Consider the following 55787-nt stretch of genomic DNA (forward strand, 5'->3'; position numbering starts at 1 on the left):
AAACGCCGCACGGCATCCTTGGTCTCACCCAAGGTCCGCCGCAGCACAGCTTTGACCCTTGCAACCACCTCCTGCGGGTTGAACGGTTTCACCACATAGTCATCAGCGCCAAGATGCAGGCCGCTCAGCCGATCAACATCATCCGCCAGCGCTGTTACCATGATGACCGGCGTGGAACTGGACTGCCGGATACGGGCCAGCACGCCAAAACCGTCCAGTCTGGGAATGCGCGCGTCCAGCAATACAATGTCAGGCTTCAAAAGCGCATGGTGCTGGAGGGCGGTTTCCCCGTCGGCGGCCTGAACAGTGCGAAAGCCGTCGCGCTGCAGATAGGCGTCAAGGATCCGCGCAATTGCCGGTTCATCCTCGACGATGAGAACAAGGTTGTTATCCATCCTGATGCCCGCCACCACCTGTTGTATATCGCGCCGTCGATACACCCCAGAATAGGGTTTTGCGCCTGTCGGTACAATCCTGTGACACAGGGATAGCCGGTCGTGGACAGGCTCTTGATCCGATCTCCGCCGTTTCTTGACAGTTCCCGTCCAGATGGCCGTCGATCCATCTTTACAAGAGACCGGCATGACTCAGGCACTACCGGGCTATTTGCCCAAAGCTCCCCACATTGCGTTACATCATGGCATCGGCAGGGCGCAGATTCTCATTGCCCGGCTGACAATTCTGATCAGCTTTGTCTTCATGGCCTTTCCGGCCATTGATCTGGCGGTAACGCGACGTGTCGCGGAAGGGGCGGTTTTCGTTCTGGCCGAGCAGCCGTTTCTGAACGGGTTGCGGCAGGTCGGTCTCAAGGGACCGTTCATTGTCATCCTGGCCATGCTGCTGCTGTTGGGGCTGCGCACTGTTCTGCCGGGGCGGCACCGTATCTGTGCGCCCCACAAGCCGATCTTCGTTGTCACAAGCTTTGTTGCCGGTCAGTTGGTTGTCGAGATTTTGAAACCCCTGATTGGCCGTGCCCGCCCGCGCAACCTGCTGGAATTCGGCGGGACTGCCGATTTCACGCCGGTCTGGCAATTCTCGGGCCAATGCGCCGACAACTGCTCCTTTCCATCCGGTGAGGCCGCTGCGGCGGCGGCCGGGCTTTCCCTTCTGGTTCTGTTTCCGGAAAGGCTGCGCCTGACCGCAGCCATCATACTGACGCCGATGCTCATGATGATTGCGGTCAACCGCGTCCTGTTCGGTGCGCATTTCCTGTCAGACGTGGTGATCGCCTGGCTTCTCACCCTGTTGGCCATGACCTCGATCTGGAAATGGACAGGCCAGCACGCGCGGGATACCGGCGCGCCTGCAAATGGCAGCATTGGGGAAACGCGCCCGGCTCGGACAAGACATCTTGTGCCATCAGCCAAACGGGCACCCTCGCGGAGTGCTTTGTTGCAAGGCCGGGGTCGCCCTTTCGTGCCTGCTGCGGGTGCCGCGCTTCCGGCAACAGGGCAGGGGCTGGGAAGCGACAGTCCGGCAGCTGACGTAGAGGAAAATATTTTCTACCAGTAAAAAAATTGTTGCAATGGTGAAGTCTTTCGGATGAACTCTGCCGACAGACAGACTCATGGTTCCGGGAAGTTGATGGCGAAGAAACCTGCAGGCGCGGCTTTTGCTTTGGGGCGACGAATCCGAAGCCGCCGGCAGATGATGTCGATGACTTTGCAGGAACTCAGCAACGCGTGTGGTGTTTCGGTGAGCTACATCAGCCAGGTTGAACGCGACAACGCGGTGCCGACCCTTGGCACGCTGGCCGAGATTGCGGCGGCGCTTGATGTCAGTATCGATTTTTTCATCGCATCCCCCCGGCAGTCTGACAGTGTGACCCGCGCCGGTGCCCGGCACCGCTTTTCGGTCGCGGGCCATTCTGTCTTGTATGAAACCATCGGCGCAGAGTTTCCGGGGCATGAGCTGACATCGTTCGTGCTGAATGTGCCGCCCGGCTATCATTCTGAAACCGTTCAGCACTTTGGCGAAGAGATCATCTTTGTGCTCGAAGGGACGTTCCTGCAGGTCGTGGATGGGCAGGAGGTTTTGCTGCAGGCGGGCGACAGCATGCATTATCTGGGCCAGCATCCGCATTCCTATTCCAATCCGGGCGACCAGATGGCGCGGGTGTTGTGGACCGGCAAGATGCTGCACGGCGCCACCCCGTCTGACTATGCGCCGCGCAAAGGCTCTGCCGGGGCAACCCCGGCCAGCACGCCACATCATGAGCGCGAAAACGCGCCTGAAGATGCAACCGTTTCACCCGCCAAATGACCCGGCGCGTGTAAATCTCTCCAGAACAGGGAAACCAAGAGAATGAAAAAACTCATGCTATTCGCGTCGGTGCTTGCGATGAGCGCCGCAGCTGCACAGGCAAAGACCTTTGTCTATTGCTCGGAAGCCTCGCCCGAGGGCTTTGACCCGGCCCCATTCACCGCAGGCGGCACCTTTGACGCTTCGGCACACCCGATCTTCAACCGTCTGACGGAATTCAAGAAAGGCACGACCGAGGTCGAGCCGGGTCTTGCCGAAAGCTGGGAGGTGTCGGAAGACGGCACCGAATACACCTTCAAGCTGCGTCAGGGCGTGAAGTGGCAGTCGAACGCAGCTTTCACCCCGACGCGTGACTTCAACGCCGATGACGTGATCTTTTCCTATGATCGTCAGGGCAATGCCGAAAACCCGTGGCACCAGTATATCCCCGGCATCACCTACGAATACTACACCTCGATGGACATGCAGAACCTGATCAAATCGGTCGAAAAAATCGACGATTACACGGTCAAGTTCACGCTGAGCCAGCCCGAGGCACCGTTCCTGGCCAACATCGCCATGCCTTTCGCCTCGATCGTGTCGAAAGAATATGCCGATGCGCTGGATGCAGCGGGCACCCGCGAAGAGATGAACAACACGCCGATCGGCACCGGGCCGTTCAAGTTCGTGGCCTATCAGAAAGACGCGGTGATCCGGTACACCAAGAACCCGGATTACTGGGGCACGGCACCGATCATTGACGACCTGATCTTTGCGATCACCCCGGATGCTGCCGTGCGTCTGCAAAAGCTGAAAGCCGGCGAATGCCATCTGATGCCTTATCCGGCACCGGCGGACATCGACACCATCAAGGCCGATCCCAACCTGACGCTGGACGAGCAGGCCGGTCTGAACGTCGGCTATCTGGCCTATAACACCACTCAGGCTCCGTTTGATAACCCCAAGGTCCGCAAGGCCCTGAACATGGCGATCAACAAGGACGCCATCGTCGAGGCGGTGTTCCAGGGCGCGGCCCTGCCAGCCAAGAACCCGATCCCGCCGACCATGTGGTCGTATAACGAGGCGATCGAGGACGACGCCTATGATCCGGAAGCGTCCAAGGCGATGCTGGAAGCCGAAGGCGTCACGGGTCTGTCGATGAAGATCTGGGCGATGCCGGTGCAGCGCCCCTATATGCCGAACGCGCGTCGGACCGCCGAACTGATGCAGGAAGACCTGTCCAAGGTCGGCGTCACGGTCGAGATCGTGTCCTATGAGTGGGGCGAGTATCTGGCCAAGTCGATGGAAGCCGGGCGTGACGGCGCGGTGATGTTGGGCTGGACCGGCGACAACGGCGACCCGGACAACTTCCTGTCGGTTCTGCTGTCCTGCGCTTCGGCAGGTGAGGGCGGGGCAAACCGCGCCTTCTGGTGCAACGACGAGTTCTCGGCGCTGCTGAACGATGCCAAAGTGACTGCCGACCCGGCAGAGCGCACCGCGCTCTACGAGCAGGCTCAGGTGATCTTCAAGGAGCAGGCGCCTTGGTTCACCATCGCACACTCGACGCAGTATGTGCCGATGTCGAACAAGGTGTCGGGTTTCGTGATGAGCCCGTTGGGCGACTTCACCTTTGACACCGTGGATATCGCTGAATAAGCGGGCGACACTTTTCTGAAACCGGGCGCGCGGGGGGCAAGACCTCCCGCGCGTTTTACAAGGACAATGGCGCATGGTCCGGTTCATCCTTTCCAAACTTCTGTATCTGGTCCCGACATTCATCGGGATCACCATCATTGCTTTCAGCTTTGTGCGCATCCTGCCCGGTGATCCGGTGCTGTTGATGGCGGGCGAGCGCGGGGTGTCTCCGGAGCGGCATGCAGAGCTGTCGGCGCTGCTGGGCTATGACAAGCACGTAGTGCTGCAATATTTCGACTTCATGGGTCGGTTGCTGCAAGGCGATCTTGGCAACTCGCTGGTGACAAAACGGCCGGTGCTGGACGAGTTCCTGTCGCTGTTTCCGGCGACGGTTGAACTCGGTCTGTGCGCGATCATCATCGCCACCCTGATCGGTGTGCCGGTGGGTGTGCTGGCCGCGATCAAGCGCGGCAGCTGGTTTGATCAGGTGTCAATGACGGCGGCGCTGGTCGGGTTTTCGATGCCGATTTTCTGGTGGGGGCTTTTGCTGATCATCTTCTTTTCCGGCATCCTTGGCTGGACCCCGGTATCGGGGCGGATCAGCCTGATGTATTATTTCCCCGATGTGACCGGGTTCATGCTGATTGACAGTGTGATTTCGGGGCAGAAGGGCGCGTTCGTCTCTGCCCTGCGGCACCTGATCCTGCCGTCGGTGGTGCTGGCGACGATCCCGCTGGCGGTGATCGCGCGGCAGACCCGCTCGGCCATGCTGGAGGTGCTGGGCGAAGATTACGTGCGCACCGCGCGGGCCAAGGGGATGCCGCAGTACCGGGTGATCGGCATTCATGCGTTGCGCAATGCGATGATCCCGGTGGTGACCACGATCGGTTTGCAGATCGGCGTGCTGATGGCCGGGGCGATCCTGACGGAGACCATTTTTTCGTGGCCGGGGATCGGCAAGTGGATGATCGATTCCATCTCGCGCCGGGATTATCCGGTGGTGCAATCGGGGCTTTTGCTGATTGCGGCGCTGGTGATGGTGGTGAACCTGCTGGTTGACCTGACTTACGGCCTTATCAATCCGAGGATCCGCATCAAATGAATGACCAACTGAATGCAACGGCCCCGGTGCGGTTGACGGATGCGCAGATCCGCCGCCAGATGATCGGCGAGTTCTGGTTCTATTTCCGGCAGAACCGCGGCGCGGTGGTCGGGCTGGTGGTGTTCGCGCTGCTGGTGCTGGTGGCGTTTCTGGCACCGGTTCTGGCGCCGCACAGCCCGACAGATCAGTACCGCGACGCCCTGCTGGTGCCGCCGATCTGGCAAGAGGGCGGGCGCAGCGGGTTTCTGCTGGGCACCGATGCGGTGGGGCGCGATATGCTGTCGCGGCTGATTTACGGCTCGCAGTATTCGCTGTTCATCGGTGTGGTCGTGGTGTCGATCGCGCTGGTGGGCGGCATCATCATCGGGCTGTTGGCCGGGTTCTTTGGCGGCTGGGTTGATAATGTGATCATGCGGGTGATGGATGTGATCCTGGCGTTTCCGTCGCTGCTGCTGGCCTTGGTGCTGGTGGCGGTCTTGGGGCCGGGGCTGACCAATGCGATGATTGCGATTGCCATCGTGTATCAGCCGCACTTTGCCCGGCTGACCCGCGCTGCCGTGATGTCGGAAATGAAGCGCGACTATGTCACCGCCGCGCGGGTGGCGGGGGCAGGGCGGCTGCGGCTGATGTTCCGCACCATTCTGCCGAACTGTCTGGCCCCGCTGATCGTGCAGGCCACGCTTTCGTTCTCCTCCGCGGTGCTCGACTCGGCGGCCCTTGGCTTTCTGGGCATGGGCGCGCAGCCGCCGTCGCCGGAATGGGGCACCATGCTCGCCGAAGCGCGCGAATTCATTCTGCGCGCCTGGTGGGTGGTGACCTTCCCGGGTCTGGCGATCCTGATTTCGGTGCTGGCGATCAACCTGACCGGTGACGGTCTGCGCGATGCGCTTGACCCCAAGCTGAAGCGGAGCTGAGCGTATGGCCCTTTTGAACATCAGAAACCTGAGCGTCAAATTCGCCACCGCCACCGGCAGCTTTACCGCCGTGGATGGCATCGACGTGCATGTTGACAAAGGTGAAGTGCTGGCCATCGTGGGCGAGTCCGGGTCGGGCAAATCGGTGTCGATGCTGGCGGTGATGGGTCTGTTGCCCGACACCGCCACCATCACCGCCGACGAGATGACCTATGACGGGCAGGATATTTCCAACCTGTCCGCAGCCGAACGGCGGCGGCTGATCGGGCGCGAGATCACGATGATCTTTCAGGAGCCTGTTGCCTCGCTCAACCCGTCGTTCACGGTGGGGTTCCAGATCGAGGAAGTGCTGCGGCTGAACCTTGGCCTGTCAAACCGTGAGGCCCGCGCCAAGGCGCTGGACCTGTTCCGCGCTGTCGGCATCCCCGAGCCCGAGGACAAGATCAACGCCTATCCGCATCAGATGTCGGGCGGGCAGTGCCAGCGGGTGATGATCGCTATCGCCATCGCGTCGAACCCCCGTCTGCTGATCGCGGACGAGCCGACAACGGCGCTGGATGTGACGATTCAAAAGCAGATCCTGGATCTGCTGATGCAGCTGCAGGAAGATTACGGCATGGCGCTGATCCTGATCACCCATGACATGGGGGTGGTGGCCGAAACCGCCGACCGCGTCGTGGTGCAGTACAAGGGCCGCAAGATGGAAGAGGCAGACGTTCTGTCGCTGTTTGAAAATCCGCAGCACGCCTATACCCGCGCGCTGCTGTCGGCGCTGCCGGAACATGCAACCGGCGACCGGCTGCCCACCGTGTCAGACTTTTTCGCGCAAGAGGTGACGCCATGACCGGCACCAAAACCGCTGCGGTCGTAGAGGGCCGCGCCATCGTGCAGGACTATTACGTGCCGGGCAGCATGTTTGCCGCCGGGCGCGAGGTGCGTGCGCTGCGGGGCATTGATTTCAGCGTGGAAAAGGGCAAGACCCTTGCCATCGTCGGCGAAAGCGGATCGGGCAAATCGACACTGGCCCGGATCATCGCGCTGATTGATGCGCCCACCAGCGGTACGCTGCTGATCGACGGCGAGCCTGTCGACATCAGCAGCAAGCGGCCCTCACCGGTACTGCGCTCCAAGGTGCAGATGGTGTTCCAGAACCCCTATGGCAGTCTGAACCCGCGCCAGAAGGTCGGCAATGTGCTGATGGAGCCTTTGGTGATCAATACCGACTTTCCGGCGACGGAACGGCGCGACCGGGCCGAGGCGATGCTGAAAAAGGTCGGGTTGCAGCCTGAACATTTCAACCGCTATCCGCATATGTTTTCGGGCGGCCAGCGCCAACGCATTGCCATCGCGCGGGCGCTGATGCTGAACCCGCAGCTTCTGGTGCTGGACGAGCCGGTGTCGGCGCTGGATCTGTCGGTGCAGGCGCAGGTGCTGAACCTGCTTTCCGATCTGCAGGATGAGTTCGGGCTGACGTATGTGTTCGTCAGCCACGATCTGTCGGTGGTGCGCTATATCGCTGATGATGTGATGGTGATCTCCAAGGGCGTCGCGGTGGAACAGGGCACGCGCGAGGCGCTGTTTGCCGATCCGCAGCACGCCTATACGCAATCGCTGTTCGCGGCGACGCCCGTGACCGATGTCGAGGCGATCCGCACGCGGGTGGCCCGGCGCAAGGCGGCGCGTCTGGCCACGCCAGTCTGACAACAGGGGAGCGGCGCGGATGACCGATTACGAGACGGCCTTGGCAGGGTTCACCCCGGTTCAGGTGCCTGCGATTGCACAGGCTGAGTTTGCGGCCCGGATCGCCGGGCTGGCCGCTGCGATGCAGGCGCAGGGCATCGGCGCGGTGTGGCTGGATGCCACGGCGTCGCTGACCTATTACACCGGGCTGGCGCTGCACGCCTCAGAGCGGTTGCATGGGGCGTTGGTGCGGGCGGATGGGTCGCTGACCTATGTGACGCCGCAGTTCGAGCGGCCAAAGCTGGAAACGCTGCTGCGCCTGCCCGGCGAGATTGCGGTCTGGGAAGAGGATGAAGATCCGTTTGCCCTGATCGCGTCGCGCGCGACGGGGCGTATCGCGCTGGACCCCGGCATGAGCTTTGGCTTTGCCAATCGGGTGATGGCGCTGCCCGATCTGGCGGTGTGTTCGGCGCAGGATCTGATCGCAGCGCAGCGCTGCCGGAAATCGGCGGCGGAGCTGGCGATTTTGCAGGCGGCGATGGATGCCAGCTACCGCGTGCACAAGGCGGTGCATGCCGGGTTGCGGCCCGGCATCAGCACGCGTGAGGTGGCGGATTTTGTCAATGCCGCGCACCGGGCGATGGGGATGACGCCGGTGTTTGTGGCGGTGCAGTTCGGCGAGGCGACGGCCTATCCGCATGGCGTGCCCTATGCGCAGGTGCTGACCCCCGGCGATATGGTGCTGGTCGATCTGGGCGGCTCTCTGCATGGCTATCAGTCCGATATCACCCGGACCTATGTGTTCGGCACCCCCACCGCGCGGCAAAGCCAGCTCTGGGCCTGTGAGCACCGGGCGCAGATGGCAGGGTTCGCGGCGGCGGGTCTGCCTGAGGCGACCTGTGCCTCGGTCGATGCGGCGGCGCGCGGGTCGCTGACCGCCGATGGTTTTGGCCCCGGCTACAGCGTGCCGGGCCTGCCGCACCGCACCGGGCACGGCCTTGGGCTGGAGTTGCACGAAGAGCCGTGGATTGTGGCGGGCAACCAGACCGTGCTGGAGCCGGGGATGTGTTTTTCCATCGAGCCGATGCTGTGTGTTTACGGCGAATGCGGCGTGCGGCTGGAAGACATTGTCTACATGACGGAAAGCGGCCCGGTCTGGTTCTGCCCGCCGTCACCCTCGGCGCTGATCCCCTTCGGTTGACCCGTGCGGAACTGCCACCGGGGGACAACGGTGTTGCCCGGCAAGAGTGCCGGCCAGGTTCGCACCCTAGGCCGGAACCAGGCGGACATCTTCCAGCCCAAAGCCCAGGTGCACCGTGTCGCCCTGCCGGAAGGGCAGCGGTTGCGGTGCGCCGATGGCAAAGATCGACCCGACCGGAGTGGTAAGCGTGTACTGCACCGAATTTCCAAGCCATGCAGCATAGGTGATTTCGGCGGGCAGGCGGTCTGCTGCGGCGTCGCGGTCAAGCCGTATGTGATGCGGCCGCACCACCAGTTTGGCCAGACCCGTCGCTTTGCTCGACAGGGGTAGCGTCAACCTGCGATTCAGCAGTGCAATTTCGGTCGGTTCGCCAGATTGCGTGATCTCGACGTCGATCAGGTTTGCATCCCCGATGAAATCGGCGATGAAGGCCGAAGCCGGGCGGTCATACAGATCAAACGGCGTGCCCTCCTGCGCGATCTCGGCGTTTTTCATCACGATGATTCGGTCTGACACCGCCATTGCCTCTTCCTGATCATGGGTCACATACACCGCCGTCAGGCCAAGCCGTTGCTGGATCTGGCGGATTTCCTCGCGCACATGGCGGCGCAGCTTGGCGTCAAGGTTCGACAATGGCTCGTCCAGCAACAGAACCTCTGGCTCCAGCACGATGGCGCGGGCCACCGCCACGCGCTGTTGCTGGCCACCGGACAGTTCTGACGGCAAGCGCGCGCCAAAGCCTTTCAGCCCCACGGTTTCCAGCCCCGCCTCGGCACGGTCACGCACCTCGGCCTTGGACATGCCCTTGACCGACAGGCCATAGCCCACATTCTCCATCACTGTCATATGCGGAAAAAGGGCGTAAGACTGGAACACCATCGACACCTTGCGATAGGTGGCCGACAGATGTGTGACATCCTCGCCCCCGATCAGGATGCGCCCGTCGCTGGCACTTTCCAGCCCTGCGATCAGCCGCAAGGTTGTGGTCTTGCCGCAGCCCGAAGGGCCAAGCAGCGTGACCAGCGTGCCGGGGGTGATGTCCAGCGACAGGGGCTTCAGGGCCACCACGTCGCCGAATTTCTTGGTGACATTCTCGAACCGGACAGAGCCTTTCATGGCATCCTCCTTCAATGGGCTTCGATACGATCGGCCCGGCGCAGTTTGCGCCGTCCGATGATCAGTTGCAGGGCAAGGATGGCGGCCAGCATGGTCACGATGAGCACGGTGGCATAGGCGATGGCGATGCCGAACTCGCCGTTTTCGACCCGGCCGACAATAAAGCTGGTGGCCATGTTGTAGCGCGCCGATACAAGGAAGATGACGGCAGAGACCGATGTGATGGCCCGCACAAAACTATAGGTCAGTGCGGCAAGGATCGCCGGACCCATCAGCGGCAGGATCACCCGGCGCAGGGTGGTGGCCGAATTGGCCCCCAGCGTGATCGACGCCTCGTCCAGTGATTTGTCGAGCTGGCTCATCGCCGCGATGCCGCCGCGCACACCGACCGGCATGTTGCGGAACACAAAGACGATGATCAGGATCAGGCCGGTCGCCGTCAGTTCAATCGGCGGAAAGTTGAACGCCATGACATAGGCCACCCCGATCACCGTGCCGGGAATGGCAAAGGACAGCATGGTGGAAAACTCGAACGCGTCCTTGCCGGTGAACTTTTGCCGCACCAGCAGATAGGCGGTGGCAAGGCCGACGGCGGCGGTCAGCGGCGCCGCGATGGCGGCAATGGTCAGCGTGGTGAAATAACTGTTCCATGCCGCTCCGGTGAAGTGGATGCCGTTGCGATAGACGATGCCAAAGGCGCGGGTGTAATGCTCGAACGTCAGCGTGTGGTCATAGCCCCACAGCTTGACGAAGCTGCCAAAGAAGATCAGCCCGTACAGCACCAGCGTAAACGCTGCCCAAGGCAGGGCCACGGCATAACAGGTCCAGCGCAACCCGTCGTTCAGCGCGGCATTGCGCCCCGAGTCGCCCTTGCCGGTTACAGTGGCATAGTTCTTGCGGCCCAGCCATTTACGCTGCGCCAGAAACGCGCCCAGTGTCAGCGACAACAGGATCAACGACAGAATCGCCGCCTTGGCCGGATCGGCCACGGTGCCGACAATGGCAAAGTAGATCTCGGTCGACAGCACATTGAAGTTGCCGCCCAGCACCAGCGGGTTGCCGAAATCGGCCAGACTTTCGATAAATCCCAGCAGAAAGGCGTTGGCCAGACCGGGTCGCATCAATGGCAGACTGATAAAGCGGAAGGTCTGCCAGCGGTCTGCATCCAGTGTCTGCGACGCCTCCTCCATGCTGGGGCTGACGCCTTCGACCACACCGATCAGCACCAGAAAGGCGATGGGGGTGAACGACAGCATCTGCGCCAGCCAGACACCCCAGAAGCTGTAAAGCCAGCGGGTCTTTTCCCAGCCAAAAGCATAGGCGAAGAATTCGGTGATGGTGCCCGCGCGTCCGAACAGCAGGATCAGCACCAGCCCGATCACGAACGGCGGGGTGATGATCGGCAGTATCGTCAGCACGCGGAGCAATCGTTTCGCACGAAAGTTGGTGCGGGTGAAGATCAGCGCAAAGGCCAACCCCATCAGGGTGGTGCCGGTCGCCGTGGCCAGCGCAAGCATCAGCGAGTTCAGCGCGGCCCCGCAATAGCCAAGCCCGGTCAGACAGGCGGGTGACCAGATCTCGCCAGCGAAAAACCGTGGCAGAAATTCGGTAACGCCCAGCCCTGCTCCGCCCTTCAACTCAAAGGCGCGCAGCAGGATAAAGCTCATGGGATAGAACACAAAAATGCCGACCAGCGCCACGATGGCCCCGATCATGCCGGTGATGAACGCATCGCCCCGGCCACGCCCGAGGCCCGAGATGCCGGTGGTCAGAACAAACAGCAGCGCCGCCGCAACGACCAGCGCTCCGGCGCCCATGCCGGGCTGCGTGGCGCCTTCGAGCAGCCCCAGCCGGGTGCTGTTGCCCAGGATCACCAGACCCTGCGCCGCCATCAGCGCCAGCCCCAGCGCACCGGCACTCACCAGCCCGCGCGCCATGGCCAGTTGATCGCGTGCCAGCATCAGACTGGCCCCTGCCACCGCGAAACCCGTCAGCGGCAGCCAAAGCCACCCCCGCCCGCCCGCAGACCACAACAGCGCAGGCCGCGCGTCGCCCCCCATCGCTGAAAGCCAGCCAAAGGACCAGAAGCCCCCCGCTACCATATACCAGGGCAACAGGGCATAGCCTGCCAGCCCGATCAGAAGCCAAAGCCCCGCCGTGCGCTGCATATATCAATCTCCCGGAACTCTGCCGTGAAAAGCATGGCCCGCCCCTGTGTAAGGGGCGGGCCGGTCAGGCCTTATTCCTCGAAATTGCCGCCTTTGGATTTCACTTCGGCTTCCCACCGCGCCAGCAGCCGCTCACGCGTTTCCGACGAGCCATAGGTGGCGAAATCATAGTCGATCAGCTTGACGGCAGCCATATCGGGCGCTTCAGGATCGGTCGATGCGGCCGGGTTGGACGGGATGTTGAACACGCCGACTTCCAGCCCTGCCGATTGTGCTTCGGCCGAAATCACATATTCCACCCACTTCGTTGCCGCCTCAAGGTTTGGCGTGCCGTTGATCACCGAAACCGCACCCACCTCGTATCCGGTGCCTTCGCAGGGTGAGACAATCTCGACCGGGAAACCCTGCTTTTTCAGGTTTACCATGTCATGCATGAAGCCGACCGCAATTGTGGTTTCACCGCGCGCGGCCATCTTGCCGGGGGCAGAGCCGGATTTGGTGTTCTGGTTCACATTGGCCCCGATTTCGGCCAGCATCTTGAACGCCTCGTCTTCGCCAAAAAGCTGCACCAGCGTGGCAAGCTGCGTATAGGCGGTGCCCGAGGATTGCGGGTTCGATACGGTCACTTCGCCCTTGTACTCGGGCTTGGCCAGGTCTTTCCAGCACGCCGGGGCGGTCAGCCCTTTTTCGGCGAGAACCTCGGTGTTGTAGAGCATGCCCAAAAGGCCCACATGCACGCCGACGGCCTTGCCGCCCGACATCTCGGTCATGTTCTGCGACCAGCCCAGCTGCCCGGTCACATCCACGCCGCTGGCCACCGTCAGATCTTCATTCGCCGCAATCAGATGCGGGTCGCCGGTTCCGCCCCACCAGACGTCGATCTTGGGGTTGCCCGCCTCGGCGCGGATCTGCGCCAGCACTTCACCCGTCGATTTGCGGACCATCGCGACATCTACGCCGGTGTCGATCTTGAAGTTCTGCGCCATCAGATCACACCACGCCTGCTCGTTCGAGCAGACCACATTCAGGCTTTGCGCCGAAGCCGCGCCGGCGGCCATAGCCGCACCCAGTGCCAGCGCACTGATCATGGAAACTTTCATCTTTATCCTCCCAGATAACCCGCCTCTCCCCAGCGGTATGACGCAAGACTGGCATGACATCCGGCGTCGGGGGCAGGGGGTGCAGCGTTAACAGCCTGACTGCAAGCCGGTGATTTGATGAACAGTGTTACAAAACCGTGCCAAACGCTGACCTTTGCTGCCCTCAAGAGGATTGCGCCGCCCCACGCTTTGACCAACATGGCCACAGGGAGGACAAGGCAATGGAACAGGCTTCCATGCCGCACGGGGATATGCCGGATGGCAAACACCCGGTCGTGGCCATCATTGATGATGACGCCGATTTGCGCCGCACGGTCGCTGACCTGCTGGCCAACAACGGCTTCAGCCCGCTTCCCTTGCCGGATGGCGCGTCTTTTCTTGCCCTTGGCCCGCGTCCTGCCGTGGACCTTGCGCTGATTGATCTGCGCCTGCGCGGCGAGAACGGCCTGACCCTTGCCATCCGTATCCGCGAGACGATGGGCATTCCCATCGTCATGCTGACCGGGCGGGGCGACGAGATGGACAAGATCATCGGGTTGGAAACCGGGGCGGATGATTACATGATGAAACCCTTCAACCCGCGTGAGCTGATCGCGCGGCTGCGGGCGGTGCTGCGCCGGGTCGGTCATCCGGGTGTGTTGCCCCCCGACCGCAGCGCCAGTTCCATTCACGCCTTTGGCCGCTTGCGACTGGATCAGACCCGCCGCGAATTGCTGGATCAGAACGGTACAGAGATTTCGCTGACCAATGCCGAATACCGGCTGCTGGAGTATTTCCTGCGCCACCCTGGCCGGATCGTTCCGCGCACCGAACTGCTGACCGAACTTGGCAATGACCTGTCGCAATACATGGACCGCACCATCGACGTGCTGATCCTGCGCCTGCGCCGCAAGATCGAGGCGGTGCCGTCAAAGCCCCAGCATCTGCAGACCCGGCGCGGGCAGGGCTATATCTTTGTTACCGGTCCCGCGACATGAAACGGTTCTCTGTGCGCAGTCGGCTGCTGGCAGCACTGGCGCTGTTGGCTGTGGCTGTTCTGACCGTCGGACTCATTGCCTGGGGCGCACTGTCGCGCGGCAATGACCGGATGGACCGGCTGCTGGCCGAAACCCTGACCGGGGTCGATCAGGCGCTGACCCTGTCGCGGCAGGCCGCTGATCTGGCGACACTTGCCCCGTATCTGCTGACCTTGGACAGCCCGTTCCGCATCGCCCAAGAGGGGCAGGCGGCCACCGCGCTGGCAGACGGCCTGCTCGCCGGTCTGCCGCCCGGTGATCCCTTGCGCGTGTCGCTGGGGGTGACGCGCAAAGCGATCGCCGAGCTGGTCCGCGACACATCCCTGCGCGCCGGCCTGCGGGACCGTACCTTGCGCTTCAACGCCGAACTTGCCGCGGCAGAACGCCGCTATGCTGCGCAGTCGGCCCGCGCCACTGCACCTTTGCAGGAACGTCAGGACTGGCTGGTGCTGCAACGGACCGCCGCCGCTCTGCTGGGGGCGGGGCGTGCCGAAAATCTGGTCGGCGTGGGGGAGTTTCAACGTGAGTACACCCGTCTGATCCAGCGGTTTGCAGGTCAGCGCCCCGCAGCGGAAGCCGCCGAGCTTGCCCGGCTGAAAGACATTGCCGAAGGGGCGGAGGGGTTGTTCGAGTTGCGTCGGCTTGAACTGGCACGCCAGATCGGGGCCGAGGCGGCGCTGGTCCGTATCCGGCGGGGTGCCGCCACCGTCACGGCCCATGCGGCCGCGGCGACGACACTGGCGCAGATGGCCATTGCGGCCGAACGGACCAGCACCGCCACCGCGATTGCGCTGGCCAAATCCACGCTTTTGCTGGTGGTTCTTGCGAGTGCGGCGTTGGCTTTGGCGGCGGCTCTGTATGTCTCGGGCTATGTCACCGCCAATTTGCGGGCCATTTCGGACGCCATGATCCGTCTTGCATCGGGGGATCGGCAGACCCGGCTTCCGCGTGGCGAAGGGCAGGGGGATGAGATCGGAAAACTGTTCCATGCCTTCCGCACCTTTCGCGCCAATGCCCTGCGGCTGGACCGCTCGCATCGCCAGATGGTGCAGCGCACTGCGCTTTATGAGAACATGATGGCCGGTATCAGCGACGGGGTCGCCATCCTGTCGGATCAGGGTCAGATCGTTGCGCAAAATGCACGGCTTGCACGGGTGCTGCGCGTTGATCCGGCGCATATGACCGGCCGGCGCCGGCTGACCGATGTGATTGCCGCTGCGGGCTGGCAGGCCGGTGACAGCCACGCAGGTCTGGGGCTTTTGTCGCTTGGCGGTGGTCACCATGCCGAGCTTCGCGAAAGTGCGCTGCCGGGTGGCGGGTCGGTGGTGCTGATTTCCGATGCGACCGAGCGGCGACAGCTGGAAGAGCGCCTGAGCCAGATCCAGCGCATCGAGGCGCTTGGCAAAGTCTCGGGTGAGGTGGCGCATGATTTCGGCAACATCCTGTCGACCATATCGGGCAGTCTGCACCTGATGGATACTGCCCCGCCGGAACGGCAGGGGATGCTGCGCCAGACCATCGCTTCGGCTGTCGATCTTGGCGCCACGCTGACCGGGCGACTTCTTGCCTTTGCCCGCCGTCAGCATCTGGAACCGGAGCTGCTGGATCTGTCGGTGCTGGTCGACGGCGTGGTTGATCTGGTCAGTCTTGCCTTGCCGGACCGGGTGGAGCTGGTGGTCAGGACCACCCCGGCCCCCTTGCTGGTGCGGGTCGATCCGGGGCAGCTGGAAAGCGCCATCCTGAACCTGTGCCTGAACGCGGGACAGGCCATTGCAGGGGCGGGCCGGGTGACGCTTGTGGTGTCGCGCGATCACGATCAGGCCGTGATCGAGGTGGCCGATACGGGGGCCGGTATGCCGCCCGACATTCTGGCCCATGCGATGGAGCCGTTCTTTACCGCCAGGGCCGATGGCACCGGCACCGGGCTTGGCCTTGCCATGGTCTACGGCTTTATCCGTCAATCCGGCGGCGACATTGCGATACGCTCTGCTCCGGGTCAGGGAACCACAGTGCGTCTGACCCTGCCGCGCCAACCCTGCGCGCCGGCGGCATTGCCCGCGCTTGGGACCGTGCTGCTGGTCGAGGATGATGCGACGGATCGCAAGGCCGCCCTCAGCCTGTTGACCCCGGTTGCCAACACCCTGCTTCAGGCGACAAATGTGGCCGAGGCGCTGACCCTCATGTCCGACCCCCTGGCGCTTATCGTCACTGATCTGTCGCTTGGGGGGCAGATCGACGGCTGGCGTCTGGCCGAGGCGGCGCTGGCCCGTTGGCCAGAGGCCCGTGCAATCGTTGTCTCCGGTCACCTGCCCGAAGCAGACCCGCTTTCGTCCCGCTTTCCGGGCCGCATCTCAACGCTGGCAAAGCCACTGACGGCGGAGTCGCTGTCGGCAGCGTTTTCAGCCCTTTTCACACAGCCGGATGGCGTCAGAACCACACAACGATAGCCGCCGTGCCCGGATCGCACCTGCGGCTCTGCTGGTTTGACTGCGACGATACGCAGTTGCGGGCGTCCAGGCGGCAATCTGATATCTGCTGCCCCTACGGCTCGCCCTAGTCCGGCTGATACCCGCTGATCAACTGGTGCAGGCCAAACAACCCGCCCGCGATGATCGCGGCCAGCGTCACCGGTCCCGACCAGGCCAATGCGGCGACAGCGGTCACGCCTTGCCCCACCGAACAGCCCATTGCGACCACGCCGCCGACGCCCATCAGCACCGCGCCGCCGACCTGACGGCCCAGTTCGCGCGGGTCTTCACACGCCTCCCAGCGAAACAGACCCCGGATCATTGATCCGATCAGCGCCCCCGCCATGACACCCACCACGGCTCCGACGGAAAAGGTGATCCCCCCGGCGGTCGATGTCATCAGGTAGATCAGCGTGCGCCCCAGCGGCGCGGTAAAGGACGGCCCCTCGACGCTGATCGCGCCAAGGCTGCTGTCGCTGACCCAGGTAGTGCCGACAAAACACCACACCACCGCCAGCCCCGCCGCAATGCCCCAGAACAGCTGTCGCGGTGCCCGGCGCAGGGGCTGATGCGACAGCGCCCAGATCAGACAGCCAAGACCAAGCGTGACGATGATCAGGCTGGCGGGCAGGCCGGTCACTGCGCCCAGATCATGCACGATCCCCTGCGGTCCGGTCGCATCGGGTTGCGGAAACAGCAAGGTGCGCAAGGGGGCAAGCGGGCCCGACAATGCGACAAAGCCGAAAATCCCCATCACCACGACCACGACCAAAGAGCGCAGATCGCCGCCGCCAAAGCGGACCAGCGCCCCGAAACCGCAGTTTCCCGCCATCGCCATGCCATAGCCGAACATCAGCCCGCCAAGGATCGACGCCAGCGGGTTCCAGCTGATGGCATGATACATGCTGCTGCCCAGATCCACCCAACCGGCCAGCGCACCCAACTGCGTGCCCAGAATGGCCACGCCCAGCACAATGCCCCACAGCCGCGCGCGCGTCTGGTCCTTGCCATAAACAGCCGACTCCAGCGCGCCAAGCGTGCAGAAATCCCCCAGTCGCGCCGCCAGACCCAGAACCATGCCGCCAATCAGGCCGATGATCGCGGCCAGCAGGCCATATGGAAGCATGTCCATGGCATTTCCTTCCTGTATCATCGCACGGAACCAGCCCGCGCTCTGTCGACTACCTTGCCCGGTCTTGCGTCGGTTTGCAGAACAGTTTCGCCAGCACTCCGATCACTTCGGACACCCGCTCATCCAGAATGGAATAGAAAATCGCCTGGCCCTCGCGCCGGGCGCTGACCAGCCCCTCCAACCGCAATCGCGCGAGCTGTTGGCTGACAACCGCCTGACGCGTTGACAACAGGTTTTCCAGCTCGGTCACGCTTTTGGGCCCGCTTTGCAGATGACACAGGATCAGCAGCCGTCCGTCATGGCCAAGCGCCTTCAAAAAGGTCGCGGCCTCGGCGGCGCCGGCCACCAGCCCGTCAAGGTCCAGCTGCTCCGCGTCCTGATCCGTATGATCTCTGTCGCCCAGTGGCATTGTCGTGTTGGCCCTCTGTGTGCCTTTTGGTATGCCTTCATGGAGTGTGGCAGAGGCTTGGGCAATCAAAACCCGCATTTCCAGAGGGTTTAAGGCGGAAATACTGCCGGATCGCATCATTGTTCACCAACGTTTCCGGACGCGTCCTGCGCATCTCGGATCAGCCGTGCCAACAGGGGCCAGAAGAAATCTTCCCCCGGATAGCCTTCGATCCGCCCGGTCTCATGGCCATCGGCCAGCAGAACAAAGGTCGGGGTAAAGGCGGCGGACCGCAACAGCGTGATATCCTCGGGCACCTCATCGCGCAATTGCATCCGGGTCAGGGGCGCGGCCTTGCCCTCGTCGGTGACGGGATACTGCGGCGCAATTTCGGCATCCCACCTGATGCAATAGACGCAGCCGGGCTGTTCTATCATCAGCAGCCGTAGCTCTGCCGCGGCTGCAGGCTGCACCGCAAAGGCCCCCAACAGGACCGCAATTCTGCAAAAGAGACGCCCCATGTTGACAGTCCTATATTAACATAGAAATATGCTAATATAATTGGAGCTCCGGGGCAAGCTGCGCGTCCGCACCGTCCGGATGTGTGCGCAAAGGCGCGAAAAGGGGACAGCCATGCTGGATATCAGCTATACCGGCGCGGCGATTGCCGGGCTCTTGTCCTTTCTGTCCCCCTGTATCCTGCCGATGGTGCCGTTCTACTTGTCCTATATGGCCGGGCAATCGGTCAAGGAACTGCGCGACGGTGGTCGCATCGCCCCCGGCGCGCAGCGGCGGCTGGTGGTTCAGGCGCTGGCCTTTGCCTTTGGCGTCACCACGGTTTTCGTGATGCTCGGGCTGGGGGCGACCGCCCTTGGCCGGGTCTTCCTGCAATGGCGCGAAACCCTGTCCTGGATCGCGGGGGGCGTGCTGATCCTGTTCGGCCTCCACTTCCTTGGCATTCTGAAGATCGGCCTGTTCTACCGCGAAGCCCGCGTGCAGACCGACACCAAACCCACCACGATGGCCGGTGCCTATGTCATGGGCCTTGCCTTTGGCTTTGGCTGGACGCCCTGCGTCGGCCCCGCACTGGCCGCCATCCTGATGGTCGCCAGCGGCATGGGCGACCTGTGGCGCGGCGGCATGCTGTTGCTGGTCTACGGTCTTGCCATGACGCTTCCCTTTGTCGTCGCCGCCTTGTTTGCCGGCCCCTTCCTGGGCTTCATCGCCCGTCACCGCGCGATGATGGGGCATGTGGAAAAGGTGATGGGCGTGATGCTGATCGTTTTTGGCATCCTGATCGCCACCAATTCCGTCAACCTGATCGCCGACTGGATGATCCGCAACTTCGACTGGACCGCCACCCTGAGATAAGGACACCCACCATGCACCGTCTTCTCCTTCTCGCCACGCTTGCCCTCTGGCCTGCGCTTGCCACCGCTGCCGAACTGGGGGACGACGGTTTGCACAAGCCTGACTGGATGCGCGATACCTTCAAGGATCTGCGCGACGATCTGGCCGAGGCCAATGCGACCGGCAAGCGCCTGCTGCTGATGGTCGAACAGCGCGGCTGCATCTACTGCACGCAGATGCATGCCGAGGTCTACCCGGACCCCGCCATCGACACCTTGATCCGGGATCATTACTTCGTCGTCCAGATCAACCTGTTCGGTGATGTCGAGGTCACCGACTTCGACGGCACGACCCTGTCCGAAAAGGATATGGCGGTGCGTTGGGGCGTCTTGTTCACCCCCACCATGATCTTTCTGCCCGAAGAGGTGCCGGCGGATGCAACCGCAGCAGAATCGGCGGTTGCGATGATGCCCGGTGCGTTTGGCATCGGCACTACCAAAGCGCTTCTGACCTGGGTGCGCGATCACGGATACGACTCCGGTGAACACTTCCAGAAATACCTCGCCAACCGCGTCAATGCTCAGGATGGTGGCTAAGGCTCTGATTTAAAAGCGCACATATGAATATTCATAGATACATATATTTATATTGCGCACCATGGTATGCCGGGGCTATCATCAGTCCGAGAGAGATCTGGGAGGATCGCAATGACACGCCAATTCTGGATGGCCGCAGTGGCAGCACTGTGCCTGACAACACCCGTTCTCGGTGAAACAACCCCGACAGCCGTTGCCTATACCGATGGTGCAATCGAAACCTCGCTGACTGGTGGCCCCGGTGATGCGGCAGCGGGCAAGACAGTCATGACCACCGCGTCGCTGGGCAACTGCGTCGCCTGCCACCAGATCGGCACCATTCCCGAGGCGGATTTTCAGGGCGATATCGCCCCGCCGCTCGACGGTGTGGCCGGGCGGTACACCGAAGCCGAGCTGCGTGGCCTTGTGGCCAACGCAAAGATGACGTTCGAGGGCAGCTTCATGCCAGCATTCTACAAGACCGAAGGCTTCATCCGTCCGGGTGCCGCCTATAGCGGCAAAGCCCCGACCGAGGCTCTGCCTCCGATCCTGACCGCCCAGCAAGTCGAAGATGTCGTGGCCTATCTGATGACGATGACAGAGTGATCACGCCACGCGACCAGAGGAGATGACAAAATGAACCTTTCCAGAAGAGATGCCCTGTGGGCTGGCCTTGGCGGTATCGCGGCTGCGACGCTTGCGAACCCCGTATTCGCCGCCACGGTTGAAGAACTGACCTCCACCTTCACCGGCGGCGTGGCTGCGGGGACGGGGGGCATCACCATCACCGCCCCGGAAATCGCCGAAAACGGCAACACCGTTCCGGTATCCGTCAGCGCGCCCGGTGCTGTTGCAATCATGCTGCTCGCGGCAGGCAACCCGACCCCGGCTGTGGCCACCTTTACCTTTGGCCCCGCGGCCGGCAGCCAGACCGCCGCCACCCGCATCCGGCTTGCCACCACGCAAGACGTGATCGCGGTCGCCAAGATGGCCGATGGCAGCATCGTCCAGGCGGCCACCACGGTCAAAGTCACCATCGGCGGCTGCGGCGGCTGAGCTCAGGAACAGGAGAAATATCATGGCAACAGACGCAAAACCCCGTGTCAAAGTCCCCAAGTCGGCCAAGGCCGGCGAGGTGGTGAACATCAAGGCCCTGATCAGCCACAAGATGGAATCCGGCCAGCGCAAGGATGCCGAAGGCAAGCTGATCCCACGCTCGATCATCAATCGCTTTACCTGCGATCTGGGCGGCGTCAACGTGATCGACGTGGCGATTGATCCGGCCGTGTCCACCAACCCCTATTTCGAGTTCGACGCCCTGATGGCCGACTCGGGCGAGATCAAGTTCACCTGGTATGACGATGACGGCTCTGTCTACGAAGACGTCAAAACCATCGAACTCGCCTGATCGCCGCAGATGTTCAAGGGAGGAGACATCATGCACCGCGGAACCTGGCGACTGGCCACGACCCTGGCCCTCGGCCTTGCCCTCGCGGGCCCGGCCTTTGCCGATCCGGTCGAGGACAGCCTGAGCATCGACACCGATGACGGCACGCTCGACATCGTGACAACCACCGCTGCGCCGCCACATCTGTCCGACACCATGGACACGATCTATTCCGGCTGGCACTTCCGCGAGACCGAAACCCGCGACCTGCAACGCGATGATTTCGACAATCCGGGCATGGTCTATGTCGACCGCGCGCTTGACAGCTGGAACAAGGCGCAAGGGGCCAAGGGCGAAAGCTGTGCCGGATGCCACGAAGGCCCCGAAAGCATGAAGGGCCTGCGCGCCGTGACCCCGCGTGTCGATCCCGACTCCGGCGCATTGATGACGGTTGAAAACTACGTCAACGAATGCGTCACCGACCGGATGGGGCTGGAACCCTGGGGCATGACCGGCGACAAGATGAAGGACATGCTGGCGCTGATCTCGATGCAGTCGCGCGGAGAGCCGGTGAATGTGGCCATCGACGGTGCTGCCGCGCCGTTCTGGGAGCAGGGCAAGGAAATCTACTACACCCGCTTTGGTCAGCTGGAAATGTCCTGCGCCAACTGCCACGAGGACAATCAGGGCCGTTACATCCGCGCCGACCACCTGAGCCAGGGCCAGGTCAACGGCTTTCCGGTCTACCGGCTCAAGGATGCGGGCATTCTGTCGGCCCAGCAGCGCTTTGTCGGCTGTGTGCGTGACACGCGGGCAGAAACCTTCAAGCCGGACTCGGCAGAGTTCAAGGCGCTGGAGCTTTATGTCGCCTCGCGTGGCAACGGTCTGGCGGTCGAAGGCGTCTCGGTCCGCCACTGAACACTGACCCCCGGCCAGTGGCGGGGGACATCACCCAACCAAAAACGACCGGCAAAGTTGACCGCGCCCGTTCGCGCGCGTTGTTGCCATGCCTCCAGACAAGGACACGCCGATGATCAGCCGCCGCGAATTTTTGCAAGCCAGCCTCGCCGCCACGGCCATCGTCGGTGCCTCGGGCTTTGGCAACTGGTCCCGCCTCGCCGCACAACAGGCGCTGACCGAAGGTCAGTTGTTGCAGTTTGACGATTTCGGCAACGTGACGCTGATCCACATCACCGATATTCACGCCCAGCTCAAGCCGATCTGGTTCCGCGAACCGGAACGGAACATCGGGGTGGGCGAGGCCACGGGCAAACCGCCGCATGTGGTGGGCAGCGCGTTTCTGGACATGTTCAACATCACCCCCGGCACGCCTGAGGCCTATGCGCTGACGCATGAGGATTTCGTGGCACTGGGCAAGACCTATGGCAAGATGGGCGGCATGGACCGCGTGGCCACAGTGGTCAAATCCATCCGCGCCGCCCGCCCGGACGCGCTGTTGCTTGATGGCGGCGACACATGGCACGGCTCGATGACCAGTCTTCTGACCAAGGGGCAGGATATGGTCAACGTGATGAACGCGCTGACCCCCGATGCCATGACCAGCCATTGGGAATGGACCTTTGGCACCCAACGCGTGCAGGAAATCGTCGAAAATCTGCCCTTTGCCTTTCTTGGTGCCAATATCTTTGACGCGGAATGGGATGAACCCGCTTTCGAGCCCTACAAGATCTTTGAGCGTGCAGGCACCCGCATCGCCGTGATCGGTCAGGCCTTCCCCTACATGCCCATCGCCAATCCGCGCTGGATTTTCCCCGAATATTCGTTCGGCATCCGCGAAGAGCGGATGCAAGAGGTGGTGAACGAGGTCCGTGCCGCCGGGGTCGATCTGGTGGTCTGCCTGTCGCACAACGGCTTTGACGTCGATCAGAAAATGGCCTCCCGCGTGCAGGGGATCGACGTGATCCTGACCGGCCACACTCATGACGCCATTCCCGAACCGGTTCTGGTCGGCCAGACCATCCTGATCGCCTCGGGCTCCAACGGCAAATTCGTCTCCCGCGTTGATCTGGATGTGCGTGATGGCAAGATGATGGGCTTCCGCCACAAGCTGATCCCGATCTTCTCGGACGTGATCACCCCCGATCCCGACATGGCCGCGCTGATCGACGCCGAACGCGCACCGTTCAAGGACCAGCTTGAGGAAAAGATCGGCACCACCGAATCCCTGCTCTACCGCCGGGGCAATTTCCAGGGCACCTGGGATGACCTGATCTGCGACGCGGTGCGCTCCGAGCGCGATGCGCAAATCGCCCTGTCCCCCGGCGTGCGCTGGGGGCCGTCGCTGTTGCCCGGCGATGACATCACCCGCGAAGACATCCACAATGTCACCTCGATGACCTATGGCCAGGTCTACCGCACCGAAATGACCGGCGAGACGTTGCACACTGTGCTGGAAGACGTCGCCGACAACCTGTTCAACACCGACCCATACTATCAGCAGGGCGGCGACATGGTCCGCATCGGCGGCATGGGCTTTACCATTGATGTCTCCAAACCGATCGGCAGCCGCATCTCCAACCTTGCCCTGACCGATACGGGCGAGGCGATTGATGCCGCAAAATCCTACACCGTTGCCGGCTGGGCATCGGTGAACGAAGGCACGACCGGCCCGCAAATCTGGGATGTGGTCGAAGCCCATATCCGCAAGCTCGGCAGCGTCAGGCTGGACCCCAACACCTCGGTCTCCGTGACCGGCCTTTAGAAACAACAGGAGCGTTCGCCACATGACCGACGAACCCAATATCAACCCCTCTCGCCGCACCTTCCTGCGTGGCAGCGCCGCCGCCGGTGCGGGGCTGATGGCCACCGCCGCCCATGCCCAGACCGCCGATCCGCTGATCACCGAAGTGCAGGATTACGCATCAGGCTTTGGCGATCCGGTCGATGCAGCGCCCTACGGCACCCCGATCAGCCACGAGGCGCATGTCGTGCGCCGCAATGTCGAATGGCTGACCGAAAGCCCGGTCAGTTCCATCAACTTCACCCCGATCCACGCGCTCGAAGGCACGATCACCCCGCAGGGCTGTGCGTTTGAACGCCACCATTCGGGCGCGATCGACATGACCAAACAAGACTACCGCCTGATGATCAACGGGCTGGTCGACCGTCCGCTGGTCTTCACCTTCGAAGACCTGATGCGCTTTCCCCGCCACATCACCACCGCGTTTTGCGAATGCGCGGCCAATGGCGGCATGGAATGGGGCGGCGCTCAGCTCGAAGGCTGCCAGTTCACCCAAGGCATGATCCACAACATGGAATACACCGGCGTCATGCTGCGTGACCTGCTGGCCGAGGCGGGCGTGCAGACGGCAGGAAAATGGGTCTATGTCGAAGGCCACGACGCATCCTCCAACGGCCGCTCGATCCCGCTGGAAAAGGCGCTGGATGATGTGATGGTCGCCTTTTTTGCCAATGGCGAGGCGCTGCGCAAGGAACACGGCTACCCGGTCCGGCTGGTCGTGCCGGGATGGGAAGGCAACATGTGGGTCAAATGGATCCGCCGCATTGCCGTCTATGATCAGGCCGTCGAAGGGCGCGAGGAAACCTCGAAATACACCGACCTGATGCCGGACGGACGCGCGCGCAAATGGACATGGGTGATGGACGCCAAATCCGTCATCACCTCGCCCAGCCCACAGGCTCCGATCCGCCATGGCGCAGGCCCTCTGGTGATCACCGGGCTGGCGTGGAGCGGCAATGGCCGCGTCACCCGCGTTGATGTGTCCACCGATGGTGGCAACACATGGGCCCCCGCCCGCATTTCGGGCGATGCGAAATCAAAGGCGCTGACCCGGTTCCACCATGACATGAACTGGGACGGGTCCGAGATGTTCATCCTGTCGCGTGCGGTCGATGAAACCGGCTATGTCCAGCCCACCAAACAGGCGCTGCGCGACATCCGCGGCACCAACAACGTTTACCACAACAACGCCATCCAGGTCTGGTGGGTGCGCGCTGACGGAGAGGTCGAGAATGTCGAAATCGCCTGAGTTCCCGACGATCCTTGCAGTCACCGGCTGGGCCACCGCCGCTACTGTCGCTGCCTTTGTCATGGCCAACACCGGGCACGCCCCGGGCGAGGCTGTGGGCGTTCCCATGGGGTCCGCCAGTGCCGAAGCATCCCCGGTAACAGACACGGTCGCAGAGGCCGAGGTCGTTCCGGCCCCGGCCGCAACAGCCGAGGCCCCCACGACCGCCCCGGCTGCTGAAATCATCCTTGCACAAGCAGCCCCCGAACCGACAGCGACCGGGTCGATTGCCCCCGCCGCAGCAGAGCATCCGTCCATGCCCGCAAACCCGCTGGGCCTTGGCCGCGCAGCCCTTTCCGAAGAAATCGACGCCTGGGATGTGGCGGTGCTGCCCGATGGCACCGGGCTGCCTGTAGGCTCCGGCGATGTCGAAACCGGCGACGAAGTGTTTGCCGCCAATTGCGCCTCGTGCCACGGCGACTTTGCCGAAGGTCTCGACAGCTGGCCCGTGCTGGCGGGGGGCGACAACTCCCTCACCGACCCGCGTCCGGTCAAGACCGTGGGCAGCTACTGGCCCTATCTCTCCACCGTGTTCGATTACGTCCACCGCTCGATGCCCTTTGGCAGCGCGCAGACCCTGACACCCGACGATACCTACGCGATCACGGCGTTTCTGTTGTATTCGAACGGCATCGTCGAGGATGACTTTGTTCTGACCAACGAAAACTTCACCTCCATCGTGATGCCCAACGCCGACGGTTTCTATCCCGATGACCGGGCGCAGACCGAATACCCGCTCTTCACGGGCGAGCCCTGCATGGAAAACTGCCTGCCCGGCACACCGCAGGTCACCAAACGCGCCATTGACCTCAAGGTGACGCCGACCGATGCAGACGGCAAACCCGCCGGAACCCTGCCGGTCCTGTCGGATGCCCCTGCGATCCCGGCCGTAGTGCAGGTCGCAGCCGACGAAGCGCCCGCCGTGCCAGAGCCGGTCGCCGAAGCTGCGCCAGTGGCTGAAGCCCCGGCAGAATCTGCTCCGGTGGAAACTGCAGCCGCTGACCCGGCCCTGATTGCCGCAGGCGCCACAGTGTTCAAGAAATGCTCTTCCTGCCACAAGGTTGGCGAGGGCGCGAAAAATGCGGTTGGCCCCACCCTGAACGGCATCGTTGGCCACGACGCGGGCACCGTCGAGGGCTTCAAGTACTCCAACCCGCTTTTGGCCATGGCCGAGGCCGGTCTGGTCTGGGACGAAGCAAATCTCAACGCTTTCCTGGAAAACCCGCGCAGCTTCATGAAGGGCACCAGAATGGCCTTTGCCGGCCTGAAATCCGAAGACGAGCGCAGCGCGGTGATCGCCTATCTGGCCAGCCTCGGAGGTTGACCGGGAATGGCGCGGCGACAGCTCCTTGCTTTGGTGTTCTGTGCGGTCCATGCCGCACCGCTCGCCGCAGAGAGTATCGGTGACCCGACGCGCGGTGCCACGCTCTTTGACCGCCAATGCAAGGCGTGCCACCAGATCGGCGCAGGGGCGACCAACCGTGTCGGCCCCGTTCTCAGCAACCTTTTCGGGCGCAAGGCCGGAGCCGTGCCCGACTTCAAATACTCCAAACCCCTGACCCGCATGGGTGCGGACGGCCTGATCTGGACCTTGCAAACGCTTGACGCCTATATCGAAAACCCAAAAGCGCTGGTCTCCGGCACCCGCATGAACTACCGCGGCATGGCCGACGCGACCGCCCGTGCCGATCTGATCGCCTTTCTGCGCGACTATTCCGACCAGCCGCAAAACATCCCCGAATCCGAACCCACTGCGCGCAAGACCGCGCCCGCGCTCGACCCCGCCATTCTGGCGATCGAGGGCGACCCGGAATACGGCGCGTATCTTTCTTCGGAATGCTCCACCTGCCACCGCCGCGACGGCACCGATGACGGCATTCCGTCCATCACCCAATGGCCACCTGAGGATTTCGTGGTCGCCATGCACGCCTACAAAGCCAAGCTGCGCCCGCATCCTGTCATGCAGATGATGGCCAGCCGCCTGTCGAACGATGAAATCGCCGCGCTCGCGGCCTATTTCGCCACGCTTGAATAACCCGAGGAGCGGCCGAACCGCCCCCGTTCATAGTCCTAGGGAGGAACCCACAATGATCCTGAACAGACGTCACGTCATCGGCACCGGCTTTGCCACTGCCGCACTTTTGTCGGCCCCGATGGTCTGGGGACAAGCCAAACCGCGCGTTGTGGTCATCGGCGGCGGCGCAGGCGGGGCCACCGCCGCGCGCTATCTGGCCAAGGACAGCGCGGGCGGGCTTGACGTCACCCTGATCGAGGCCAACCCGATCTACACCACCTGCTTTTTCTCGAACCTCTACCTCGGCGGCTTCCGCGAGTTTGAATCGCTGCAACACAGCTACGACGGCATTGCCGCTGGCGGCGTCACGGTCATCAACGACATGGCCACTGGCGTGGACCGCGCCGCGAAAACCGTCACGCTGGCGGGTGGGCAGACCGTGCCCTACGACCGGCTGATCTTGTCGCCCGGTATCGACTTCCGCGATGGGGCCGTGCCCGGCTGGTCCGCCGATGAACACGCCGACATCATGCCGCACGCCTACAAGGCCGGGCCGCAGACCCAGCTTCTGAAATCCATGGTCGAGTCCATGCCACAGGGCGGCACCTTTGCCATGATCGCCCCGCCCAACCCTTACCGCTGCCCCCCCGGCCCCTATGAGCGGGTCAGCATGGTCGCGCATCTGCTGAAACAGACCAACCCCACCGCCAAGATCCTTGTGCTTGATCCAAAGGACAACTTCTCGAAACGGGCGTTGTTCGAGGAAGGCTGGGGTAGACATTATGACGGGATGATCGACTGGGTCGGCCCCGAGTTTGGCGGCGGCGCGGTCGAGGTTCGCCCCGACACGATGGAAATCCTGGTTGAGGGTGAGGTGCAAAAGGTTGATGTCTGCAATGTCATTCCGGGCCAGATTGCGGGCAAGATCGCTGCCATCGCCGGGGTCACGGACGACTCGGGCTGGGCTCCGGTTCACCCCGACAGCATGAAATCCCGGACCGATGAAAACGTCTATGTGCTGGGCGATTCCAGTGCGCAGGGCGATATGCCGAAATCCGGCTATTCTGCCAATTCGCAGGCCAAAGTGGCCGCCATGTCAATCCGGGGCGAGCTGCTTGGGTCCAAGGTGTTTCCGGCGAAATACTCCAACACCTGCTGGTCCCTGATCGCGCCGGAAGACGGGGTAAAGGTCGGGGCATCCTACGAGCCCACGCCGGAAAAGATCGCTTCGGTCGAAAGCTTCATCAGCGCCACCGGCGAAGATGCCGCCCTGCGCAAGGTGACCTATGAGGAAAGCCTCGGCTGGTACTCCGGCATCACCGCCGACATGTTCGGCTGACATGGCCCTGCGCCTGCTGGCGGGCACCTGTGGTGCCCGCCTGTCATTCTTTGAAAGGTCCGCCATGCTCACCCGTCGCCATATCCTTGCCTCGGCCGCCGCCGCTCTGGGGCTGCCGTTTGCACCCCGTCGGCTCTGGGCGTCGTCCAGCCTCACGCTGGGGTCGATGCAGATCGACACCCTGTCTGACGGCAATCTGGTGCTGCCGGGCGACTTCATTCTGGGCGGCATGCCGCAACAGGAAATGGCGCAGATCGTGGCCGCCTATGGCCTGCCGACCGATCAGCTGACGCCGCCCTGCAATGTCACCCTGATGCGCGACGGCACCAACACCGTGTTGTTCGATGTCGGTGCCGGTCCCGACTTTCAGCCATCGGCGGGCAAACTGGCCGAGGCGCTGGATGCCGCAGGACTGACCGCCGATGACATCACCCATGTCGTCTTTACCCATGCCCACCCCGATCATCTTTGGGGTCTGCTGGATGACTTTGACGAACTGGTATTTGCCAATGCCGAATACCTGATCGGTCAGGCGGAATTCGACTACTGGACCGACCCGAACACCGTCTCTACCATCGGCGAGGCGCGCACCACGTTTGCCATCGGTGCCGCACGCCGCCTGACGGCCATTGCCGACACCTTGCGTTTTGTCGCGGATGGCGAAGAAATCCTGCCCGGCATCGCCGCACGGGCTACCCCCGGCCACACGCCGGGCCACATGTCTTATGAACTGCGCGCCGGGGCAGACTCGGCGATGGTGGTGGGCGATGCGCTTGGGAATCACCACGTCGCCTTTGAACGGCCCGACTGGGCCTCCGGCTCGGATCAGGACAAAGACCTCGCTGCCACAACCCGGCTGGCGCTGCTTGACCAGATCAGCACTGCCCGGATGCGGCTGATCGGCTTTCACCTGCCCGGTGGCGGCATTGGCCACGCCGAAAAATCGGGCGACGGCTACAGGTTCATCGCAGAATGACCCGCGCCGCCATTCTCGCCCTGCTGCTCGCCACCCCGGCCGTTGCGTCAGAGGATATTCCCGACCAGTATCCGCAATCCGTGCTGTATTCCAAACCGGTCGAGGTGATCCCGCATGTGTTTTCGGCCATCGGGGCCACCGCCCCGCCGACCTATGAAAACGCGGGCCACAACAACAACCTATCCTTCATCATCACCGGCGACGGTGTGATCGTGGTCAACGCGGGGGCCAGTTCCAGACTGGCGCAGGCGCTGCATGATGAAATCAAGGCGATCACCGATCAGCCGGTGAAACTGGTGATCAATGAAAACGGTCAGGGTCATGCCATGCTTGGCAACGGCTATTGGGCCGGGCAGGGGGTGCCGATCCTCGCCCATGCCGAAGCGGCGGCGGAGTTTGAGGATGGCAGCGCGCAGGATCTGGCCAGCCTGCACCGTTACGCGCGCGAAAATGCCGAAGGCACGGTGATCGCCCTGCCAACCGAAACCTTCACCGACACAAAGACCATCACCATGGGCGATGTCACGCTTGATGTGCTGCACCTTGGCCCGGCCCATTCCCCCGGCGATACGCAGGTATGGATCGCGCAATGGGGTATCATGATTGCGGGCGACATCGCGTTCCATGAACGCATGCCCCCGATTTTTGAGGGCACTTGCACCGCCTGCTGGATTGAAACATGGGATACAGCGCTGATGCCGCTGAACCCGACCTATGTGATCCCCGGCCATGGCCATCCGACCAACCTTGCACAAGTCACCCGCTATACCCGCGACTACCTGCTGGACCTGCGCAGCAAGATCGCGACCCATCTGGAAAACGGCGGAGATCTGGCCGAGGCCTATTATGTCGATCAGTCGCAATGGCGGCATCTCGACACGTTCGAAGAACTGGCCACCAAAAATGCGGGCGTCGTCTATGCCGAGATGGAATTCGAATAGGGCCTGCGGGGGCAAACGTTAAAAATCAGTTAAAATGCCAAGGTCAAGTCATTGATAGAAAAGGGAATGTCCTCTTGTAACACAGGGGGCAATCCTATTGCCGCACCTTTGCCCCGACCTGATCCACCAGAAAATCCGTCAGCACCGCGCCCACCCACATCGACAGCAGCGCCGCCCAGGCCGTCGCCACAAAGATCGACCCGCCCGTGACCCCGGCCCCGATGGCGCAGCCCCCGGCCAGCATCGCCCCGAACCCCATCAGTGCCGCCCCCGCCATCGACCGCCGCATCTGGCCCTCTCCCTCGAAGCCTTGCAGCTTCAGCTCGCCCGCCCAGGCCGCCGCGAGAAAGGCCCCCAGAAACACCCCCGGCACCAGCCCGATATCAAAGCTCAGCTCCGGGTTGGGGGTCAGGAAAAACATCAGCGTCGCCGCCGACGGCCCCGAGAAGGTGGCCGAGGTGACCGCCACCGGCTCGAACGCCACCTGCGACAGCGAAAAGGTCAGCACCCAGCCCAACGCCACCGCAAACCCCACGCCCGAGGCAAAGACCAGCACCCGCGCGTCGATCCGGTTGCGCCAGGCAATCCCCAGCGCCACACCCGTCGCCGCAATCCCGATCCCCAGACCCGCCCATGGCGGCAGCGACAGCGTGGCCAGCAGATCGACATTGCGGCCCCCCGGTGTCACCCACAGCGCCGCCAGCGCCTGCCGCAGCGGGGCCAGCCAGCCATGCAGCGCCATCTGCGCCACCACGGCAAAAATCAGCCCCGATATGACCGACCTCAGATTGCCCGTTGCTGCCAGCACCAGAAGACGCCCGGAACAGCCGCGCGCCAGAACCATGCCCGCGCCGAACATCAGACCGCCGATTGCCGCGCCAGACCACGACCCCGCCACCGCCATCATCCGCGCATCACTCGCCCGGAACAGCCCAAGCGCCTGCGCCGTCTGTACCCAGATCAGCGCAGTCGAAAACGCCAGCAGCCAGACCGCCACTTTCGGTCCCACCTGCCCACGGGCAAATTCGACCGTCGCAGCCCGCAGACAGAACGAGGACCGCTGCGCCGCGACGCCGAAAATTGTCCCGACCGCCAGCCCCAGCAACACCGCCAGTGTTGGCTCATCCATGCGGTCAAGAAGAATGCTGATGTCCACGGTGACCCCCCTGTTTTCAGCATTCTGAAGCAGACCCCGGCTGGCACCATGATCCAGATCATGAACCGCGACGCCGCCTGTGCTCAGGAGCAGGGTCAGATATCGCCAAGCAGGTCTTTCAGGCTGCGCGACGACTCCCGCTCGCCATTCAGGCGCAGCTCCTTTCACCCTGACTGCGATGAACATCGGGAGCCGGATCCAGCCGGATTGCTCTGCCGCGAGAATAACGACGACGCAGACGTCATCGAGGCGAGGCAGCAGCTCCGGCTCGACTGGACTCTCATGCATGACGAGACCCCAGTCTGTCTCATCGGCATAGCCCAGGGCGTCGAGCGCCTCGGCTGCCATTTGTCAGGCGCTCGTGTGGGAATGAAAACGCTGAGGGCCCGATCCCGGAAACACCGCGAGGAGGTATTCTGCGACCTGGCGCGCTGTGCTTTTGCTCAGAACTCTCATTTCGGAAGTTGTATCGGCGGCCCCACGAAAAGCAACATGCGTTCAAATGAACGCACGACCTACTCCCTAAACGGATGGTTGGTTTTGTGCGTTTCGCCGCAAGGTCTTGATTTTGCTGGGGTTTTGATGGTGCTGTGAGAGAGGATTGAACTCTCGACCTCTCCCTTACCAAGGGAGTGCTCTACCACTGAGCTACCACAGCCTATGTCCTTCCAGATAGCTACCCCGGGCGTTACCCCGGGTCAAGCGGGCTCTGGAAAAGCCCTTTAGTTTCAGCGCCGTCGCCCGGTAGAGCCGCCCCTTACCAAGGGAGTGCTCTACCACTGAGCTACCACAGCATCTGCGCGTTCCGACCGGTTCGGTCAGTGCGTGGCGGGTGATTAGACGCAAACGTCACGGGGTGCAAGCCCCTTTTCTGGCCGTCTCTGGACCAATTCTGCGGGCTGCGCTATAGCGGCTGCGATGACGGACAAAATCGCGAAATCCCAAGGTAACAAGGCGCCCTCGCGTGCTGCAGAGCTGCGCGAGGCGCGGCTCAAGGCGGCGTTAAAGGCCAATATGGCCCGGCGCAAGGCACAGGCAAAGCAGCGTGGCGCTGAAAAAAATGTTGCGGATCTGCAATCCTGTACCCTGCCGGATGTGAACTCCGGCACCGAACCACAGCCGGATGTGAAGTCCGGCACCGATATACAGCCGGACGCAAGCTCCGGCGCACAAGAACAGCCGGGCGCAAGCCCTGGCACAGAGAGAGAGTAGGGCAGGGCATGGATTCGATTCTGGTCAAGGGCAATGGCGCGCTGAACGGGGTGATCCCGATTGCGGGGGCCAAGAACGCGTGCCTCACGCTGATGCCGGCCACGCTGCTGTCCGAAGAGCCGCTGACGCTGACCAATGCGCCGCGTCTGTCTGACATCCGCACCATGACCCAGCTGCTGGAATCGCTGGGGGCCGAGGTGGCCAGCCTGCAGGATGGCCTCGTGCTGGCGATGTCGAGCCACCGGATCGACAACCACACCGCCGATTATGACATCGTGCGCAAGATGCGCGCCTCGATTCTGGTGCTGGGCCCGATGCTGGCGCGCGATGGTCATGCCATCGTCTCGTTGCCCGGCGGCTGTGCCATCGGCGCGCGTCCCGTAGACCTTCACCTCAAGGCGCTGGAGGCGATGGGCGCGGAGCTGGACCTGCGCGACGGCTATGTGCACGCCAAGGCCACCGGCGGGCGGCTGCGGGGTGCGGTGTTCGAATTCCCCTTTGTCTCGGTCGGGGCCACCGAAAACGCGCTGCTGGCGGCCACGCTGGCCAAGGGCACCACGGTTCTGAAAAACGCCGCGCGCGAGCCGGAGATTGTCGATCTGGCCCGCTGCCTGCGCAAGATGGGCGCGCAGATTGACGGCGAGGGCACCAGCACGCTCACCATTCAGGGCGTTGACCGCCTGCATGGCGCGACGCATCCGGTTGTGACCGACCGGATCGAGCTGGGCACCTATATGCTGGCCCCCGCGATCTGCGGCGGCGAGGTGGAATGTCTGGGTGGCAAGCTGGAACTTGTCGGCGCTTTTGCCGAAAAGCTGGATCAGGCCGGGGTTTCGGTGACGGAGACAGAACGCGGGCTGAAGGTAAGCCGCAAGAATGGTCGGGTGTCGGCGGTGAATGTCACCACCGAACCTTTCCCCGGCTTCCCCACCGATCTGCAGGCGCAGATGATGGCGCTCTTGTGCACCGCTGATGGCACCAGCGTTCTGGAAGAAAAGATCTTTGAGAATCGCTTCATGCACGCGCCGGAACTGATCCGGATGGGCGCAAAGATCGACGTTCATGGCGGCACGGCCACCGTCACCGGGGTCGACAAACTGAAGGGTGCGCCGGTGATGGCCACCGATCTGCGCGCCTCGGTCAGCCTGATTCTGGCCGGTCTGGCCGCTGAAGGTGAAACCGTGGTCAGCCGGGTCTATCATCTGGACCGCGGCTATGAGAGGGTCGAGGAAAAGCTCTCGGCTTGCGGTGCAAAAATTGAACGGATCAGTGACCGGCCATGACAGACGCCCGGTTTGAAGACGGCGACGAAGCCCCCCTGCGCCTGATTGCGCAGGAGGCGGGTGATCTGCCGGTCATCGCGGCCCTGCTGCAGGATGCGGTGTTCCCGATCACCGAAATGCGCTTTGATCCAAAGGCCCGGCGCTTTGCGCTTTTGGTCAACCGCTTCCGCTGGGAAGACCGCGTCGCCGCAGAAGCGGCAAAGCGCCCGTATGAGCGGGTGCGCAGCCTGTTGGTGGTTGACGATGTGCTGCGCCTGCGCAGCTCTGGCATCGACCGGACGGATCGTGACACCGTGCTGTCGATCCTGACGCTGGACTTCACGCCCGGAGCAGATGGCATGGGCACGCTGACGCTAACCCTGGCCGGTGACGGCGCCATTGCGATCGAGGTGGAGGCGGTGAACCTGCGGCTGGACGATGTGACCCGCCCTTATCTCGCCCCCTCGGGCAAGGTGCCCGATCACGGCTGACGCCTGCGGGGCACGTCCGGCCTTTGCCTGACCTTTCAGGAACCCTATGTCCTGAGTGCCAGTCTCACGCCTGATCCGTCACGCCCGGCCTGCACAGGCGGGCGGGCGGGTTGGCAATGCGGTGAAAAGCCGCTAAGGCCAACGCAGCGAACATGGAGCCGGGTGCGACCCCCGGCTGGCTCTTCCGGCCGCCGATCCGCCGGACAACGTCTCACAGACCCTGAATGAACATCGGTGCGACGCGATTGGTCGCATCGGTCTGGAACGGAACAAAACACCTATGATTTCTCTCGATGCATACCGCGACCAGTGGTTCGGCAACGTCAGGGCCGACCTTTTGTCGGGCCTTGTTGTGGCCCTTGCCCTGATCCCCGAGGCGATTGCCTTTTCCATCATCGCCGGCGTTGACCCCAAGGTGGGGCTTTACGCCAGCTTTTCCATCGCTGTCCTGATCGCCTTTGTCGGCGGACGGCCCGGCATGATCTCTGCCGCCACCGCTGCGACGGCGGTGCTGATGGTCACATTGGTCAAGGATCACGGGCTGCAATACCTGCTGGCCGCCACCGTGCTGGCCGGGCTGTTGCAGATCGGCATGGGCCTGCTGCGGCTGGGCTTTGTCATGCGCTACGTGTCAAAATCGGTGATGACCGGCTTTGTCAACGCGCTGGCGATCCTGATTTTCATGGCGCAACTGCCCGAACTTGATCCCTCCCGCGTGACATGGCTGACCTATGCGCTGGTCGCCGCCGGTCTGGCGATCATCTACCTGTTTCCCTATATCACCAAGGCGGTTCCGTCGCCCTTGGTCACCATTATTGTGCTGACCGCGCTGACCCTGTTCTTTGGCTGGGATGTGCGCACCGTGGGCGATATGGGGGCGCTGCCCGATACGCTGCCGGTGTTCCTGATCCCCGACATTCCGCTTAATCTTGAAACACTGCAGATCATCTTTCCCTACGCTCTCGCTGTTGCGGTCGTGGGCCTGCTGGAAAGCCTGATGACGCAAAGTCTGGTCGATGATCTGACCGACACCAGATCCAGCCGCAATCAGGAGTGCGTGGGGCAAGGCATCGCCAACACCGCCACCGGCTTTATCGGCGGCATGGCGGGCTGTGCGATGATCGGGCAAAGCATGATCAACGTGAAATCCGGCGGGCGCGGGCGGTTGTCCTGCTTTGCCGCCGGGGTGCTGTTGCTGATCTTCTGCGTTGGCCTGGGCGATTGGGTCAGCCAGATCCCGATGCCCGCGCTGGTCGCCATCATGATCATGGTCAGCATCGGCACCTTTTCATGGTCGTCGGTCAAGGCGCTGAAAACGCATCCGAAATCGTCGTCCATCGTGATGCTCGCCACGGTCATCGCCGTGGTCTACACCCACAACCTCGCGATTGGTGTGCTCTTGGGTGTGCTGCTGTCGGGCATCTTCTTTGCCGGCAAGATCTCGCAGCTGTTCCGCATCACCACCAGCATCACGCCGGATGGCCGCGTGCGCACCTACAAGGTCGAGGGTCAGATGTTCTATGCCTCGGTCGAGGATTTCATGAACGCCTTTGACTTCAAGGAAGCGCTGGAGCGGGTGATCATCGACGTGTCGGGCGCCCATATCTGGGACATCTCATCGGTGCAGGCGCTGGACATGGCGGTGCTGAAATTCCGCCGTGACGGGGCCGAGGTCGAGATTGTCGGCATGAATCAGGCATCCGAAACCATCGTTGACAAGCTTGCCATCCATGACAAGCCGGGCGCGATGGACAAGCTGATGGCACATTAAGGGGGGCGGATATGACACAGAAAATCATCGCACTGGTTGACGGCTCGACCTATTCGGCATCGGTCTGCGACCACGCCGCATGGATCGCCGGGCGCACCGGGTCCGCTGTCGAACTGCTGCACGTTCTGGGCCGCCGCGAAGGAGCCGAGAAACACGACCTGTCCGGCGCGCTCGCCCTTGGCGCGCGCACCGCGCTGATGGAGGAACTGGCCGAACTCGACGCGCAACGGTCCAAATTGGTGGCGCACCGGGGCAGGGCGATTCTGGAGGATGCCCACGCCATTCTGACCCGTGCCGGGGTCACAGAGATCACCACCCGCCTGCGCCATGGTGATATTGTGGAAACTGTGGGTGAAGTCGAAAAGGATGCCAGCCTGATCCTGATCGGCAAACGCGGCGAGGCGGCGGATTTCGCCAAGGGCCACCTTGGCTCCAACCTAGAACGCATCGTGCGCGCCAGCCACAAGCCGGTGTTCGTCGCCTCCCGCGCGTTCAGGCCGGTTCAAAAGGTGCTGGTGGCCTATGACGGCGGCACCTCAGCGGTGAGAGCGGTCGATCACATCGCGCGTTCACCGCTGTTTGCGGGGCTGCAGGTGACTGTGGCAACGGTTGGCACCCCTTCGGCAGAGCTGAAAAAGGGGCTGGAAAACGCCAGCGCCATGCTGCGCGCCGCCGGAATCGCGTCCCAGACGGCAATCGTCGAAGGCCAGCCCGAAACCGCGCTTGGCAAGCTGGTCGAGGCTGAAGGCTACGACATGCTGGTGATGGGCGCGTATGGCCATTCGCGCATCCGCTCGCTGGTTATCGGCTCGACCACCACCGAAATGCTGCGCACCTGCAAGGTCCCGGTGGTGCTGGTCCGCTGAATATTTTCCGGGCCTGCTGACACTTAGCAGGCCCGGATCACCACAGGCAGTTGCAATGCCGCCCGCTTAGCGTGCCAGTACAGCACGCAGCGCCCGGCCAAGGTCGGCCATCGGGTTGGCACTCAGCTCGGTTGCCCGCCAGCAGATATGATGGTCAGGCCGCACCAGCAGACAGCCACTGTCCTGAATTTCCGAAAGTCGTGCCCATTCGCCGCTGTGATCGACATGGGCCTGACGCGGGCCGATGACCTGAATGGCAAGCTCGATTCCCAGCTCCGCCGCGACCTGTGCCGCCGCCTTGGTCCAAGGCTCGCCGCCCAGCCCGGTCAGCAGGGTGAACCGGCCATGCCCGCAGAGATCAAGTGTCGAGACTTCGGCCCCGGTGGCATGATTATAGACCCAGGCATGTGGCACACGCGCGCCGGGCCATGTTGTCGGCTGGTAATGCAGATCGGCATCCAGCTGAAACGCCGGTTCGATCTGACCATCCGTCACCACCGCACCCGAGCGGTAGCGCTGGTTCATCTCGATCCCGTGGGCGTCAAATTCGTATTTCTTGAACGCAATCGCCTTGCGGATCGCCTCGCGCTGCGCCTCGGCCTCGGGCGTGCCTTCGGTCCGGGCTTGCAGGTTTTTCTGCATCTGCGCCGGGTCCACGCCTTCGGCCATCCCCAATGCCTTGAAAATCGGGCCGGTTTCGCCAATCGACTGGTTGGCGCGGGTCACGATCTGTTTGGCAATCGGCGCGCGCTCGGCATCATAGCTGTCCAGCAGCTGCGCGCCCGCCTGACCCTTCAGCACCATCGCCAGCTTCCACGCCAGATTGAACGCATCCTGAATCGAGGTGTTGGAGCCAAGCCCGTTGGACGGCGGATGCCGGTGAATCGCATCGCCCATGCAGAACACCCGGCCGTTCGAGGTCTTGGTGGCGTAATAGTTGTTCACCGTCCAGATATTGGCCGACAACAGCTCGATCTCCAGCTCCGGGTCGCCGATCAGCTGGCGGGCAACACCGGTGGCAAATTCGGGGGTCACCTCAGGCTCCGGCCCGTTGATGTCATAGCCCCAGACGATCAGCCATTCGTTCCACGGCCGCACCATCCGCACCAGCCCCATGCCGATGCCGCCAACATCCGCACCCGGCTGCATCACCCAATACAGCACGCTGGGCCGGTGGGCGACGTATTTGGACAGGTCGGCACGGAACAGGATGTTCATCGACCCGCCGACCGCCATCTTGCCCTCAAACGGCAGCCCGGCATGTTCGGCCACCAGCGATTTGCCGCCATCCGCCCCGATCAGATATTTCGAGCGGATCGTCAGTTCCTTGCCGGTCAGCCGGTCAAGACAGGTGGTGGTGACGCCGTCGCCATCCTGCGCGTGGCGCAGATATTCAGTCGACATCCGCGCCTGTGTGCCGCGCTGACAGGCGGTCTTGAACAGCAGCGGCTCCATAAAGGTCTGCGGCAGATCGTTCATCTTGGTCGGCGATGACATCAGATGTTCGGCGCGGCTCAGCGGGTGGTTGCCCCAGGCCTTCATCCGGCCAATTTCCTCGCCCGCAAGGCTTTCGCAAAAGATGTTCTCGCCCATCAGATCCTGATGGGTGGCGAACATATAGGCCTCGTCCTCGACATCGCGGCCCAGATCGCGCAACACCTCCATCGCGCGCTGGTTGGTGATATGCGCGCGCGGGGTATTGGCCAGCCAGCGATAGCGGTTGATCGCCATGTTCGCGATGCCATAGCTCGACAGCAGCGCGGCTGTGGCCGAACCGGCGGGGCCGGTGCCGATGATCAGAACGTCGGTGGTAATGTCAGGCATGAAGGTCCTCCCAGAAATTCGGCCAAGGCGCGGCGGTGATCCGCGTGGCAAGTCAGGCGTCGGGGCAATCCCCCGCCCAGGCCGCCTGCAACAGCTGGCGGACACCGTCACGGGTGACGGGGCGGGGGTTCCAATAGGGATTGGCGGTCGCAAGATCTGCGGCGCGGTCCAGGTCCGCCTCGGCCAGCCCCAGATCACGCAGCGCCATCGGCGCGCCGGCGGCTTTGGCAAAGTGCCACAGGCCGGGGCCGGGGGCCATCCCGAACAACTCACCCAGCGGGGCCAGAAGATCGGGCACGGCATGATCGTTAAAGGCGATGGCATGCGGCAGGATGATGGCATGGGTCTCGGCATGGGGCAGATCAAAGCTGCCGCCAAGGGTGTGGCACAGCTTGTGATGCAGCGCCATGCCCACCTGACCCAGCACCGTGCCGCACAGCCAGGCCCCGTACAGCGTCTCGCCCCGTGCGCCCACATTGCCGGGCGCGGCAATCACCTTTGGCAAGGCGTCGCGGAACGCCCGCAGCCCCTCGACCGCCATCAGCGAGGAAATTGGCGAGCGGTCGCGGGCATAAAGCCCCTCAGCGGCATGGGCCATGGCATTCAGTGCCGAGGCGACCGTCATCGCCACCGGCAGGCTGGTCACCAGTTCGGCATCGTAAAGAATGACCTCGGGCTGCACTTTCGCGCTGGTCAGCGTGGTTTTCACGCCATTCTCGGTCTGGCCCAGAATTCCCGTCGCCTCGGACCCGGCATAGGTCGTGGGCACCACGATCTGGGGCAGGTCGGTGCGCAGCGCAATCGCCTTGCCCAACCCCGTGGTCGACCCGCCGCCGACCGAGATCACCACATCCGCACCCAGTTTGCGCGCCAGCTCCGTCGCCTGTTCCGATACGTCCACCGGCGTGTGCATCGTGGCCCCGGTAAAGCGGCCCACCGCCCGGCTGCCGCAATATCCGGCAAATTCATCCGCCATATCGGCTTGCTGCGGCGTGGTGAGGATCAGGGCACGGCTGACGCCAAGCGCCTCCATCTCTTCGGCAACAGCCGACCGGATGCCCGCGCCAAAGCGCACACGCACCGCCGCACTTCGCGCGGTAAAGTCTTCGCGGAAAAAGGACATCGGATTCCTCCCCTTCGTCAGTCTGGCAGAACCCTAGCCCGGCCCCAGAGAAATATTGATCGGATGATGTCGATGTAATATCGCCTATTGCTATGAAGATAGACAGCGAACATCTGGAGATTCTGGCGGCCATCGTCGAAAAGGGCGGATTGACCGAGGGTGCAGAGGTGCTCGGCAAATCACAGCCCTCGGTGTCGCGCAGCATGGCGCTGCTCGAAGACCGGATCGGCATGCCGCTGTTCGAGCCGGGTCGCCGCCCGCTGCGCCCGACCGAGCTGGGGGCCAGTCTTGCCCGGCTGGGTGCGCGCATCCGTGCCGCCAATCAAGAGGCCAGCCTGCTGGTGCGCCGCTTCCGGCAGGGGCTGGCGGGGCGGCTGCGGGTGGGGGCCTCGCCGATCTTCATGGATGGGGTGGTGGCCAGCATGGTGGCCGAATTTCAGTCGCGCCATGCAGATGTGCAGATCGACCAAAGCTATGGCTATCTGGACACGCTGGAAACCGGGTTGCGCAATGGCGGGCTGGATCTGGCGATCCTGCCGCTGCACCCCAGTCAGGTGCCGCAGGATATGGAGTTTACGCCGCTTTTGTCGGGCAATAACGTGATTGCCTGCCGCGCCGGGCATCCGCTGACCCGGGCGCGGGCGATCACGCTGGCCGATATCGCGCCCTATGCCTGGATTGCGCCGCCGCAGAACAGCCCGCTCTACCGCGACCTCTTGCGCGCGCTGAAATCCATCGGGCAGGAAGATTTCCGGGTGAATTTCTCGGGCGGCATGCTGGCGTCGATCCAGTCGGTTCTGGCCGGGTCGGATGCGCTGACCGTGCTGCCGTATTCCGTCGTCTTCATGTCGCGCCGCACCATCCCGCTGGAGGCATTGCCGCTGAAAATCGACCACCCCGACCGCCAGCTTGGCCTGCTGACCGTGACCGACCGGCAGGGCCCACCGGCAGTCACGCAGTTCATCACCTTTCTGCAGGCCGAATGTCAGCGGCTGCAAGCCCGGATGGACCATGACCAGCAGGTCACCCGGCGGCGTGGCTGACCCTTACTTCAGCGTGATATAGGTCTCTGGGTCCAGTGACGCGATCCGCACCGCAACTGTCAGCCCCGTCGCGCCGTGCAGATGGGCGCGCAAGTCATACGCCATCTGCCGCAGCAGCGCAGGTGTCCGCTCCCGATGCGGCAGCACATGCAATTCGGCATTGATCTGCGGCTGGTCGGGCAGGCCCAGCACCGGGATCACCGCGATCTGACAGGCGGCATGCCCGACCGACAGCGCCTCGCACAGCATGTCGCGCAGGCCCGGCAGCAGGGCGGCAATGCCGGGTCCGGCGGTCCGATACTGCGTTTCATCCACAAAAAGCTTTACATTGGGCATGGCGGGGTCAGTTCGGGACCAGAATGAAATCAAACGGTGACCGCCAGAGCGTGTCACCGCCCTCAACCCGCTCATAGGGGGCGATCAGCGTATCCTTGACCCCGAACACCGCATCCGAAGTCAGATAGTCATCGCCGCCGACAAAGGTGTGGGTCACCAGCTTCTGATAACCGGGGGCGGTGATCAGGTAATGCATATGCGCGGGCCGGTACGGGTGGCGGCCCAGTTGGCCCAGCATCTGCCCCACCGGGCCATCATCGGGTATCGGATAGCTGACCGGCTTGATGCCGCGAAACGCATAGACCCCGTCGGCCCCGGTGATGAACCGGCCCCGGTTGTTCCACTTCGGCTGAATGCCCGGCTGCTGCACATCATAGAACCCGTCGGCATTGTCGGACCAGACATCCACCGTCGCGCCCTCGATCGGTTTGCCATCCAGATCCAGCACCCGCCCCTCGAACAGGCAGGGCTCGCCCTTGCCATCAAGGCTGATGTTCTCCCCCATCGCCCGGATCGGCGCATCCGCCACGTGGAACGGGCCAAAGACGGTGTTTTCCGTTGCAGGTTCCGGGCGGCGGTTGTTGATCGCATCGACCAGCATCGACACCCCCAGCGTGTCCGACAGCAGAATGAATTCCTGCCGCTCGCCGGAACAGATCTGGCCGGTGCGGGTCAGAAAGCCGATGCCATACTCCCACTCCTCCTGCGTCAGGCCGACATCCTTTATGAAATCATGCAGATGCCGCACCAGACTGGTCATCACGGTCGCCAACCGCGGATCAGTCTGATCGCCCATGCGGCCGTTGACCGTTTCGGCAGAATTGGCTTCGGAAAAATAGCTCATGGTCGTTCCTCCTGGGTAGGGTGGGGGGGCCTTGGCGCGGCATGGCCCAAGGGCAGGGGGTCGTAGCCGATCCGGTGGATCAGCCCGCCCCACAGCCCGCGCCGCGCAAACAGCATGATCGCGATACCGATCAGCCCCAGTGCAATCAGATAAACCGTGCCGTAATCGGCCAGCAGTTGTTGCAGCGCGTAAAACACCAGCACGCCGACAATCGGGCCGGGCAGGGTGCCGATGCCGCCGATCACGACGATAAAGATGACAAAGGCCGTCCAGTCGATGACCGAAAACGCCGCATCCGGGGTGATGCGCCCGGTCTGGATGAACAACAGCGCGCCGCACAATCCGGTGGCAAAGGCCGTCAGCAGAAACACCAGCGCCTTGAGCCGGGTCGGGTCTACGCCCACCGATTGCGCGGCCACCGGGTTGTCGCGCACCGCCTGCAAGCCCAGCCCCATGCGCGAGCGCAGGAACAGCCAGCACGCCAGCAGCATCACCGCCGCCAATGCCAGCGCCAGCCAATAGGTCACCGCATCAATCGCCGCCGCAGGCGACACGCCCAGCAGATCGCGCACGGCGCCCACGCCCAGCATCTCGCGCGTGGCATCGCGCGGCAACGCGGTGCCGGTGCCGCCGCCAAGCGCGCGCCACTGGCCAAACGACAGCCGCGCAATATCGGCCACCGCCCAGGTGCCGATGGCAAAATACGCGCCGTTCAGGCGAAAGGCGAAAAACGCGACCGGAACCGACAGCGCCATCGCCACCACGCCACCGATCAGCACCCCCGCCAGCGGGTCCATGCCCCACAGGATGGTGGTGGCAAACATCACATAGGCCCCGACCCCGACAAAGGCCTGCTGCCCGACCGACACCAGCCCGGCAAACCCCGCCAGCAGGTTCCAGTTCAGCGCCAGCACCAGCAGGCACAGCACCTTGAACAGATCCTGCACCAGAATGCGCGGGCCAAGCACCGGAACCAGCGCCATCGCCGTCAACAGCACCAGACCGATCGCGAGTGTCACAAGCGTTCTCATCGCTGCCCCTCAGTCATTCGCGCGCGGAAACAACCCGCGCGGCCGTACCAGCAGCACCGCCACAAAGGCGATATGTCCGGCCAGTATCTGCCATTCCGGGTTCAGCGCCGCGCCAAAGGCCTGTGCCACGCCAATCACCATGCCGCCTGCCAGCGTGCCCCACAGGCTGCCCAAGCCGCCGATGATCACGGCCTCAAAAGCGTAGAGCAGCCGCGCCGGGCCAATCGACGGGTCAAAATTCGCCCGCGCGCCCAGATACAGGGCGGCAATCGTGGCCACCACCAGCGCAATGCCGGTGGCGATGGCGAAAATCCGGCGCGGGCGGATGCCCATCAGCTGCGCCGTGACCGGATCATCCGACGTGGCGCGAAACGCCCGGCCCAATGCGGTGTGATAAAACAGCCAGTTCAGCGCCAGAATGACCACAATGGCCGAGCCAAAGGTCAGCAGCGGCATCACCCCCACCGTCACCGGCCCCAGCGGCAGCGAGGCGCTCTCGACCGGCCCCACAGGCAGCTTGCGGCTGTCGGCGGTCATGCTTTGCAACAGCACGTTCTGGATCACCACCGACAGGCCAAAGGTCACCAGTAGCGGCGGCAGTATGTCATCGCCCAGCACCCGGTTCAGCAGCGCGGTCTGCAACAGCCAGCCAAACGCGAACATCACCGGCAGAGCGAGCGCCGCCGCCAGAAACGGGTTCAGCCCCGTTGCGGTGCCGATCCCCAGGATCAGATAGGCCCCCAGCACGATCAGATCGCCATGCGCCAGATTGACCAGCCGCATGATCCCGAACACCAGACTCAGCCCCGCCGCAAACAGCGCGTAAAGCCCGCCCAGCATCACCCCTTGTACCAGCGTATCCAGCCAGATCATGCGTGGTTCACTCCGAAATATGCGTCATGAATCGCCGCGCGGCTCAGATCCTGCGGGCGGCCCGACAGGGTGATCCGCCCCTCCATCATGCAATGCACATGATCGGCCACCTTCAGCGCCTGCCCGATATCCTGCTCCACCACCACAATCGCGGTGCCGCTTTGCCGGATGGTGGGAAAGGCGGCGTAGATTTCGCGGATCACCACCGGGGCCAGCCCAAGGCTCAGCTCGTCACAGAGCAGCACCGTCGGGTTTGACATCAGCGCCCGCCCGATGGCCACCATCTGCTGCTGCCCGCCCGACAGCGCGGTGCCGGGCTGCGTGCGACGCTCGCGCAATATGGGAAACAGCGTGTAAATCCGCTCCAGCGTCCAGAACCCGCTGCCTTTGCGGGCATGGGCCCCGATCTGCAGGTTTTCTTCGACCGTCAGGCTGGGAAACAGGCGGCGGCCCTCGGGCACCATGGCGATGCCAGCGGTCAGAATATCCGGCGCGGGCAGGCGGGCAATATCGCGCCCCGCCAGCCGGATACTGCCGCCGGTCACGCGCGCAATGCCGGTGATCGCGCGCATCAACGTGGTCTTGCCTGCGCCATTCGCTCCGATGATGGCAAGGGTCTGGCCCTGATCCAGTGTCAGATCGACCCCGAACAGCGCCTTGAAATCCCCATAATGCGCGGTCAGGCCCTCAATCTCCAGAAACGCGCTCATGCTTCGATCCCCAGATAGATCTCCTGCACCTGAGGCGAGGCCATCACCTCCTCCGGCGTGCCCGACATCAGCACCCGGCCAAAGTTCAGCGCGATCAGCCGGGTCACCACCGATGTCAGCGCATGCAGCACATGTTCAATCCAGATGATCGCGGTGCCCTCGGCATGGATAGCGCGGATGGTGGCGACCAGATCGACACATTCGGCATCTGTCAGCCCGCCCGCAATCTCATCGAGCAGGATCACCCGGGGCCGGGTCGCCAGCGCCCGCGCCAGCTCCAGCCGTTTGCGGTTCAGCAGCGGCAATCCCCCCGCCTTGCGGTCGGCCAGCGCCGACAGGCCAGTGCGCTGCAGAATGTCCATGCACACCGCAGGCGCCGCCGCACCGCTCAGGCCACCGCCAAATCGCGCTGCAACCAGCAGGTTTTCATAGACCGTCAGATGATCAAACGGCTGCGGAATCTGAAACGAGCGCCCGATGCCACTGGCACAGCGCTGCATCGGAGTCTCGGCGGTGATGTCACGCTCATCCAGCATCACCCGCCCCGCGTCGGGGCGCAGATTGCCGGTGATCAGGTTGAACAGCGTCGATTTTCCGGCCCCGTTCGGCCCGATGATCCCCAGCGCCTCGCCGGGGGCAAGGTCGAAACTGACATCGTCAGTCACCTTCAGCGCGCCAAAGCTCTTGGACGCGCCCTGCAAGGACAAGATCGCCATACTGCCTCACTCCCCCCGCTGTCCGGCGGGGTTTCCCTCGGGACAGGTTAGCCGCACTGCCAGACGAAGATGATCGGATGGCTGCGTCTCAATATCACGTTTCGGTATGAACATGCGGCCTAACCCGCAATAATTAGCTCTGCCGCCTTTTCCCCGATCATCACCGCAGGCGCATGGGTGTTGCCGCTGACGATGCGCGGCATGACCGAGCAATCGGCGATCCGCAGCCCGGCCAGCCCCCGCACCTGCAAGCGCGCATCGGTGACGGCCAGCGGATCATCCCCCATCCGTGCCGTGCCGACCGGGTGAAAGATCGTGGTCCCGATCTCCGCCGCCAGCCGCGCCAGATTGGCATCATCCTCCGCCCCCGGACCGGGCTTCAGCTCCACCGGGGCAAAGCGCGCCAGATGCGGCGTGGCCATCAACCGGCGGGCATGGCGGATGCTGTCGGCGGCCACCTTGCGATCCGCCTCGGTGGCCAGATAGTTCGGCTGGATAGCCGGTGGCGCAGCAGGGTCGGCACTGACCGCATGGCTCGACCCGGTCGAGGTCGGGCGCAGGTTGCAGACCGACACCGTCAGCGCGGGCGTCTTGTGCAGCGGCTGGCCAAAGGCATCGAGCGACAGCGGCTGCACATGATACTCGATATTGGCGCGGTCGTGGTCCGGGCCAGAGCGGGTAAAGATCCCCAGCTGGCTCGGCGCCATAGCCATCGGCCCCGATTGCGTCAGCGCATATTGCAGCGCGATCCCCGCCTTGCCCCACAGGCTGCCCGCCCGGTCGTTGAGCGTGCGCGCGCCCGAGATGGCAAACACCGTGCGCAGCTGCAGATGGTCTTGCAGGTTTTCCCCCACGCCGGGCAGGGCATGGCAGACCGGCACGCCAATCGTGCCCAGCACATCCGGGCGGCCGATGCCCGACAGCTCCAGAATCTGCGGCGTGCCGATGGCCCCGGCACAGAGCACCACCTCTTGCCCGGCGCGCACCTGATGCAGGCCCTTGCGGTCGCGGAACACCGCGCCGGTCACCCGCCGCCCGTCCAACACCAGACGCAGCACCTGCGCGCCGGTCACGATGCGCAGGTTGGGCCGCCGCCGGGCCGGGTCCAGAAACGCCTTGCGCGCATTCCACCGCAGGCCGCGCCGCTGGTTGACCGGGAAATACCCCACGCCTTCGTTGTCACCGGCGTTGAAATCGGCACTGGCGGGGATGCCCATGGCTTGCGCCGCCTGTGCCACCTCGTCCAGTATTGGCCAGTGCAACCGCTGCTGTTCCACCCGCAATTCGCCATCGGTGGCGTGATGGTCATCCGCCGCGCCGAAATGCCGTTCCGAGCGGCGGAACAGCGGCAGCACATCGGCCCAGCCCCAGCCCGGATTGCCCAGATCGCGCCACAGGTCATAATCCTGCGCCTGACCGCGCATGTAGATCATGCCGTTGATCGACGAACATCCGCCCAGCACCTTGCCGCGCGGATAGAGCAGGCTGCGCCCGTTCAGCCCCGGTACGGGCTCGGTGCGAAAGCCCCAGTCCAGCCTTGGGTTCCCGATGGCAAACAGATAGCCGACCGGAATATGCACCCAAGGGTGATTGTCGCTGCCCCCGGCCTCGATCAGCAGCACCCGGCGGGTTGGGTCGGCAGACAGCCGGTTGGCCAGCACACAGCCCGACGACCCGGCCCCCACGATCACCACATCATAGCTGCCGAAATCGGCAGGCGGGTCAGCGAAAGACATCGCGGTAATCTTCATCCATCAGCGTCAGGCTGGCCGAGCCGTCTGCGGTTTCGCGCAAGCGGTGCCAGCGCCGGTCCAGATAGATCAGCGATTCCAGCTCCGGTGCGCCGGGCGGTGTGCCGCAATCGCCCTCCAGCAGTTCGGCGGTCACAAGCGTTGCGCCCTCGACCGGCAAGGTGCCGATGATGCGGGCGCGGAACCATGTCGCCACCGCCGTATAGCGCGGCTCGCCACTGGCCAGCCGCGCCCACGGGGCCGCCGCGCCGAACCGGTCCGCGCCGGGCGTCGCCCCCAGCAGCGCCAGCTCCAGATCGGCATAGCGCAGCAGGTGAATCACCACCGTCCCCGCCGTCAGCACTGCCGCCGTAGATCCCGACCGTGACGACAGTGAGAACGCCACAGTGGGCGGCGCGCCACTGACCGAGATCAGCGATGACACGGTCATCGCCACCGGGGTCCCGCCCGGATCAGCGGTGATCACCGCCACCCCGGCAGGGTGGCAACGAAACGCCTCACGAAAGGCATCAGAAAGGGCGGGGGCGGTCATCAGCATCACTCCTGTAATCCCGCTGGCCAGCCGCAACCGGCCAGCGGGCCTTGGCTTACTTTTTCTCGATCAGATCGTAGAACTGCCAGCTGCGGTCAGTCCATTGCCCGCCAAGCTCACGCCCGGCCGAGGTGACAATCGACGGCGCGATGGTGAAGTGGTTCGCCGCCACCATCATGTCGCGGAACGTCCGCTGAATGACGCCAGCCCGCAGCCCAGCCCCGCCAGACGCACGATAGGCAAAGTTGCACACCTCGACTCCGGCCTCGTGAATCTGCGCCTTGGCCAGGTGGACCAGGCTGATCTGGCGTGTGGTCATCTGCTGGCCCGCCTCGGCGGTGGCCTCAATGTCACCCCAGACCTCCATCACAAAGGCGCGGGCGGCGCGATAGCTGGCCTCGGCGCGGCCATAGTCATGCCAGAACTTCTCGCTCTCGCCCAGCAGCCCGGCGCGACCCGATTTCGACCGGGCAAACCCGGCGATCTCGTCCAGCATCCGCCGCCCGGCCCCCATGGCCCAGCCGGTATGGCCGATGGCCGCCAGCCCGACGATGCCCAGACTGAACAGCTCTTTCAACCGCTGCGGCGGCGCGGTCAGGATCGGGAACACCAGATCCTCGGCGATGAACACATCGTCCGCCGCATAGTCGATGGAGCCGGTGCCTTTCAGCCCCAGCACATCCCAGTTGCCCAGCTGTTTGTGTTCCGGGATCGGCGCATGGGCGCACATGATGATGACATTGCCCGCGTCATCCTTGGCCGGTTTGCCGCTGCCGTCATCGACGAAACAGGCCGAATGCGACCAGGTGGCGTGCGAAAAGCCCGAGCCATAAGACCATTTTCCGGTCAGGCTGTAGCCGCCATCGACCTTTTTCAACATCCCCAGCGGCGCACCCTGACCCGAGAACCGGTTCTCCGTGCCCGGTGCAAACAGCCGCTCCACCGCCGAGTCCGGCAAAAACGCCGCCGACATCGCGCCGATGCAGCAATGCACCATCGACACCCAGCCTGCCGAGCCTGACCACCAGGTGACCGCCTCCAGCAGTTGCAGCACCTCGGTCGGGCGCATCTGCGCGCCGCCCAGCTCTTCGGTCGCCATCAGGTGCGACATCCGCAGCGGACGCAACAGCGCGAAGCTTTCCGGCGTCAGCTCGCCCGCAGCCTCATCGGCGGCGGCATTGGCCTCCAGCGTGGGGCCGATTTCGGCGATCCGGGCCATGACATCGGTGTAATCGACGGTAGCGCCCCAATAGCTGTGCTTCATAGGTTTGTTCATGACTGTCTCCTCCTCAGACAATGGGTTAAGACGGCGAGAGCCTCGCCGGTGTGCGGGTCAGGCGGCGAGAAAATCGCCGATTTTGGTCAGGGTTCCGGGGTTTTCCTGCAACACCAGATGGCCCGCGCCGGGCACGCTCAGCAGGGTTGCCGATGGCAACGCCTCCACCCACAGCGGGGCCTGACTGGCGGGCAGCAGGCGGTCTTCGTCGCCCCAGACCACGAGTGTCGGGTTGCTGATCCGCGCCAGCATCCGGCGCAGGTTCGGGTGCCCCATGCCGAATGGCGCGCACAGCCTGCCCACCGCCTCGCCCTCGCGGGCACGGTCGGCGCCAAAGGCTGTGGCAAAGTCCGGGTCCGATCCATCGGGGAAATAGGGCAGGGCGACCGCCGGATCATGCGCCAGATAGCCGGGGAAATCCTGCGGTGCGATCTCGCCCAGTGCTGTCGCCGGATGCGCCGGATCGTTCAGCCCGGCAGGGGCGACCAGCACCACGCGGTCAAACCGCTCGCGCGCGATGGCGGCGAGTTCGGTCGCCATCCAGCCGCCCATCGAAAAGCCCATCAGATGCGGTTTTTCAGGCAAATCCAGCGCGTCGAGCAGGTTCAGGTAATGCACCAGCAGATCGGCCATGCCAGACACATGCGGGGCAGGGCCGGAAAACCCCATGCCCGGATGGCTGGGTAGCAGCACGCGAAAGCGGTCGGCCAGTCCGGCGGCAAAATCAAACCCCTCCAGCGTGGCGGCCCCATGCAGGAACAGCACGGGCTTGCCGCTACCGATGGCCTTCACCACGGTCTTCACGCCGCCGATCTCATACTCCAACGTCTCAAACGTCACGGACATCTTGTCTCCTCCTCAGGACAGCTCTGGCTGGATCAGCACTTTGCATTGCGTGGTGCGGCGGCGCAGGCTTTCAAACACCTGCGGCACCTGGCTCAGACCGATCCGCTCGGTGATCAACAGTTGCGGGATGCCCCCCGCCAGTGCGTCCAGCGCGGCACCAAATTCGCGACCCTGATGGAAAAACACCGCAAAGATCAGGTCAATTTCCTTGGTCAGCGCGACAAAGGGATCCCACTCATCGCCCCCGATGCACAGGCCGACGCCGATCACCTTGCCCTGCAAGCGCACGGTCTCAACAGCCGCCTGCAACAGCCCGCGTTTGCCGACGCATTCAAAGACGATGTCCGGCGGCCCGCCGCTGAGGTCAGCAATATTCTCGGCCAGCCGGTCGCCCGAGAGCGCAAAGTCGGTGGCCCCCAGCGCCAGCGCACGCTCGCGCTGATGGGTGTGAATGTCGGCCATCACCACATGCGACGCCCCCATCCGACGCGCCCAGAACGCCACCAGCAGGCCAATCGGCCCGGCCCCCAGGATCGCCACCCGGTCCCCCGGCTTCACCCCGGCGCGCACGACGCAATGCAAGGCCACCGCCAGCGGTTCGGCCAGCGCCCCATCGGCCAACGCCACCCCCGCAGGCAGCTTGTGGCACTGCCGCGCCGCCACGGTCACGTACTCTGCATAGCCGCCGCCGATCAGCACCATCTCCGGGCAGCGCGCCGGATCACCGGCCAGACAGCGTGCGCAGGTGCCACAGCCGCGCATCGGCACCACCGCCACGCCGTCCCCGGCCTGCAAGCCCTGCACGTCCGCCCCCACGCTCACAACCTCGCCCGCGATTTCATGGCCCAGCACAAACCCCGCGCCGATGCCGAACGGGGCCGGGTCTTCGGTGATGTGCAGGTCACTGCCGCAGATCCCGCAGCCCGCCACCCGCAGCACCACCTCATCCGGGCCGGGCACCGGCTCTGGCTGCTCGCCAATGCGCAGCGGGCTGGATACCGCGTCGAAAAACGCTGCCTTCATGGCCGCTCCTCCGTTTTGTAGATCAGGTGCCGCCGGATCGGGAACCAGTGCACATCCCAACGCTTTGAAACCGCACCCCAGATGCCGCCGCGCGCGTACAGGGCGACAAACACCGTCATCACCCCCAGCACCACAAAGTAGCTCGCGCCATATTGCCCGAACCAGCGGTCGGCGATGAAATAGATCAGCGAGCCGATCAGCACGCCCTCGATCGAGGCAATGCCGCCGACCATCACGATAAAGATCGCCACATTCGCCCACATCGGATCAAAGGCCGAGGGCGGGTTGATCCGCAGCTGCGCCATCGAATAGACCGCGCCCGCCAGACCGCAACCGACCGCCGCCGCGATATAGATCATGAAGCGCAGCCGGGGCACGTTCACGCCCTGACTGGCCGCCGCCACCGGATTGTCGCGCATCGCGATCAGCGCCAGCCCATAGCGCGAGCGCAAGAACCAGTAGCTGCCGCCGATGGTCAGCAGGATCATCAGCGCACACAGCAGTGACATCGCAATATTGCGCTCCAGCAGCGAATACTCCTTCATCACGTTCAGCGACATGCCTGCGCCCGCGTTCAGAAAGCCCATGTTGGACGCCACCAACCGGAACACCTCGGCCACGACCCAGGTGCCGATGGCAAAATACGGCCCGTCCAGCCGGTGCAGCAGCATGTAGCAGGGCACGGCCAGAAAGGCGGGCACCAGCAGGGCGATGAATATCGCCAGAAACGGGTTCACCCCAAAGGTTTGCGCCAGCACGAACAGCGCATAGCCCGCCGCCCCCATAAAGGCCTGCTGCCCGACCGACACCAGCCCGGCATAGCCTGCCAGCATGTTCCACATCTGCGCCACAGCGATATAGCAGCACAGCTCCAGCACCATGCGGATCGTGCCGGTTTTGGCCCACCACGGCATCGCGGCCAGCGCCACCACCGCCAGCAGAAACAGCACCATGGCAATGCGGCCAGAGGCGGTTTGCCTGCGGACCATCACCTGTGGCAGGGCAGGGGCGTGCGAAACCGGGGAAAGCGGAACAGATGTCATGTCTCAGACCTTTCCAAACAGGCCCTGCGGGCGGACAGCCAGCACAAGCAGGAAAACAAGATGACCGGCCAGCACGCCAAAGCCCGGATCAATGCGAAAGCCGATGGCCTGAGAGATGCCCAGCACCATCGAGCCGATAAACGCGCCCCAGACAGACCCCATGCCGCCGATGATCACCGCCTCGAACGCATAGATCAGCTGCGCGCCGCCATCGGCCGGGGCCACGGTCGAGCGCAGCGACTGGAACACGGCGGCAAAGCCGAGGATGCCAACGGCGATGGCAGTGGCCGAGGCATAGACGGCGCGGGCGTTGATCCCGGTCATCGACGCGGCTTCGACATCCGCCGAGGCCGCGCGCAGCGCCCGGCCAAAGCGGGTGCGCTTCAGCATCAGGTCCAGCCCCCAGGTCAGCCCGGTGGCAAACACCAGCACCATCACCGGCAACAGGCCGACATAGATGCCACCGATCTGGATCGACTGGCTTTCAATGCCGCCTCCGGGCAAGGACCGGCTGTTGGCCGACCAGATCTGCAACATCATGTTCTGCAAGGCAATCGACAGGCCAAATGTCGCGATCAGCGACGGCAGCGGATCATCGCCCACCACCTTGTTCAGCACCGCCTTTTGCAACAGCCACCCCAGCGCAATCGCCAGCGGCACCAACGCCACCATCACCGTAAACGGCCCCCAGCCAAAGGATGATGCCAGCGAGATGCCGATCAGCGACAGCAGGATCACCAGATCGCCATGGCTGACGTTCACGATCCGCATCACGCCAAACATCAGCGCCATGCCAAGCGCATATTGCGCATACATGCCGCCCAGCAGAATGCCCTGAATCAGGGCGTCAAACCACTGCATGAGATCCTCCGAAATAGGCTTCGGCGATCTGTTCACGGGTGATCACCGAGGATGCGCCGGTCAGGGTCACGCGCCCCTCCAGCATGCAGAAAATCCGGTCCGTGGCGGATTGCGCGAGGCCGACATCCTGTTCGACGAGGATGAGGGCGGTGCCCTGCGCCCGGATCTCGGGCAGGGCGGCATAGATTTCGCGGATCACCTTGGGTGCCAGCCCCAGACTGATCTCGTCACACAACAGCACCCGGGGCTGGCTCAGCAGCGCGCGCCCGATCGACACCATCTGTTGCTGCCCGCCCGACAGGTTCTGCACCCCGGTCCGGGCCTTTTCCTTCAGGATCGGGAACAAAAGGTGCAGCCGCTCCAGCGTCCAGCCACCCTTGCGGCCCAGCCGGTCGGCCTGATCTATCGCCACGCGCAGATTGTCCTCGACCGACATGCCGGTAAACAGGCGGCGGCCCTCGGGCACAATCGCCACACCCTTTTGCACCATGCGGTCAGTCGGCGTGCCGCCGATGGGCTGGCCCTCCAGCCGGACCATCTCGGGCTTGACCGCCAACAGCCCCATGACCGAGCGCAGAAAGGTGGATTTCCCGGCGCCGTTCGCCCCGATCAGGGCCACGGCCTCACCTTCGGCCACGTCAATATCAACGCCATACAGCGCCTGAAAGTCGCCATAGCGCGCGACAAGGCCATGGGTGGACAGAACCGTCATGCCTCCACCCCCATATAGACCCGCTTGACCTCGGGGTTGGCGATCACCTCCTGCGGCAGTCCCTCGGCGATTTTTTCGCCAAAGTTCAGCACCATCAGCCGGTCAGCCACCGCCATCAGCGCGTGCAGCACATGTTCGATCCACACAATCGTCACCCCCCGGTCGCGGATGCGGCGCACAAGTGCCACCAGCGAGCGCGACTCCTCTTCCGTCAGCCCGCCCGCGATTTCATCCAGCAACAAAAGCTTCGGGTCCGAGGCCAGCGCGCGCGCCAGTTCCAGCCGCTTGCGGTCCAGCAGCGTCAAGCTGCCCGAAGAAGTGTTGGCCTTGTCCGCCAGTTCGCAATCGGTCAGCACCTGCGCGCAAAACGCATAGGCGTCGCTTTCACTGCGCCCGCCGCCAAAGGCCGCGGCAACCAGCAGGTTTTCAAAGGTGGTCATCCCCGAATAGGGCCGGGGGATCTGATAGGTCCGCCCGATGCCCATCCGGCAGCGCTTGAACGGTGGCTCGCCCCGCAGCGCAATCTCCCCCAGGCGGATGTCGCCGCCCGAGGGTTTGATATCGCCGCTGATCATGTTGAACAGCGTCGTCTTGCCCGCGCCGTTGGGGCCAAGAATACCCAGCACCTCGCCCCGATACACATCGAAGCTGACCTCGTGCAGCACCCGGACCGCGCCGAAACTTTTCGACACGTCCCGCGCTTGCAAAAGTATCTCCCGGCTCATTCCCGCCCCTCCGACTGCATCATTACCAGACGATCGGCACGATGGCCTGCTCGGGTTCGAACAGCTGGTTCACCGAGTTGTCGACGATCTTCAGATCATAGGGCCAGCTTTCGCCCTTGACCCACTGCCCGCCAAAGATCGGCATGGTGCAGATGTTCTTGTGCGGGGTGCCGCCGAATTTCACCGGGCCGCAGACCGTGGTGATATCGGTGGCCGCCATCGCCTCGCGGTTGGCCTCGCGGTCCAGCGGATCGGTCGAGCGTTTCAGGATGTCGATGGCGACCTCCAGCAGCGCATGCGAATAGCCCAGCGGCTGGGTCCATTGCCGTTTCTGATCGGTCTCCCACTGGCTCGCCAGTGCCGCGCTGTCCTGCCCGGTGATGGTCGAGTTGAACGGGAATGCCGGGGTCCACCAGACCTCGGACGACATGCCATTGCCAAGCGCGCCCATCGCCTCCACCCCGCCGGGGAACAGAAGCGCCGCCGCCACCGTCACCGCACGCGGCTTGAAGCCCTGCTGGTTGCATTGGGTGACAAAGGTTTTCAGATCATCCGGGTAGGTGATGCCGCCGATGATATCGACGCCCGCCTCTTTGAACGCCGCGATCTGCGCCGAAAAGTCATTGGTGCGTGGCTGGAAGTAGCCGGGGATCGTCACCTCATAGCCCGCAGCCCGGGTCGGGACCGGCAGACCATAGTCGTTGTTGCCCCAGGTCTCGCCATCAATGTTCTGCGGGAACAGCATGCCGACCTTCTTGTCGGTCTCCAGCCCGTCCCACAGCCCGACAAAGGTGTTCAGCGCCTCGTCCAGCCCCCAGAAGAAGTGATAGGTCCAGTTAAAATCGCCGCCGCCGCGCGGCATGATCACTGCCTGCCAGGGCGCACCCGACGAGATGCAGGGCGCTTCATACAGCTCGGCCTGTTCCATCACCGGAAGAATGGTGTCGGTGGTCGAGGCGGGCACCACC

56 protein-coding genes, 1 tRNA gene and 1 other annotated feature (2 of these 58 cut by a window edge) are annotated in these 55787 nt (G+C 63.6%); of the genes, 30 read left to right on the forward strand and 27 right to left on the reverse strand.

Annotated features, from left to right (window positions below):
- Nucleotides 1-395, reverse strand: the 5' portion of a protein-coding gene (locus D1012_RS10510; protein WP_118152314.1) for a response regulator transcription factor. The gene continues 298 nt to the left of window position 1, outside the view; 395 of the gene's 693 nt are visible here — the first part of the coding sequence; its start codon is at nucleotides 393-395; its stop codon lies beyond the left edge, outside the window.
- A 187-nt stretch (nucleotides 396-582) separates the two neighbouring features.
- Between D1012_RS10510 and D1012_RS10515 the strand changes: the two genes are divergently transcribed.
- The 8 genes from D1012_RS10515 to D1012_RS10550 all read left to right on the forward strand — a co-directional run bounded on the left by D1012_RS10515 (nucleotide 583) and on the right by D1012_RS10550 (nucleotide 8773).
- Entirely contained in the window at nucleotides 583-1512 is a 930-nt protein-coding gene (locus D1012_RS10515; RefSeq protein WP_199489484.1) for a phosphatase PAP2 family protein, read from the forward strand.
- Nucleotides 1513-1584: 72 nt separating this feature from the next.
- A complete protein-coding gene (locus D1012_RS10520) occupies nucleotides 1585-2262 on the forward strand; it encodes a helix-turn-helix domain-containing protein (protein WP_118152318.1) in 678 nt (225 codons plus the stop codon).
- 42 nt (nucleotides 2263-2304) lie between these two features.
- Nucleotides 2305-3897, forward strand: coding sequence for an ABC transporter substrate-binding protein (locus tag D1012_RS10525; protein ID WP_118151931.1), 1593 nt, complete (start codon nucleotides 2305-2307; stop codon nucleotides 3895-3897).
- Between the two features lie 73 nt (nucleotides 3898-3970).
- Entirely contained in the window at nucleotides 3971-4978 is a 1008-nt protein-coding gene (locus D1012_RS10530) for an ABC transporter permease subunit (protein ID WP_118151933.1), read from the forward strand.
- Nucleotides 4975-5892: an ABC transporter permease subunit gene (locus D1012_RS10535; RefSeq protein ID WP_118151935.1), complete on the forward strand. Its 918-nt coding sequence runs from the start codon at nucleotides 4975-4977 to the stop codon at nucleotides 5890-5892. Before D1012_RS10530 ends, D1012_RS10535 begins: the two co-directional genes overlap by 4 nt.
- A gap of 4 nt (nucleotides 5893-5896) precedes the next feature.
- Nucleotides 5897-6736, forward strand: coding sequence for an ABC transporter ATP-binding protein (locus D1012_RS10540; RefSeq protein ID WP_118151937.1), 840 nt, complete (start codon nucleotides 5897-5899; stop codon nucleotides 6734-6736).
- Nucleotides 6733-7593 (forward strand): ATP-binding cassette domain-containing protein, encoded by an 861-nt coding sequence (locus tag D1012_RS10545; protein WP_118151939.1) that lies wholly within the window; start codon nucleotides 6733-6735, stop codon nucleotides 7591-7593. The genes D1012_RS10540 and D1012_RS10545 overlap by 4 nt, the downstream gene beginning before the upstream one ends.
- Before the next feature lie 19 nt (nucleotides 7594-7612).
- The gene (locus D1012_RS10550; RefSeq protein ID WP_118151941.1) at nucleotides 7613-8773 is read left to right on the forward strand and encodes a M24 family metallopeptidase; all 1161 of its coding nucleotides are present in this window, start codon (nucleotides 7613-7615) and stop codon (nucleotides 8771-8773) included.
- Nucleotides 8774-8839: 66 nt separating this feature from the next.
- Here the strand turns inward: D1012_RS10550 and D1012_RS10555 are convergent, their stop codons facing one another.
- From D1012_RS10555 to D1012_RS10565, 3 genes are all read right to left on the reverse strand, one after another.
- Nucleotides 8840-9889 carry an ABC transporter ATP-binding protein gene (locus tag D1012_RS10555; RefSeq protein ID WP_118151943.1) on the reverse strand — a complete coding sequence of 350 codons (1050 nt, stop codon included), beginning with the start codon at nucleotides 9887-9889 and terminating at the stop codon, nucleotides 8840-8842.
- Nucleotides 9890-9900: 11 nt separating this feature from the next.
- Nucleotides 9901-12057, reverse strand: a complete 2157-nt coding sequence (locus D1012_RS10560) for an ABC transporter permease (protein ID WP_118151945.1) — start codon at nucleotides 12055-12057, stop codon at nucleotides 9901-9903.
- A gap of 71 nt (nucleotides 12058-12128) precedes the next feature.
- Nucleotides 12129-13157, reverse strand: coding sequence for an ABC transporter substrate-binding protein (locus tag D1012_RS10565; RefSeq protein ID WP_118151947.1), 1029 nt, complete (start codon nucleotides 13155-13157; stop codon nucleotides 12129-12131).
- Nucleotides 13158-13378: 221 nt separating this feature from the next.
- Between D1012_RS10565 and D1012_RS10570 the strand changes: the two genes are divergently transcribed.
- Together D1012_RS10570 and D1012_RS10575 are read left to right on the forward strand one after the other, a co-directional pair.
- Complete coding sequence (locus tag D1012_RS10570) at nucleotides 13379-14134, forward strand: winged helix-turn-helix domain-containing protein (protein WP_233517090.1); 756 nt, start codon at nucleotides 13379-13381, stop codon at nucleotides 14132-14134.
- Nucleotides 14131-16620: an ATP-binding protein gene (locus D1012_RS10575; protein ID WP_118151948.1), complete on the forward strand. Its 2490-nt coding sequence runs from the start codon at nucleotides 14131-14133 to the stop codon at nucleotides 16618-16620. Before D1012_RS10570 ends, D1012_RS10575 begins: the two co-directional genes overlap by 4 nt.
- A gap of 106 nt (nucleotides 16621-16726) precedes the next feature.
- Here D1012_RS10575 and D1012_RS10580 read toward each other — a convergent pair whose 3' ends face one another.
- The 3 genes from D1012_RS10580 to D1012_RS10590 all read right to left on the reverse strand — a co-directional run bounded on the left by D1012_RS10580 (nucleotide 16727) and on the right by D1012_RS10590 (nucleotide 18682).
- Nucleotides 16727-17773 (reverse strand): YeeE/YedE family protein, encoded by a 1047-nt coding sequence (locus D1012_RS10580; RefSeq protein WP_118151950.1) that lies wholly within the window; start codon nucleotides 17771-17773, stop codon nucleotides 16727-16729.
- A gap of 49 nt (nucleotides 17774-17822) precedes the next feature.
- The gene (locus tag D1012_RS10585) at nucleotides 17823-18182 is read right to left on the reverse strand and encodes an ArsR/SmtB family transcription factor (protein ID WP_118151952.1); all 360 of its coding nucleotides are present in this window, start codon (nucleotides 18180-18182) and stop codon (nucleotides 17823-17825) included.
- 116 nt (nucleotides 18183-18298) lie between these two features.
- Nucleotides 18299-18682, reverse strand: coding sequence for a thioredoxin fold domain-containing protein (locus D1012_RS10590; protein WP_118151954.1), 384 nt, complete (start codon nucleotides 18680-18682; stop codon nucleotides 18299-18301).
- Between the two features lie 112 nt (nucleotides 18683-18794).
- Between D1012_RS10590 and D1012_RS10595 the strand changes: the two genes are divergently transcribed.
- The 13 genes from D1012_RS10595 to D1012_RS10655 all read left to right on the forward strand — a co-directional run bounded on the left by D1012_RS10595 (nucleotide 18795) and on the right by D1012_RS10655 (nucleotide 30792).
- Nucleotides 18795-19532, forward strand: a complete 738-nt coding sequence (locus D1012_RS10595; RefSeq protein ID WP_118151956.1) for a cytochrome c biogenesis CcdA family protein — start codon at nucleotides 18795-18797, stop codon at nucleotides 19530-19532.
- 11 nt (nucleotides 19533-19543) lie between these two features.
- Nucleotides 19544-20107, forward strand: coding sequence for a SoxW family protein (locus tag D1012_RS10600; RefSeq protein ID WP_118151958.1), 564 nt, complete (start codon nucleotides 19544-19546; stop codon nucleotides 20105-20107).
- Between the two features lie 111 nt (nucleotides 20108-20218).
- Complete coding sequence (soxX, locus tag D1012_RS10605) at nucleotides 20219-20692, forward strand: sulfur oxidation c-type cytochrome SoxX (RefSeq protein ID WP_118151960.1); 474 nt, start codon at nucleotides 20219-20221, stop codon at nucleotides 20690-20692.
- A 30-nt stretch (nucleotides 20693-20722) separates the two neighbouring features.
- Nucleotides 20723-21142: a thiosulfate oxidation carrier protein SoxY gene (gene soxY / locus D1012_RS10610; protein ID WP_118151962.1), complete on the forward strand. Its 420-nt coding sequence runs from the start codon at nucleotides 20723-20725 to the stop codon at nucleotides 21140-21142.
- Between the two features lie 22 nt (nucleotides 21143-21164).
- A complete protein-coding gene (gene soxZ, locus D1012_RS10615) occupies nucleotides 21165-21494 on the forward strand; it encodes a thiosulfate oxidation carrier complex protein SoxZ (protein WP_118151964.1) in 330 nt (109 codons plus the stop codon).
- A gap of 30 nt (nucleotides 21495-21524) precedes the next feature.
- The gene (gene soxA, locus D1012_RS10620; RefSeq protein WP_118151966.1) at nucleotides 21525-22391 is read left to right on the forward strand and encodes a sulfur oxidation c-type cytochrome SoxA; all 867 of its coding nucleotides are present in this window, start codon (nucleotides 21525-21527) and stop codon (nucleotides 22389-22391) included.
- Between the two features lie 112 nt (nucleotides 22392-22503).
- Nucleotides 22504-24195: a thiosulfohydrolase SoxB gene (gene soxB, locus D1012_RS10625; protein WP_118151968.1), complete on the forward strand. Its 1692-nt coding sequence runs from the start codon at nucleotides 22504-22506 to the stop codon at nucleotides 24193-24195.
- A gap of 22 nt (nucleotides 24196-24217) precedes the next feature.
- Nucleotides 24218-25483: a sulfite dehydrogenase gene (soxC, locus tag D1012_RS10630; RefSeq protein ID WP_118151970.1), complete on the forward strand. Its 1266-nt coding sequence runs from the start codon at nucleotides 24218-24220 to the stop codon at nucleotides 25481-25483.
- Nucleotides 25467-26846, forward strand: coding sequence for a c-type cytochrome (locus D1012_RS10635; RefSeq protein WP_354002035.1), 1380 nt, complete (start codon nucleotides 25467-25469; stop codon nucleotides 26844-26846). The genes soxC and D1012_RS10635 overlap by 17 nt, the downstream gene beginning before the upstream one ends.
- 6 nt (nucleotides 26847-26852) lie before the next feature.
- A complete protein-coding gene (locus D1012_RS10640; protein ID WP_118151972.1) occupies nucleotides 26853-27557 on the forward strand; it encodes a c-type cytochrome in 705 nt (234 codons plus the stop codon).
- A gap of 52 nt (nucleotides 27558-27609) precedes the next feature.
- Complete coding sequence (locus D1012_RS10645; RefSeq protein ID WP_118151974.1) at nucleotides 27610-28875, forward strand: NAD(P)/FAD-dependent oxidoreductase; 1266 nt, start codon at nucleotides 27610-27612, stop codon at nucleotides 28873-28875.
- 64 nt (nucleotides 28876-28939) lie between these two features.
- The gene (locus tag D1012_RS10650; protein WP_118152324.1) at nucleotides 28940-29851 is read left to right on the forward strand and encodes an MBL fold metallo-hydrolase; all 912 of its coding nucleotides are present in this window, start codon (nucleotides 28940-28942) and stop codon (nucleotides 29849-29851) included.
- Complete coding sequence (locus D1012_RS10655) at nucleotides 29848-30792, forward strand: MBL fold metallo-hydrolase (RefSeq protein ID WP_118151976.1); 945 nt, start codon at nucleotides 29848-29850, stop codon at nucleotides 30790-30792. Before D1012_RS10650 ends, D1012_RS10655 begins: the two co-directional genes overlap by 4 nt.
- A 94-nt stretch (nucleotides 30793-30886) precedes the next feature.
- Here the strand turns inward: D1012_RS10655 and D1012_RS10660 are convergent, their stop codons facing one another.
- The gene (locus tag D1012_RS10660; RefSeq protein WP_118152326.1) at nucleotides 30887-31948 is read right to left on the reverse strand and encodes a YeeE/YedE family protein; all 1062 of its coding nucleotides are present in this window, start codon (nucleotides 31946-31948) and stop codon (nucleotides 30887-30889) included.
- A gap of 48 nt (nucleotides 31949-31996) precedes the next feature.
- Between D1012_RS10660 and D1012_RS22435 the strand changes: the two genes are divergently transcribed.
- Complete coding sequence (locus D1012_RS22435; RefSeq protein WP_147335675.1) at nucleotides 31997-32542, forward strand: hypothetical protein; 546 nt, start codon at nucleotides 31997-31999, stop codon at nucleotides 32540-32542.
- Here the strand turns inward: D1012_RS22435 and D1012_RS10665 are convergent.
- Nucleotides 32532-32606: transfer RNA gene (locus D1012_RS10665), tRNA-Thr, on the reverse strand. The genes D1012_RS22435 and D1012_RS10665 overlap by 11 nt on opposite strands.
- 260 nt (nucleotides 32607-32866) lie before the next feature.
- Between D1012_RS10665 and D1012_RS10670 the strand changes: the two genes are divergently transcribed.
- The 5 genes from D1012_RS10670 to D1012_RS10690 all read left to right on the forward strand — a co-directional run bounded on the left by D1012_RS10670 (nucleotide 32867) and on the right by D1012_RS10690 (nucleotide 37550).
- Nucleotides 32867-33160, forward strand: coding sequence for a hypothetical protein (locus tag D1012_RS10670; protein WP_118151978.1), 294 nt, complete (start codon nucleotides 32867-32869; stop codon nucleotides 33158-33160).
- A gap of 8 nt (nucleotides 33161-33168) precedes the next feature.
- Nucleotides 33169-34443: a UDP-N-acetylglucosamine 1-carboxyvinyltransferase gene (gene murA, locus D1012_RS10675; RefSeq protein ID WP_118151980.1), complete on the forward strand. Its 1275-nt coding sequence runs from the start codon at nucleotides 33169-33171 to the stop codon at nucleotides 34441-34443.
- The gene (locus tag D1012_RS10680; RefSeq protein ID WP_118151982.1) at nucleotides 34440-34913 is read left to right on the forward strand and encodes a DUF2948 family protein; all 474 of its coding nucleotides are present in this window, start codon (nucleotides 34440-34442) and stop codon (nucleotides 34911-34913) included. Before murA ends, D1012_RS10680 begins: the two co-directional genes overlap by 4 nt.
- A 151-nt stretch (nucleotides 34914-35064) precedes the next feature.
- Nucleotides 35065-35122: a sequence feature (sul1 is cis-regulatory element that is thought to sense ions involved in sulfur or methionine metabolism; They are found in Alphaproteobacteria), on the forward strand.
- A 71-nt stretch (nucleotides 35123-35193) separates the two neighbouring features.
- A complete protein-coding gene (locus D1012_RS10685; protein WP_118151984.1) occupies nucleotides 35194-36684 on the forward strand; it encodes a SulP family inorganic anion transporter in 1491 nt (496 codons plus the stop codon).
- An 11-nt stretch (nucleotides 36685-36695) separates the two neighbouring features.
- Nucleotides 36696-37550 (forward strand): universal stress protein, encoded by an 855-nt coding sequence (locus D1012_RS10690; protein ID WP_118151986.1) that lies wholly within the window; start codon nucleotides 36696-36698, stop codon nucleotides 37548-37550.
- 66 nt (nucleotides 37551-37616) lie between these two features.
- On the opposite strand, the gene D1012_RS10695 is transcribed toward D1012_RS10690, so the two are convergent.
- Both D1012_RS10695 and D1012_RS10700 read right to left on the reverse strand, forming a co-directional pair.
- A complete protein-coding gene (locus D1012_RS10695) occupies nucleotides 37617-39374 on the reverse strand; it encodes an FAD-dependent oxidoreductase (RefSeq protein ID WP_118151988.1) in 1758 nt (585 codons plus the stop codon).
- Between the two features lie 52 nt (nucleotides 39375-39426).
- Complete coding sequence (locus tag D1012_RS10700; protein WP_118151990.1) at nucleotides 39427-40497, reverse strand: maleylacetate reductase; 1071 nt, start codon at nucleotides 40495-40497, stop codon at nucleotides 39427-39429.
- 92 nt (nucleotides 40498-40589) lie between these two features.
- Between D1012_RS10700 and D1012_RS10705 the strand changes: the two genes are divergently transcribed.
- Nucleotides 40590-41540 (forward strand): LysR family transcriptional regulator, encoded by a 951-nt coding sequence (locus D1012_RS10705; protein ID WP_118151992.1) that lies wholly within the window; start codon nucleotides 40590-40592, stop codon nucleotides 41538-41540.
- A gap of 3 nt (nucleotides 41541-41543) precedes the next feature.
- Here D1012_RS10705 and D1012_RS10710 read toward each other — a convergent pair whose 3' ends face one another.
- The 16 genes from D1012_RS10710 to D1012_RS10785 form a co-directional block, all read right to left on the reverse strand.
- Nucleotides 41544-41876 carry a hypothetical protein gene (locus D1012_RS10710; protein ID WP_118151994.1) on the reverse strand — a complete coding sequence of 111 codons (333 nt, stop codon included), beginning with the start codon at nucleotides 41874-41876 and terminating at the stop codon, nucleotides 41544-41546.
- 7 nt (nucleotides 41877-41883) lie between these two features.
- Nucleotides 41884-42720, reverse strand: a complete 837-nt coding sequence (locus tag D1012_RS10715; protein WP_118151996.1) for an intradiol ring-cleavage dioxygenase — start codon at nucleotides 42718-42720, stop codon at nucleotides 41884-41886.
- Complete coding sequence (locus tag D1012_RS10720) at nucleotides 42717-43751, reverse strand: branched-chain amino acid ABC transporter permease (protein ID WP_118151998.1); 1035 nt, start codon at nucleotides 43749-43751, stop codon at nucleotides 42717-42719. Before D1012_RS10720 ends, D1012_RS10715 begins: the two co-directional genes overlap by 4 nt.
- A 9-nt stretch (nucleotides 43752-43760) precedes the next feature.
- Nucleotides 43761-44624, reverse strand: coding sequence for a branched-chain amino acid ABC transporter permease (locus tag D1012_RS10725; RefSeq protein ID WP_118152000.1), 864 nt, complete (start codon nucleotides 44622-44624; stop codon nucleotides 43761-43763).
- Entirely contained in the window at nucleotides 44621-45334 is a 714-nt protein-coding gene (locus tag D1012_RS10730; RefSeq protein ID WP_118152002.1) for an ABC transporter ATP-binding protein, read from the reverse strand. Before D1012_RS10730 ends, D1012_RS10725 begins: the two co-directional genes overlap by 4 nt.
- Complete coding sequence (locus D1012_RS10735) at nucleotides 45331-46050, reverse strand: ABC transporter ATP-binding protein (RefSeq protein WP_118152004.1); 720 nt, start codon at nucleotides 46048-46050, stop codon at nucleotides 45331-45333. Before D1012_RS10735 ends, D1012_RS10730 begins: the two co-directional genes overlap by 4 nt.
- 119 nt (nucleotides 46051-46169) lie before the next feature.
- Nucleotides 46170-47786, reverse strand: a complete 1617-nt coding sequence (locus tag D1012_RS10740) for a GMC family oxidoreductase (protein ID WP_118152006.1) — start codon at nucleotides 47784-47786, stop codon at nucleotides 46170-46172.
- Nucleotides 47773-48333 carry a flavin reductase family protein gene (locus D1012_RS10745; RefSeq protein WP_118152328.1) on the reverse strand — a complete coding sequence of 187 codons (561 nt, stop codon included), beginning with the start codon at nucleotides 48331-48333 and terminating at the stop codon, nucleotides 47773-47775. The genes D1012_RS10740 and D1012_RS10745 overlap by 14 nt, the downstream gene beginning before the upstream one ends.
- A 55-nt stretch (nucleotides 48334-48388) precedes the next feature.
- Nucleotides 48389-49609: an acyl-CoA dehydrogenase family protein gene (locus tag D1012_RS10750; RefSeq protein ID WP_118152008.1), complete on the reverse strand. Its 1221-nt coding sequence runs from the start codon at nucleotides 49607-49609 to the stop codon at nucleotides 48389-48391.
- A gap of 57 nt (nucleotides 49610-49666) precedes the next feature.
- A complete protein-coding gene (locus D1012_RS10755) occupies nucleotides 49667-50455 on the reverse strand; it encodes an alpha/beta fold hydrolase (RefSeq protein WP_118152010.1) in 789 nt (262 codons plus the stop codon).
- A 12-nt stretch (nucleotides 50456-50467) separates the two neighbouring features.
- Entirely contained in the window at nucleotides 50468-51478 is a 1011-nt protein-coding gene (locus D1012_RS10760) for a zinc-dependent alcohol dehydrogenase (protein ID WP_118152012.1), read from the reverse strand.
- Entirely contained in the window at nucleotides 51475-52521 is a 1047-nt protein-coding gene (locus D1012_RS10765; protein WP_118152014.1) for a branched-chain amino acid ABC transporter permease, read from the reverse strand. Before D1012_RS10765 ends, D1012_RS10760 begins: the two co-directional genes overlap by 4 nt.
- 3 nt (nucleotides 52522-52524) lie before the next feature.
- Complete coding sequence (locus D1012_RS10770) at nucleotides 52525-53382, reverse strand: branched-chain amino acid ABC transporter permease (protein WP_118152016.1); 858 nt, start codon at nucleotides 53380-53382, stop codon at nucleotides 52525-52527.
- Entirely contained in the window at nucleotides 53369-54094 is a 726-nt protein-coding gene (locus D1012_RS10775; RefSeq protein ID WP_118152018.1) for an ABC transporter ATP-binding protein, read from the reverse strand. Before D1012_RS10775 ends, D1012_RS10770 begins: the two co-directional genes overlap by 14 nt.
- Entirely contained in the window at nucleotides 54091-54819 is a 729-nt protein-coding gene (locus tag D1012_RS10780) for an ABC transporter ATP-binding protein (RefSeq protein WP_118152020.1), read from the reverse strand. The genes D1012_RS10775 and D1012_RS10780 overlap by 4 nt, the downstream gene beginning before the upstream one ends.
- A 22-nt stretch (nucleotides 54820-54841) precedes the next feature.
- Nucleotides 54842-55787 carry the 3' portion of an ABC transporter substrate-binding protein gene (locus D1012_RS10785; protein ID WP_118152022.1) on the reverse strand. Its footprint extends 350 nt past the window's final position, so 946 of the gene's 1296 nt are visible here — the last part of the coding sequence; the start codon falls outside the window, past its right edge; its stop codon occupies nucleotides 54842-54844.

The organism is Pseudotabrizicola alkalilacus (assembly GCF_003443995.1).
GTDB classification, from domain to species: Bacteria; Pseudomonadota; Alphaproteobacteria; order Rhodobacterales; family Rhodobacteraceae; genus Pseudotabrizicola; species Pseudotabrizicola alkalilacus.

Bases quoted from the DNA above. Each gene is read 5' to 3' on its own strand.
- D1012_RS10515 (WP_199489484.1), top strand. From the start codon at position 583: ATGACTCAGGCACTACCGGGCTATTTGCCCAAAGCTCCCCACATTGCG.
- D1012_RS10520 (WP_118152318.1), top strand. From the start codon at position 1,585: ATGGCGAAGAAACCTGCAGGCGCGGCTTTTGCTTTGGGGCGACGAATC.
- D1012_RS10525 (WP_118151931.1), top strand. From the start codon at position 2,305: ATGAAAAAACTCATGCTATTCGCGTCGGTGCTTGCGATGAGCGCCGCA.
- D1012_RS10530 (WP_118151933.1), top strand. From the start codon at position 3,971: ATGGTCCGGTTCATCCTTTCCAAACTTCTGTATCTGGTCCCGACATTC.
- D1012_RS10535 (WP_118151935.1), top strand. From the start codon at position 4,975: ATGAATGACCAACTGAATGCAACGGCCCCGGTGCGGTTGACGGATGCG.
- D1012_RS10540 (WP_118151937.1), top strand. From the start codon at position 5,897: ATGGCCCTTTTGAACATCAGAAACCTGAGCGTCAAATTCGCCACCGCC.
- D1012_RS10545 (WP_118151939.1), top strand. From the start codon at position 6,733: ATGACCGGCACCAAAACCGCTGCGGTCGTAGAGGGCCGCGCCATCGTG.
- D1012_RS10550 (WP_118151941.1), top strand. From the start codon at position 7,613: ATGACCGATTACGAGACGGCCTTGGCAGGGTTCACCCCGGTTCAGGTG.
- D1012_RS10555 (WP_118151943.1), bottom strand. From the start codon at position 9,889: ATGAAAGGCTCTGTCCGGTTCGAGAATGTCACCAAGAAATTCGGCGAC.
- D1012_RS10560 (WP_118151945.1), bottom strand. From the start codon at position 12,057: ATGCAGCGCACGGCGGGGCTTTGGCTTCTGATCGGGCTGGCAGGCTAT.
- D1012_RS10565 (WP_118151947.1), bottom strand. From the start codon at position 13,157: ATGAAAGTTTCCATGATCAGTGCGCTGGCACTGGGTGCGGCTATGGCC.
- D1012_RS10570 (WP_233517090.1), top strand. From the start codon at position 13,379: ATGGAACAGGCTTCCATGCCGCACGGGGATATGCCGGATGGCAAACAC.
- D1012_RS10575 (WP_118151948.1), top strand. From the start codon at position 14,131: ATGAAACGGTTCTCTGTGCGCAGTCGGCTGCTGGCAGCACTGGCGCTG.
- D1012_RS10580 (WP_118151950.1), bottom strand. From the start codon at position 17,773: ATGGACATGCTTCCATATGGCCTGCTGGCCGCGATCATCGGCCTGATT.
- D1012_RS10585 (WP_118151952.1), bottom strand. From the start codon at position 18,182: ATGCCACTGGGCGACAGAGATCATACGGATCAGGACGCGGAGCAGCTG.
- D1012_RS10590 (WP_118151954.1), bottom strand. From the start codon at position 18,682: ATGGGGCGTCTCTTTTGCAGAATTGCGGTCCTGTTGGGGGCCTTTGCG.
- D1012_RS10595 (WP_118151956.1), top strand. From the start codon at position 18,795: ATGCTGGATATCAGCTATACCGGCGCGGCGATTGCCGGGCTCTTGTCC.
- D1012_RS10600 (WP_118151958.1), top strand. From the start codon at position 19,544: ATGCACCGTCTTCTCCTTCTCGCCACGCTTGCCCTCTGGCCTGCGCTT.
- soxX (WP_118151960.1), top strand. From the start codon at position 20,219: ATGACACGCCAATTCTGGATGGCCGCAGTGGCAGCACTGTGCCTGACA.
- soxY (WP_118151962.1), top strand. From the start codon at position 20,723: ATGAACCTTTCCAGAAGAGATGCCCTGTGGGCTGGCCTTGGCGGTATC.
- soxZ (WP_118151964.1), top strand. From the start codon at position 21,165: ATGGCAACAGACGCAAAACCCCGTGTCAAAGTCCCCAAGTCGGCCAAG.
- soxA (WP_118151966.1), top strand. From the start codon at position 21,525: ATGCACCGCGGAACCTGGCGACTGGCCACGACCCTGGCCCTCGGCCTT.
- soxB (WP_118151968.1), top strand. From the start codon at position 22,504: ATGATCAGCCGCCGCGAATTTTTGCAAGCCAGCCTCGCCGCCACGGCC.
- soxC (WP_118151970.1), top strand. From the start codon at position 24,218: ATGACCGACGAACCCAATATCAACCCCTCTCGCCGCACCTTCCTGCGT.
- D1012_RS10635 (WP_354002035.1), top strand. From the start codon at position 25,467: ATGTCGAAATCGCCTGAGTTCCCGACGATCCTTGCAGTCACCGGCTGG.
- D1012_RS10640 (WP_118151972.1), top strand. From the start codon at position 26,853: ATGGCGCGGCGACAGCTCCTTGCTTTGGTGTTCTGTGCGGTCCATGCC.
- D1012_RS10645 (WP_118151974.1), top strand. From the start codon at position 27,610: ATGATCCTGAACAGACGTCACGTCATCGGCACCGGCTTTGCCACTGCC.
- D1012_RS10650 (WP_118152324.1), top strand. From the start codon at position 28,940: ATGCTCACCCGTCGCCATATCCTTGCCTCGGCCGCCGCCGCTCTGGGG.
- D1012_RS10655 (WP_118151976.1), top strand. From the start codon at position 29,848: ATGACCCGCGCCGCCATTCTCGCCCTGCTGCTCGCCACCCCGGCCGTT.
- D1012_RS22435 (WP_147335675.1), top strand. From the start codon at position 31,997: ATGATCCAGATCATGAACCGCGACGCCGCCTGTGCTCAGGAGCAGGGT.
- D1012_RS10670 (WP_118151978.1), top strand. From the start codon at position 32,867: ATGACGGACAAAATCGCGAAATCCCAAGGTAACAAGGCGCCCTCGCGT.
- murA (WP_118151980.1), top strand. From the start codon at position 33,169: ATGGATTCGATTCTGGTCAAGGGCAATGGCGCGCTGAACGGGGTGATC.
- D1012_RS10680 (WP_118151982.1), top strand. From the start codon at position 34,440: ATGACAGACGCCCGGTTTGAAGACGGCGACGAAGCCCCCCTGCGCCTG.
- D1012_RS10685 (WP_118151984.1), top strand. From the start codon at position 35,194: ATGATTTCTCTCGATGCATACCGCGACCAGTGGTTCGGCAACGTCAGG.
- D1012_RS10690 (WP_118151986.1), top strand. From the start codon at position 36,696: ATGACACAGAAAATCATCGCACTGGTTGACGGCTCGACCTATTCGGCA.
- D1012_RS10695 (WP_118151988.1), bottom strand. From the start codon at position 39,374: ATGCCTGACATTACCACCGACGTTCTGATCATCGGCACCGGCCCCGCC.
- D1012_RS10700 (WP_118151990.1), bottom strand. From the start codon at position 40,497: ATGTCCTTTTTCCGCGAAGACTTTACCGCGCGAAGTGCGGCGGTGCGT.
- D1012_RS10705 (WP_118151992.1), top strand. From the start codon at position 40,590: ATGAAGATAGACAGCGAACATCTGGAGATTCTGGCGGCCATCGTCGAA.
- D1012_RS10710 (WP_118151994.1), bottom strand. From the start codon at position 41,876: ATGCCCAATGTAAAGCTTTTTGTGGATGAAACGCAGTATCGGACCGCC.
- D1012_RS10715 (WP_118151996.1), bottom strand. From the start codon at position 42,720: ATGAGCTATTTTTCCGAAGCCAATTCTGCCGAAACGGTCAACGGCCGC.
- D1012_RS10720 (WP_118151998.1), bottom strand. From the start codon at position 43,751: ATGAGAACGCTTGTGACACTCGCGATCGGTCTGGTGCTGTTGACGGCG.
- D1012_RS10725 (WP_118152000.1), bottom strand. From the start codon at position 44,624: ATGATCTGGCTGGATACGCTGGTACAAGGGGTGATGCTGGGCGGGCTT.
- D1012_RS10730 (WP_118152002.1), bottom strand. From the start codon at position 45,334: ATGAGCGCGTTTCTGGAGATTGAGGGCCTGACCGCGCATTATGGGGAT.
- D1012_RS10735 (WP_118152004.1), bottom strand. From the start codon at position 46,050: ATGGCGATCTTGTCCTTGCAGGGCGCGTCCAAGAGCTTTGGCGCGCTG.
- D1012_RS10740 (WP_118152006.1), bottom strand. From the start codon at position 47,786: ATGTCTTTCGCTGACCCGCCTGCCGATTTCGGCAGCTATGATGTGGTG.
- D1012_RS10745 (WP_118152328.1), bottom strand. From the start codon at position 48,333: ATGACCGCCCCCGCCCTTTCTGATGCCTTTCGTGAGGCGTTTCGTTGC.
- D1012_RS10750 (WP_118152008.1), bottom strand. From the start codon at position 49,609: ATGAACAAACCTATGAAGCACAGCTATTGGGGCGCTACCGTCGATTAC.
- D1012_RS10755 (WP_118152010.1), bottom strand. From the start codon at position 50,455: ATGTCCGTGACGTTTGAGACGTTGGAGTATGAGATCGGCGGCGTGAAG.
- D1012_RS10760 (WP_118152012.1), bottom strand. From the start codon at position 51,478: ATGAAGGCAGCGTTTTTCGACGCGGTATCCAGCCCGCTGCGCATTGGC.
- D1012_RS10765 (WP_118152014.1), bottom strand. From the start codon at position 52,521: ATGACATCTGTTCCGCTTTCCCCGGTTTCGCACGCCCCTGCCCTGCCA.
- D1012_RS10770 (WP_118152016.1), bottom strand. From the start codon at position 53,382: ATGCAGTGGTTTGACGCCCTGATTCAGGGCATTCTGCTGGGCGGCATG.
- D1012_RS10775 (WP_118152018.1), bottom strand. From the start codon at position 54,094: ATGACGGTTCTGTCCACCCATGGCCTTGTCGCGCGCTATGGCGACTTT.
- D1012_RS10780 (WP_118152020.1), bottom strand. From the start codon at position 54,819: ATGAGCCGGGAGATACTTTTGCAAGCGCGGGACGTGTCGAAAAGTTTC.